At 36.4% G+C, this 57,671-nt stretch carries 54 protein-coding genes, 2 pseudogenes, 1 riboswitch and 2 other annotated features (1 of these 59 running past the window's edge); of the genes and pseudogenes, 36 read left to right on the top strand and 20 right to left on the bottom strand.

The window, feature by feature from the left end; all coding sequences use genetic code 11:
- Nucleotides 1–123, bottom strand: partial view of a class I SAM-dependent methyltransferase gene (locus ACTNDN_RS10650; protein WP_109768678.1) — the beginning only. 1,035 nt of this gene lie to the left of the window's left edge; the window shows 123 of its 1,158 coding nt (coding positions 1–123); it begins with the start codon at nucleotides 121–123; its stop codon lies beyond the left edge, outside the window.
- A 178-nt stretch (nucleotides 124–301) separates the two neighbouring features.
- Here ACTNDN_RS10650 and ACTNDN_RS10645 point away from each other — a divergent pair, with 178 nt between their 5' ends.
- The 7 genes from ACTNDN_RS10645 to ACTNDN_RS10615 all read left to right on the top strand — a co-directional run bounded on the left by ACTNDN_RS10645 (nucleotide 302) and on the right by ACTNDN_RS10615 (nucleotide 3,938).
- Nucleotides 302–808 (top strand): GNAT family N-acetyltransferase, encoded by a 507-nt coding sequence (locus ACTNDN_RS10645; RefSeq protein ID WP_109768677.1) that lies wholly within the window; start codon nucleotides 302–304, stop codon nucleotides 806–808.
- A complete protein-coding gene (locus ACTNDN_RS10640) occupies nucleotides 805–1,290 on the top strand; it encodes a GNAT family N-acetyltransferase (protein ID WP_109768676.1) in 486 nt (161 codons plus the stop codon). The genes ACTNDN_RS10645 and ACTNDN_RS10640 overlap by 4 nt, the downstream gene beginning before the upstream one ends.
- A 19-nt stretch (nucleotides 1,291–1,309) precedes the next feature.
- Nucleotides 1,310–1,783: a GNAT family N-acetyltransferase gene (locus ACTNDN_RS10635; RefSeq protein ID WP_109768689.1), complete on the top strand. Its 474-nt coding sequence runs from the start codon at nucleotides 1,310–1,312 to the stop codon at nucleotides 1,781–1,783.
- A gap of 106 nt (nucleotides 1,784–1,889) precedes the next feature.
- Nucleotides 1,890–2,336 carry a MarR family winged helix-turn-helix transcriptional regulator gene (locus ACTNDN_RS10630; RefSeq protein ID WP_251627894.1) on the top strand — a complete coding sequence of 149 codons (447 nt, stop codon included), beginning with the start codon at nucleotides 1,890–1,892 and terminating at the stop codon, nucleotides 2,334–2,336.
- 90 nt (nucleotides 2,337–2,426) lie between these two features.
- Nucleotides 2,427–3,293, top strand: a complete 867-nt coding sequence (locus ACTNDN_RS10625; protein ID WP_109768674.1) for a permease — start codon at nucleotides 2,427–2,429, stop codon at nucleotides 3,291–3,293.
- A 32-nt stretch (nucleotides 3,294–3,325) separates the two neighbouring features.
- Nucleotides 3,326–3,460, top strand: coding sequence for a hypothetical protein (locus ACTNDN_RS10620; protein WP_268817950.1), 135 nt, complete (start codon nucleotides 3,326–3,328; stop codon nucleotides 3,458–3,460).
- Nucleotides 3,444–3,938 (top strand): GNAT family N-acetyltransferase, encoded by a 495-nt coding sequence (locus tag ACTNDN_RS10615; RefSeq protein ID WP_109768673.1) that lies wholly within the window; start codon nucleotides 3,444–3,446, stop codon nucleotides 3,936–3,938. The genes ACTNDN_RS10620 and ACTNDN_RS10615 overlap by 17 nt, the downstream gene beginning before the upstream one ends.
- Nucleotides 3,939–3,985: 47 nt before the next feature.
- Here the strand turns inward: ACTNDN_RS10615 and ACTNDN_RS10610 are convergent, their stop codons facing one another.
- Nucleotides 3,986–4,456 carry a GNAT family N-acetyltransferase gene (locus tag ACTNDN_RS10610; protein WP_235252559.1) on the bottom strand — a complete coding sequence of 157 codons (471 nt, stop codon included), beginning with the start codon at nucleotides 4,454–4,456 and terminating at the stop codon, nucleotides 3,986–3,988.
- A 194-nt stretch (nucleotides 4,457–4,650) separates the two neighbouring features.
- Here ACTNDN_RS10610 and ACTNDN_RS10605 point away from each other — a divergent pair, with 194 nt between their 5' ends.
- The 5 genes from ACTNDN_RS10605 (at nucleotide 4,651) to ACTNDN_RS10585 (ending at nucleotide 7,893) form a co-directional block, all read left to right on the top strand.
- A complete protein-coding gene (locus ACTNDN_RS10605) occupies nucleotides 4,651–5,292 on the top strand; it encodes an FMN-dependent NADH-azoreductase (protein ID WP_109768671.1) in 642 nt (213 codons plus the stop codon).
- A gap of 177 nt (nucleotides 5,293–5,469) precedes the next feature.
- Nucleotides 5,470–5,895 carry a DMT family transporter gene (locus ACTNDN_RS10600; protein WP_235252557.1) on the top strand — a complete coding sequence of 142 codons (426 nt, stop codon included), beginning with the start codon at nucleotides 5,470–5,472 and terminating at the stop codon, nucleotides 5,893–5,895.
- A 12-nt stretch (nucleotides 5,896–5,907) separates the two neighbouring features.
- Entirely contained in the window at nucleotides 5,908–6,621 is a 714-nt protein-coding gene (locus ACTNDN_RS10595) for a Crp/Fnr family transcriptional regulator (protein ID WP_109768669.1), read from the top strand.
- A gap of 3 nt (nucleotides 6,622–6,624) precedes the next feature.
- Nucleotides 6,625–7,101, top strand: coding sequence for a DMT family transporter (locus ACTNDN_RS10590; RefSeq protein ID WP_109768668.1), 477 nt, complete (start codon nucleotides 6,625–6,627; stop codon nucleotides 7,099–7,101).
- Between the two features lie 66 nt (nucleotides 7,102–7,167).
- Nucleotides 7,168–7,893, top strand: coding sequence for a YjjG family noncanonical pyrimidine nucleotidase (locus ACTNDN_RS10585; protein ID WP_441131236.1), 726 nt, complete (start codon nucleotides 7,168–7,170; stop codon nucleotides 7,891–7,893).
- Here the strand turns inward: ACTNDN_RS10585 and ACTNDN_RS10580 are convergent.
- Nucleotides 7,890–8,381: a CBO0543 family protein gene (locus ACTNDN_RS10580; RefSeq protein ID WP_419181477.1), complete on the bottom strand. Its 492-nt coding sequence runs from the start codon at nucleotides 8,379–8,381 to the stop codon at nucleotides 7,890–7,892. The two genes, ACTNDN_RS10585 and ACTNDN_RS10580, sit on opposite strands and share 4 nt — an antisense overlap.
- A gap of 122 nt (nucleotides 8,382–8,503) precedes the next feature.
- A pseudogene (locus ACTNDN_RS10575) lies at nucleotides 8,504–8,917 on the bottom strand (substrate-binding domain-containing protein); the annotation flags it as partial.
- On the opposite strand from ACTNDN_RS10575, the gene ACTNDN_RS10570 reads away from it, so the two are divergent.
- Complete coding sequence (locus tag ACTNDN_RS10570; RefSeq protein WP_311297098.1) at nucleotides 8,865–9,704, top strand: beta-galactosidase trimerization domain-containing protein; 840 nt, start codon at nucleotides 8,865–8,867, stop codon at nucleotides 9,702–9,704. The pseudogene ACTNDN_RS10575 and the gene ACTNDN_RS10570 sit on opposite strands and share 53 nt — an antisense overlap.
- A gap of 52 nt (nucleotides 9,705–9,756) precedes the next feature.
- On the opposite strand, the gene ACTNDN_RS10565 is transcribed toward ACTNDN_RS10570, so the two are convergent.
- The 4 genes from ACTNDN_RS10565 to ACTNDN_RS10550 all read right to left on the bottom strand — a co-directional run bounded on the left by ACTNDN_RS10565 (nucleotide 9,757) and on the right by ACTNDN_RS10550 (nucleotide 15,244).
- Complete coding sequence (locus ACTNDN_RS10565; protein WP_109768665.1) at nucleotides 9,757–10,668, bottom strand: SDR family oxidoreductase; 912 nt, start codon at nucleotides 10,666–10,668, stop codon at nucleotides 9,757–9,759.
- Nucleotides 10,669–10,699: 31 nt separating this feature from the next.
- Nucleotides 10,700–11,320, bottom strand: a complete 621-nt coding sequence (locus ACTNDN_RS10560) for a cupin domain-containing protein (protein WP_109768664.1) — start codon at nucleotides 11,318–11,320, stop codon at nucleotides 10,700–10,702.
- 343 nt (nucleotides 11,321–11,663) lie between these two features.
- Nucleotides 11,664–13,388, bottom strand: coding sequence for an assimilatory sulfite reductase (NADPH) hemoprotein subunit (gene cysI / locus ACTNDN_RS10555; RefSeq protein ID WP_109768663.1), 1,725 nt, complete (start codon nucleotides 13,386–13,388; stop codon nucleotides 11,664–11,666).
- Between the two features lie 29 nt (nucleotides 13,389–13,417).
- The gene (locus tag ACTNDN_RS10550) at nucleotides 13,418–15,244 is read right to left on the bottom strand and encodes an assimilatory sulfite reductase (NADPH) flavoprotein subunit (RefSeq protein ID WP_284561141.1); all 1,827 of its coding nucleotides are present in this window, start codon (nucleotides 15,242–15,244) and stop codon (nucleotides 13,418–13,420) included.
- 438 nt (nucleotides 15,245–15,682) lie between these two features.
- Between ACTNDN_RS10550 and ACTNDN_RS10545 the strand changes: the two genes are divergently transcribed.
- The 13 genes from ACTNDN_RS10545 to ACTNDN_RS10485 all read left to right on the top strand — a co-directional run bounded on the left by ACTNDN_RS10545 (nucleotide 15,683) and on the right by ACTNDN_RS10485 (nucleotide 30,100).
- Entirely contained in the window at nucleotides 15,683–16,576 is an 894-nt protein-coding gene (locus tag ACTNDN_RS10545; protein WP_284561137.1) for a LysR family transcriptional regulator, read from the top strand.
- Between the two features lie 300 nt (nucleotides 16,577–16,876).
- Nucleotides 16,877–17,464, top strand: a complete 588-nt coding sequence (locus ACTNDN_RS10540) for an ECF transporter S component (RefSeq protein ID WP_031535115.1) — start codon at nucleotides 16,877–16,879, stop codon at nucleotides 17,462–17,464.
- A gap of 422 nt (nucleotides 17,465–17,886) precedes the next feature.
- Nucleotides 17,887–17,993: riboswitch (SAM riboswitch) on the top strand.
- Between the two features lie 197 nt (nucleotides 17,994–18,190).
- A complete protein-coding gene (locus ACTNDN_RS10535) occupies nucleotides 18,191–18,319 on the top strand; it encodes a YezD family protein (protein WP_268817803.1) in 129 nt (42 codons plus the stop codon).
- A gap of 187 nt (nucleotides 18,320–18,506) precedes the next feature.
- Complete coding sequence (locus ACTNDN_RS10530) at nucleotides 18,507–19,223, top strand: phosphoadenylyl-sulfate reductase (protein WP_031535113.1); 717 nt, start codon at nucleotides 18,507–18,509, stop codon at nucleotides 19,221–19,223.
- Nucleotides 19,224–19,242: 19 nt separating this feature from the next.
- Entirely contained in the window at nucleotides 19,243–20,319 is a 1,077-nt protein-coding gene (locus ACTNDN_RS10525; protein WP_031535111.1) for an inorganic phosphate transporter, read from the top strand.
- A gap of 66 nt (nucleotides 20,320–20,385) precedes the next feature.
- Nucleotides 20,386–21,534: a sulfate adenylyltransferase gene (gene sat / locus ACTNDN_RS10520; RefSeq protein WP_031535110.1), complete on the top strand. Its 1,149-nt coding sequence runs from the start codon at nucleotides 20,386–20,388 to the stop codon at nucleotides 21,532–21,534.
- Nucleotides 21,535–21,549: 15 nt separating this feature from the next.
- Nucleotides 21,550–22,155: an adenylyl-sulfate kinase gene (gene cysC / locus ACTNDN_RS10515; RefSeq protein WP_031535108.1), complete on the top strand. Its 606-nt coding sequence runs from the start codon at nucleotides 21,550–21,552 to the stop codon at nucleotides 22,153–22,155.
- 113 nt (nucleotides 22,156–22,268) lie between these two features.
- Complete coding sequence (gene cobA, locus ACTNDN_RS10510; RefSeq protein WP_349204581.1) at nucleotides 22,269–23,042, top strand: uroporphyrinogen-III C-methyltransferase; 774 nt, start codon at nucleotides 22,269–22,271, stop codon at nucleotides 23,040–23,042.
- Nucleotides 23,042–23,809, top strand: a complete 768-nt coding sequence (locus ACTNDN_RS10505) for a sirohydrochlorin chelatase (protein WP_031535104.1) — start codon at nucleotides 23,042–23,044, stop codon at nucleotides 23,807–23,809. The genes cobA and ACTNDN_RS10505 overlap by 1 nt, the downstream gene beginning before the upstream one ends.
- Nucleotides 23,790–24,395: a precorrin-2 dehydrogenase/sirohydrochlorin ferrochelatase family protein gene (locus tag ACTNDN_RS10500; RefSeq protein WP_065429086.1), complete on the top strand. Its 606-nt coding sequence runs from the start codon at nucleotides 23,790–23,792 to the stop codon at nucleotides 24,393–24,395. The genes ACTNDN_RS10505 and ACTNDN_RS10500 overlap by 20 nt, the downstream gene beginning before the upstream one ends.
- A 279-nt stretch (nucleotides 24,396–24,674) precedes the next feature.
- A complete protein-coding gene (locus tag ACTNDN_RS10495) occupies nucleotides 24,675–27,380 on the top strand; it encodes an ATP-binding protein (protein ID WP_441131235.1) in 2,706 nt (901 codons plus the stop codon).
- Between the two features lie 70 nt (nucleotides 27,381–27,450).
- Nucleotides 27,451–29,508: a response regulator gene (locus ACTNDN_RS10490; RefSeq protein WP_284561135.1), complete on the top strand. Its 2,058-nt coding sequence runs from the start codon at nucleotides 27,451–27,453 to the stop codon at nucleotides 29,506–29,508.
- 160 nt (nucleotides 29,509–29,668) lie between these two features.
- Nucleotides 29,669–30,100, top strand: coding sequence for a VOC family protein (locus ACTNDN_RS10485; protein WP_031535096.1), 432 nt, complete (start codon nucleotides 29,669–29,671; stop codon nucleotides 30,098–30,100).
- 432 nt (nucleotides 30,101–30,532) lie between these two features.
- Here the strand turns inward: ACTNDN_RS10485 and ACTNDN_RS10480 are convergent, their stop codons facing one another.
- The 4 genes and pseudogenes from ACTNDN_RS10480 to ileS form a co-directional block, all read right to left on the bottom strand.
- Nucleotides 30,533–31,312 carry a hypothetical protein gene (locus ACTNDN_RS10480; protein ID WP_192840958.1) on the bottom strand — a complete coding sequence of 260 codons (780 nt, stop codon included), beginning with the start codon at nucleotides 31,310–31,312 and terminating at the stop codon, nucleotides 30,533–30,535.
- A 67-nt stretch (nucleotides 31,313–31,379) separates the two neighbouring features.
- Nucleotides 31,380–33,179, bottom strand: a complete 1,800-nt coding sequence (ltrA, locus tag ACTNDN_RS10475) for a group II intron reverse transcriptase/maturase (protein ID WP_031535091.1) — start codon at nucleotides 33,177–33,179, stop codon at nucleotides 31,380–31,382.
- Nucleotides 33,180–33,891: 712 nt separating this feature from the next.
- A pseudogene (locus ACTNDN_RS10470) lies at nucleotides 33,892–34,323 on the bottom strand (oligoribonuclease); the annotation flags it as partial.
- Between the two features lie 145 nt (nucleotides 34,324–34,468).
- Nucleotides 34,469–37,561: an isoleucine--tRNA ligase gene (gene ileS, locus ACTNDN_RS10465; RefSeq protein ID WP_251627878.1), complete on the bottom strand. Its 3,093-nt coding sequence runs from the start codon at nucleotides 37,559–37,561 to the stop codon at nucleotides 34,469–34,471.
- 79 nt (nucleotides 37,562–37,640) lie between these two features.
- Nucleotides 37,641–37,889 (bottom strand) — a binding site (T-box leader).
- Nucleotides 37,890–38,076: 187 nt separating this feature from the next.
- On the opposite strand from ileS, the gene ACTNDN_RS10460 reads away from it, so the two are divergent.
- Complete coding sequence (locus ACTNDN_RS10460) at nucleotides 38,077–38,505, top strand: DUF2871 domain-containing protein (protein WP_031535088.1); 429 nt, start codon at nucleotides 38,077–38,079, stop codon at nucleotides 38,503–38,505.
- A 69-nt stretch (nucleotides 38,506–38,574) separates the two neighbouring features.
- Here ACTNDN_RS10460 and shc read toward each other — a convergent pair whose 3' ends face one another.
- Nucleotides 38,575–40,467: a squalene--hopene cyclase gene (shc, locus tag ACTNDN_RS10455; protein WP_251627875.1), complete on the bottom strand. Its 1,893-nt coding sequence runs from the start codon at nucleotides 40,465–40,467 to the stop codon at nucleotides 38,575–38,577.
- 140 nt (nucleotides 40,468–40,607) lie between these two features.
- Nucleotides 40,608–40,822 (top strand) — a binding site (T-box leader).
- 163 nt (nucleotides 40,823–40,985) lie between these two features.
- On the opposite strand from shc, the gene aspS reads away from it, so the two are divergent.
- Nucleotides 40,986–42,281 carry an aspartate--tRNA(Asn) ligase gene (aspS, locus tag ACTNDN_RS10450; protein WP_031535086.1) on the top strand — a complete coding sequence of 432 codons (1,296 nt, stop codon included), beginning with the start codon at nucleotides 40,986–40,988 and terminating at the stop codon, nucleotides 42,279–42,281.
- Between the two features lie 272 nt (nucleotides 42,282–42,553).
- Nucleotides 42,554–43,438 carry an SMP-30/gluconolactonase/LRE family protein gene (locus ACTNDN_RS10445; RefSeq protein ID WP_031535084.1) on the top strand — a complete coding sequence of 295 codons (885 nt, stop codon included), beginning with the start codon at nucleotides 42,554–42,556 and terminating at the stop codon, nucleotides 43,436–43,438.
- Nucleotides 43,439–43,502: 64 nt separating this feature from the next.
- Here the strand turns inward: ACTNDN_RS10445 and ACTNDN_RS10440 are convergent, their stop codons facing one another.
- A complete protein-coding gene (locus tag ACTNDN_RS10440; protein ID WP_031535082.1) occupies nucleotides 43,503–43,922 on the bottom strand; it encodes a universal stress protein in 420 nt (139 codons plus the stop codon).
- Between the two features lie 19 nt (nucleotides 43,923–43,941).
- A complete protein-coding gene (locus tag ACTNDN_RS10435) occupies nucleotides 43,942–45,405 on the bottom strand; it encodes a SulP family inorganic anion transporter (protein WP_109768649.1) in 1,464 nt (487 codons plus the stop codon).
- 144 nt (nucleotides 45,406–45,549) lie between these two features.
- On the opposite strand from ACTNDN_RS10435, the gene ACTNDN_RS10430 reads away from it, so the two are divergent.
- Both ACTNDN_RS10430 and ACTNDN_RS10425 read left to right on the top strand, forming a co-directional pair.
- Nucleotides 45,550–46,089, top strand: coding sequence for a recombinase family protein (locus tag ACTNDN_RS10430; protein WP_109768687.1), 540 nt, complete (start codon nucleotides 45,550–45,552; stop codon nucleotides 46,087–46,089).
- A complete protein-coding gene (locus ACTNDN_RS10425) occupies nucleotides 46,089–46,223 on the top strand; it encodes a hypothetical protein (protein ID WP_285846418.1) in 135 nt (44 codons plus the stop codon). Before ACTNDN_RS10430 ends, ACTNDN_RS10425 begins: the two co-directional genes overlap by 1 nt.
- 9 nt (nucleotides 46,224–46,232) lie before the next feature.
- On the opposite strand, the gene ACTNDN_RS10420 is transcribed toward ACTNDN_RS10425, so the two are convergent.
- From ACTNDN_RS10420 to ACTNDN_RS10405, 4 genes are all read right to left on the bottom strand, one after another.
- Nucleotides 46,233–47,321 carry a helix-turn-helix domain-containing protein gene (locus ACTNDN_RS10420; protein ID WP_251627873.1) on the bottom strand — a complete coding sequence of 363 codons (1,089 nt, stop codon included), beginning with the start codon at nucleotides 47,319–47,321 and terminating at the stop codon, nucleotides 46,233–46,235.
- Nucleotides 47,322–48,000: 679 nt separating this feature from the next.
- Nucleotides 48,001–49,356, bottom strand: a complete 1,356-nt coding sequence (locus tag ACTNDN_RS10415) for a 6-phospho-alpha-glucosidase (protein ID WP_031535073.1) — start codon at nucleotides 49,354–49,356, stop codon at nucleotides 48,001–48,003.
- A gap of 1 nt (nucleotide 49,357) precedes the next feature.
- Nucleotides 49,358–50,932, bottom strand: a complete 1,575-nt coding sequence (locus ACTNDN_RS10410) for a PTS transporter subunit EIIC (protein ID WP_031535071.1) — start codon at nucleotides 50,930–50,932, stop codon at nucleotides 49,358–49,360.
- 197 nt (nucleotides 50,933–51,129) lie between these two features.
- Nucleotides 51,130–51,939: a MurR/RpiR family transcriptional regulator gene (locus ACTNDN_RS10405; protein WP_231512495.1), complete on the bottom strand. Its 810-nt coding sequence runs from the start codon at nucleotides 51,937–51,939 to the stop codon at nucleotides 51,130–51,132.
- 150 nt (nucleotides 51,940–52,089) lie between these two features.
- Between ACTNDN_RS10405 and ACTNDN_RS10400 the strand changes: the two genes are divergently transcribed.
- Complete coding sequence (locus ACTNDN_RS10400; protein ID WP_251627871.1) at nucleotides 52,090–53,079, top strand: DUF3231 family protein; 990 nt, start codon at nucleotides 52,090–52,092, stop codon at nucleotides 53,077–53,079.
- A gap of 166 nt (nucleotides 53,080–53,245) precedes the next feature.
- Here ACTNDN_RS10400 and ACTNDN_RS10395 read toward each other — a convergent pair whose 3' ends face one another.
- Nucleotides 53,246–53,995, bottom strand: a complete 750-nt coding sequence (locus tag ACTNDN_RS10395; protein ID WP_109768646.1) for a MurR/RpiR family transcriptional regulator — start codon at nucleotides 53,993–53,995, stop codon at nucleotides 53,246–53,248.
- Nucleotides 53,996–54,199: 204 nt separating this feature from the next.
- On the opposite strand from ACTNDN_RS10395, the gene ACTNDN_RS10390 reads away from it, so the two are divergent.
- The 4 genes from ACTNDN_RS10390 to trhO all read left to right on the top strand — a co-directional run bounded on the left by ACTNDN_RS10390 (nucleotide 54,200) and on the right by trhO (nucleotide 57,516).
- Nucleotides 54,200–54,502 (top strand): PTS sugar transporter subunit IIB, encoded by a 303-nt coding sequence (locus ACTNDN_RS10390; protein ID WP_109768645.1) that lies wholly within the window; start codon nucleotides 54,200–54,202, stop codon nucleotides 54,500–54,502.
- A 90-nt stretch (nucleotides 54,503–54,592) separates the two neighbouring features.
- Nucleotides 54,593–55,939 (top strand): PTS sugar transporter subunit IIC, encoded by a 1,347-nt coding sequence (locus tag ACTNDN_RS10385; protein ID WP_235248489.1) that lies wholly within the window; start codon nucleotides 54,593–54,595, stop codon nucleotides 55,937–55,939.
- A 13-nt stretch (nucleotides 55,940–55,952) separates the two neighbouring features.
- Nucleotides 55,953–56,198: a hypothetical protein gene (locus ACTNDN_RS10380; protein WP_109767884.1), complete on the top strand. Its 246-nt coding sequence runs from the start codon at nucleotides 55,953–55,955 to the stop codon at nucleotides 56,196–56,198.
- A 346-nt stretch (nucleotides 56,199–56,544) separates the two neighbouring features.
- Complete coding sequence (trhO, locus tag ACTNDN_RS10375) at nucleotides 56,545–57,516, top strand: oxygen-dependent tRNA uridine(34) hydroxylase TrhO (protein ID WP_109767885.1); 972 nt, start codon at nucleotides 56,545–56,547, stop codon at nucleotides 57,514–57,516.
- Nucleotides 57,517–57,671 lie beyond the last annotated feature (155 nt).

Raw genomic sequence — 57,671 nt, 5'->3', positions numbered from 1 at the left:
AATAAGTTCTATTGCAGGATCGCCGTTACCATAGACAGCTGATTTACCATCCCAATAAGTAACCTTAACTGGAATGGTGAAGGAATTGCTTAAAATAGATTTATATATGGTTTTCTCGAACACACCATTCACCCCTTAATCCCCATTGTTTATGTATAATTTTACCTCTATTTCATGAAATATGTGGTCAATATGCTCAAATGGAATAATAGGTGGATATTTTGAGGAAAAAATCATTCCTTGCAAGAGGGAGAATGGTAAGATGGAAATAGGCAGTATAAACGAAAAAGAGGTGAATTAAATGGAATTTATAAAGGCAGAAGCCAATAGGTTAGCAGAAATTAATAGGATATATGTAAAGTGCAAAGAAAATCTAATCAAAAAAAATATCTTTCAATGGGACGAACACTATCCAAATGTGGACTATTTTCAAGAATGCATAGAAAATAAAATGCTATTCGTTTTATTAGAAGAAGATAAGATTGTAGGACATGTGGTATTAAATGAATGGCAAACAGAGGAGTGGAAGACCATTCGATGGATTGGAAATAATCCTTTGATTATTCACTCTCTCATGATTGACCCCAGTTACCAAGGTAAAGGAATAGGGGCAATAATGGTCAAGCGTATGGAAGAATACGCTCTTTTAAATGAATATGATAGCATCCGATTAGATACATTTTCCGGAAACCCTCAAGCTCTTAAGTTATATAAAAAGCATGGATATGTAGAAAAGGGGGAGGTTATCTTTGTCTCTAAGCCTGTTGGACATCAAAAATATCTTTGTATGGAGAAGGAATTAATATGAATATTACCGCTATTACCGAAACGAACCGTGAAAATGTACGATCATTTTTCCAATCTCATTGGGGAAGCGCGGAAATGGTACTTTCTACAGGTATTTATGATTGCAGTGCTTTAGATGGATTTATTGCCTGGAATATAGAAGGAGAAATGATTGGTTTAATAACCTATATATTAAGAGATACAGAGTGTGAAATTATCTCTTTAGACAGTATAGAGGAAGGAAAAGGCGTAGGGACAAATCTTTTACGCACGGTTGAACAATCAGCCAAACAAGTTCCATGCAATCAGGTCAAAATAATTACCACAAATGATAATGTACTAGCATTAAAGTTTTACCAAAAAAGAGGCTATTACTTATCGGAATTGTTAGTGGACGCAGTAAAGGAAGCTAGAAAGATCAAACCAGAAATACCTTTGCTTGGGAACCATGGTATTCCTATTAGAGATGAAGTGGTGCTTGTTAAGACGCTTTCTATAAAATAATGACGCTGAGGTGATTAATTTGGCTATAACATTGGAACTTTATCAAGAAAAATATAAGCAGGAACTAGAAGAATATTTTTTATCGGAGGAGCAGTTATACTATACTAGTATGCCGCTTGATGCTTTAGAAAAATGTATAACAGAAGAAAATCGTCATCCTATCGTCATTTTAAAGGATGGTGCGGTTGCTGGTTTCTTTGTCCTACATGGATGGGAGGGAGTAAAGGCATATAGTGAGAATAAAGAGGCTATTCTAATGCGGGCTTATTCTATCCAGCATTCTTTTCAGGGACAAGGGGTAGGAAGGAAATCTGTGGAGCTATTAATCCCTTTTGTGAAAAAATATTATCCAGCAAAAAAAGAAGTAATTTTGGCTGTTAATGTGAAAAACACCAGAGCGCAATATGTTTATCAGAAAGCAGGGTTTGAGGATACTAGAAGAAGAGTGATGGGAAGGAAAGGAGAACTAATTATTTTCAATCGGAAAGTATAGATAGGACTGTTCTTAAAGAACAGTAAAAAATAATAGTTGCAAAATGCAAATAATAACGTATAATGAAAGTAGCTTCAATATTTTAACAAAGGAAGGAGGAGCTAGGATGGAAAATCTCCGTGAGATTTTACAAATTACCATGAGAAGATTCGGTGTGCTTGATAAAAATTGTTGTTCTGTTGGAAAAACAGAAATATCGCTTGTCCAAAGTCATATTTTATATGAAATTGATAAGAGAAGTAATCCGTCAATGCAAGAAATAGCAGAGCTTCTTGGAATGGACATTACAACCTTTAGTAGGCAAATTCAATCTTTAGCAAAAATGGAATTAGTGAATAAGCAGCAATCCATGACAGATAAAAGAGTATATGTACTCCAATTAACAACACAAGGAAAAGCAATTGCGACTTCTATTGATACGCAAATGAATCAATATTTAGAGGAAGTTCTCTCTTTTATGTCAGACTTTGAAAAAGAAACCGTCATTCGTTCGCTAAAGTTATTGAATAGTTCCATGGCAAAAAGCAATATGTGCTGTCATCCAGTTAAGTAATGAGGAAAATAAAGTGGCTGTGTTAGATATATTTCCTAATATAGCCTGTGTATAATGCTTGTATTTTACAAGTAAAAGGAGGGATGTTAGATGTGGTACGAAGTGCTGAAAAACTTCGCATGGTTAGTAATGGAATTAACTGTTCTTTTTGTGGTTGTATCTTTTGTTGTTAACTTGCTACAAGGCTTTGTTCGCTATGACAAAGTGGAGATATGGATGAAAAAGACCCCACCCATTGTTAGTGCGCTTATTGCAGTTGTTTTTGCTTTTATCACCCCTTTTTGTTCCTGTTCTACCATACCGGTTGTGGTGAATTTATTGAAAAATAAAATCCGTTTTAGCACCGTTATGATTTTTCTATTCACTTCCCCAGTTCTAGATCCAACTATCCTTACCGTGATGGTTGTTCTAATGGGATGGGAAGTAGCTCTCTATTATACAGTAATCACGACGATTCTTTCGATTATCCTTGGCTTTGCACTAGAGAGATGGGGGTTCGAAAAAGAAGTGAAAAATGTCATTATAAAAAATGATCTTCAAGCAGAGAAGAGATTTAGCTTAAAAAACACGGTTTCAGAAATTTTAACCTTAATGAAAACTGTTTATCCCTTTTTGTTAATAGGGGCAGGTATTGGAGCGGTGATAGGAGGAATCGTGCCGACAGAGTTTGTTGCAACCTACTTAGGCGGAGAGAATTGGTGGCTGATTCCGATTGCTGCAATTATCGGTATTCCTTTATATATTCGGTTATCTTCAATGATTCCGATTTCTCAAATTCTGATTGCCAAAGGGATGGCACTTGGACCGGTAATGGCAATGATGATTAGCTCAGCAGGAGCAAGTCTCCCGGAGTTAAGCTTATTAAATAGCATTTTTAAGCGAAAATTAGTGTTTGCGTTTGTATTATCCGTTTTCTCGATGTCCACGATTTCAGGCTTTTTGTTTTATTTTATATAAGGGAAACCAATTCGTAGGAGGAATGATTTATCATGAACATTTTGAAAAAAATATTCAAAAAAGAGCAGAAAAATGATTGCTGTAACATTATGATAGAAGAAGTAGGAGAAAAGCAAGAGGGCTGCTGCGAGGGAAAGGAGGAGAGAAAGGATGAGCGTAAAGCTTGAGAAGATTTTGAAAGCGCATTGGACAGAGATAGCAGCTATCTATAGATTGGGTATTCAATCTAGACAAGCCACTTTTGAGACTGATGTTCCAGATTGGGAGAAATGGAGCAGTAGTAAAGATCTGTCTACCAGTTTTGTTTTAATAGATGAAGAGGCGAATAGAGTGATTGGTTGGGCTGCTATCAGTAAAGTATCGAATCGCTGTGTGTATCAAGGAGTTGGGGAGCATAGCGTTTATTTACATCCTGATTATCATCACAAAGGTTATGGGAAATTCTTATTAGATGAATTAATTGAACATTCTGAATCAAATGGCTACTGGACACTGCAATCAGGTATTTTTCCAGAAAATATTGCGAGTATCCAGCTTCATAAAAGCTGCGGATTCAGAAGTGTTGGGATTCGTGAGAAAATTGGAAAGCTAGACGGTGAGTGGAGAGATGTTGTATTGATGGAAAGAAGAAGTACGAAATATTGACTTTTTAAGCCGAGAAGGAGGAAGGTTACCTTCTCGACTCTTTCAGATTATACGGAAGGCTGCTCTAAATTCAACGTCATAAACACACTATTCGGATCTTCCTCATAATCCGAAAATGGCCCGCAATACTCAAATCCTAATCTTTCATATAGTCTTTTGGCAGGCAGGAAAGCATCCATGGAACCTGTCTCTAAACTTAATCGGCTATAGCCGCGATTTTTGGCTTCGGCGATAATATGGAGAAGTAGCTTTTTTGCTACGCCTTTACGCAAATGATGAGGAGATGTCTTCATAGACTTTATTTCGCCGTGCTTGTTATCTAGTTCTTTTAATGCACCGCAGCCGGTTAGCTCCCCGTCCTCCCATGCACTCCAAAAGGTTACTTCTGGTTTTCTCAATCCTTCCACATCTAATGCATGTATGCTTTCAGGAGGGGAGTGGAGGGTCATGCTATGTAAGTGATCTTCCAATAAAGCAATGACTTCTTTTGAGGTAACATGATCGATAATAATTTTCATCCCATCAATCCTTTCTAATTATTTATTCCTATTTTACTTTTTTCCTTATTCGAGTGGAATGGATTATGCATAATTTAACTGGAAATATTTAATGAAATATCTTTATTTAAAAATATTTGCCTTAGAGGTATTTTGTTTGTTATGATATTCACATTAGTTTTAAATTTGTAAGAGGGAAAGGAAAATGCAATAAAATGAATGTATTAGTAGTAAAAGCAAACAATCGCCCAGCTTCTGAAGCTGTATCAAGCAAAATGTATGAAACGTTTATGGAGTCTATTAAAGGTGCTGAAAACCTTAATGTAAATGTATATGATGTATATGCAGAAGATACTCCTTACTTTGGTCAAGAATTATTCGATGCTTTCGGTAAAGTACAAAGCGGAACAGAATTAACAGATATAGAGCAACGTTTATTAGCTGCAAAACAAAAAGCAATGGATGCTTTAACTGCTGCTGATTTAGTAGTATTCGCATTCCCGCTTTGGAACTTAACTATTCCAGCTAAATTACAAACGTTTATTGATTATGTATATGCTGCAGGTTTTGCATTTAAATTTGATGCAGAAGGTAACATGATTCAACTAATGACAGATAAAAAAGCAATTATTTTAAACGCTCGTGGTGGTATTTACTCTACTCCAGAAGCTGCTTCATCTGAAATGGCTGTTAATTATATGCGTGCAGTATTTGGTGGCGTATTTGGAATGGAAATTATGGATGAGGTTATTATCGAAGGACATAACGCAATGCCTGATAAAGCTGCTTCTATCATTGAAGAAGGTTTACAAAAAGTTGCTGCTGTTGCAAATAAATTAGTAGCACAAACTGTTTAATAGAAATTAACTAGATTAAATAGAGTAACTCCGTCTGAAAATAATTTTTCAAACGGAGTTTTTTTATGGGAAAAAGTTTATACTAGGAAAAGGGCAAATTTAGGACATATGTCCTTTTCCTATTTTTAGAATTCGATTATCTTTATAAAGGAAATTAAATAGCAAGGAGTCGAACAAATGAGAGGTATATTATTTGCGTTTATGGGTGGTGCCTTTATTACCCTGCAAGGAGTGGCGAATGCAAGGATTAGCCAGGATATTGGTTCATGGCAAGCCGCTACCATTACTCAGTTTACGGGATTTGTGTTAGCCCTTATCATTTTATTAGTAGTGAAAGAAGAAGCATTTTCAAAATATAAACAAGTAAAGCCATTATATTTAACGGGAGGTTCCTTTGCATCGGTCGTTATTTTTAGCACGATTACAGCGATGCATTTAATAGGGGCCACACTAACCATTTCCACTGCTTTAATTGCCCAGCTGTTTATGACCTTTATTATAGATAGCAATGGTTGGTTCGGTTTGGAGAAGCAGCAGATGAAGATGCCGCAGTTTATAGGAATTGGCATGATGATATTAGGTGTTCTTTTATTAAAAATGTAAGGAGACCCATCCGTGAAAGAGATTGGAAATGTAGAGCAAGTAGAAGAATATATGCGTAAATTTCAATTAGAAGCTATTTTTCCGGAAAAGTTGAAAGTGCATTTACATCTTTATGCTTTTAACCAAGGAGAATTTATTTGTACGCAAGGACAGGCATCTGAATATCTTTACATTTTGGTAGATGGAAAGATGAAAATATATACAACGACAGCAGAAGGAAAAACGTTAATTCTTTCTTTTAAAACACCAATAGAAATGGTTGGGGACGTTGAATATGTACGAAATACTGATATTCTTAATACAGTTGAAGCGATAACAGATGTAGTGGTAATAGGTGTCCATAAGCGGCATTTAAAGCAATATGCGAGTGACTATGCACCATTCCTACAGTTTTTGCTGGATATCATAACAAAGAAATTCTATATCAAATCGAGCTCAATGCGATTCAATTTGTTCTATCCCGTAGAAGTAAGATTGGCTAGTTATTTATTGTCTGTTTCTTTTGATAAAGAGGATCCTTTATACAATCAGGAACGAAATGAAATTAATTTAAAGGATACAGCGAATTTAATTGGCACTAGTTATCGCCACTTAAATAGAGTGATACAGCAATTTTGTCAGGCTGGTCTGATTGAACGGAAAAAGGGATTTATTGTGGTGAAAAATCGGGATGGTTTAACCAGCTTAGCTGGAAAAAGTATTTATGAAGAAGGATTGGGTGAATAAAACATGATATATGGCTTACTTATTGCGTTTATTAGCGGTAGTCTTGTTGGGGTACAAAACATCTTTAATAATCGTGTCAATCAGAAGGCGGGTCTTTGGGCTACGACTACTTTAGTATTAGCGCTAGGATTTATTGCTTCTTTTATTCTGGGCTTTATTACAGAAGGAATGGGTCTTTTTCATCTAGAAAATATGCAGACATGGTACTGGTTCAGCGGGATTATCGGTGTTGGTGTTGTTGTTTGTATGACAAAAGGAATCAGGCATTTGGGAGCAACGTATGCCGTTTCGATTTCCCTGTCCTCTCAACTTGTTTTTGCCTTATTATTCGATTCTTTTGGCTTATTGGGATTAGAGAAGGTTCCATTTACCCCACAGCAGTTAATAGGGGTCCTAGTCATCATCGGTGGAATTCTTGTTTTCAAAATGGGAGGAGCTTCAGAAAAGAAACAGCCTGTGAAAGAACTGGCGAAACGATAGGAGAGTATTTGTATGCAGGGGATAAGGAAAGATGATGGCAAAGCTATCGCGAAGACGAATCAAGCAATGGAGGAAGTAAGGGACGTAAAGAAGTATCAAACTCTGCTTTTCGATGTAGATGATACACTGCTGGACTTTGCAGCTGCGGAAGACCAAGCTTTTCGGTTATTGCTGCAGGAGCAAGGAGTCTCTTATAAGGAAGAATGGAAAAGACAGTACCAACAGCTAAATCAAGGCTTGTGGAAATCGTTTGAAGCAGGGGGAATTACGCGTGATGAGGTTGTTAATACAAGGTTTACTTTATTCTTTGAGAAGATGGGCAAGAAAGTAGATGGAGCTTTATTAGAACAAAGCTATCGTGAATATTTAGGAGAGGGAAACCAGCTGCTAGATGGAGCGATGGATTTAATCGTAAAGATTTCAAATCATTTTGATTTATATATTGTGACGAATGGCATGTCGGCAACACAAGAGAAACGATTAAAATCATCTGGTCTATATCCATTATTTAAAGCTATTTTTGTCTCAGAGGATACGGGCTATCAAAAACCAATGAAGGAGTTCTTTGATTATTGTTTCGACCGAATTCCTTCCTTTAACAAGGAAACGGCTTTAATTATTGGCGATTCATTAAGCGCAGATATTCAAGGCGGGCATAATGCGGGAATCGATACTTGCTGGATTAACCCACTAAAGATGGATAATAGCTTGGATGTTCAGCCAACCTACGAAATCGCAAAATTAGAAGAGCTATTCCTTCTTTTAAAGAGAGAAAAACAATCGAGCCATTAAAGGAACGATTGTTTTTTATTATCCTTGTCTAATTTTCGAACAAAACCAATGCAGGTTCTTGAAAGGAGAAAAGTGCATGTTTCTGTCAATAAAGTATCATACCAATGCCAGCCTTTATTATATTTTATTAAATTTGTGTATTTTTCTAATAGAACCTCTATAAATGTCATTGGAATGCTAAAGTAAAATGATTTGAGTATAATTCCAGGCAATTTGGAATGTTGGCTTATTTGATTATAAGCAACGCAAGTGATTGGGAATAATAAGTAATCAAATAAAATATTAATTTGAAAATGCTTTGGCAGAAACCGCACAGGGAAATTGAGCCATTTTTTTGAAGTGACAATGCTATCCACAAAACTGGATAAATATCCTTTAAAAAAGAAGACGAGAAACCAGTCCTTTGCTGGTTTTTTTCTAAAGATAACTGGTAAAAGTCCAATTCCCAAAAGGAAAAGGAATCTTAATATTTTCCGTTCCACTTTCATCACCTGTCTTATTAGCAATATATCCGTCCATATGGTAGGGATAGTTTTTTCATAGTTTATCCAAAGGGAGAGAAAATATGAAAAAAGCATCTGTTCTGATGCTTTTAAGAAAATCTTCTTTTTTATAATGCGCTTTTTCGTTTAATTAATTCCGACTGAAGTAAAACAGTCTTTGGAATCTTTCGTTGATCCAGAATCTGTTCGAGGAGTAAAGAAACACCTGTTTTGCATAGTTCCGGTATATCAATATGAAAGGTAGTCAATGGAGGTGAGACATACTTTGCGACACTAATATTATTCACGCTTATGATACTAACTCTGTTTGGAATGGATATATTATATTCATTAAAAGCCTGAAGACTGCCAACTGCAATCGGGTCAGAAGCAATAAAGAAGGCTGTGGGCAATTCCTCTTTTAAGTCGTCCATTACTTTTTTTGTAACCCTGTAGCCATCATTTACGGAAAAATGTCTTTCGCCAAAAATATACCTTTCGTCAAGTATTCCCAAATCCTTCATATGCATTCGAAACGCCTTAAATGATGCACAAGGGTTCTCCAATGCAACCAAGCAATATCCACAGACACTTCAAAAACATTATCATAGTTTCTGGAAGAAGGATATTAGTGTTGATATTGTAACCCTAAATCAAGATATTACTTCTTATGATCTCGTGATGGCACCAATGCTTTATATGATGTCTAATGAAACCATTTCAAAGTTAGAAAACTATGTTGCAAATGGTGGAACGCTCGTAAGTTCTTATATTAGTGGGCTTGTTAATGAGACAGACCTTGCCCATCTATCAGGGTGGCCAACGTCCTTAAAACGTATATTTGGGATGGGAGTAAAAGAAACAGATACACTTTATCCAAAAGATCGAAATGTGCTTGCTTATAATGGAAAGCAATATGAAATAAAGGATTACTGTACTATTTTGGAAGCGAAAGAAGCAGAAGTGTTAGGCACTTATATGGAAGACTTTTATCAAGGAAATCCTGCGGTTGTAAAAAATAGCTATGGGAAGGGAAAAGCTTATTTTATAGGTGCTAGAACGGAACAAGCATTTTTAGATGATTTATATGGGGATATCCAAAAGGAAATGAATCTCCAAGTGGAAAACGAAATTGTCCATGAAGATGGTGTATCGGTCCAAAGAAGGGAATCGGATGAGCATTGCTATTTATTTGTCATGAATTTTACAGAACAAAAGCAATCGATTACGGTAAAAGAGCCTTTATACGACCTGCTTACAGAGGAGATAAAGCAAGAGCATATAGAACTTTTACCTTATGAAGTAATGGTATTGAAAAAAGAAAAGTAATATAGGCAATAACCAAAAAGGACGACAGATATTGTCGTCTTTTTGGTGCGTGCTAGGTTGTGACCATAGCACCGCCATTTACATGAATCGTTTGTCCCGTCATATATGAGCCGTCGTCTGAGGCAAGCAGTACGTATACTGGGGCAATTTCGTATGGTTGGCCAGCACGTTTCATCGGCACATCCGACCCTAATGTAGCAATATTTTCAGCTGGTTGCGATGCGGGTTGGATAGGTGTCCAAAATGGGCCAGGTGCGACAGCGTTCACTCGGATGCCTTTACCGACGAGACTATTAGCTAATGCTCTTGTATAACTAACAATTGCCCCTTTTGTAGTTGTATAGTCAATCAATTGGCTTACGCCGATATAGGCAACTAGTGATGTTGTATTCACAATACTAGCTCCTTTTTTCAAGTAAGGCAAGGTTGCCTTTGTTAAGTGAAAATAAGCGTGAATATTAACATCGAAGGTTAGGTCCCATTGTTCATCAGATATCGCTGTTAAGTCATTCTGAAAAAATTGAACAGCTGCATTATTAACCAAAATATCAATTTCGCCAAATGTTTCCAGCGTTTTCTGGACAATAGATTCACAATGTTCTTTTCTTCTCAGATCTCCTGGAATAAGCAAGCAAGAGCTTCCATAATGCTCGATAGCCTGTTTGGTTGTTTCGGCATCTGTATGTTCATCATAGTAAGCGATAATGATATTTGCTCCCTCTTTTGCAAAAGCCACTGCCACCGCTCTACCGATTCCACTATCCCCACCAGTGATAATGGCAATACGTCCTTTTAATTTACCTGTTCCGATATATTTAGGATTATCAAAAATGGGCAAGGGATCCATTAGGTATTCAAAACCGGGCTGCCTTGATTGCTGTTGCGGCGGAAAAGACCATTCGATTTCTTCACATTTTGTTTCAGATCCATAATGCTTCTTATTTGTCACAGAATTAACCTCCATCCATATGATTTTTTCGGCTACTTAGTAAACATTAATATGGGTAAGGAGGAGAGGAAATGTCTAGATAAGGATGAGCAGTAGGTGAAGGTTGTGTGTAATGATTGATTTGATTTGTTATTCCTCCATTTTGTTCACACCCTGGTGGTGGTCCAAGAATTGTAGATTGTTTGATTGGGGCGATTGCGTTTGCGTAGGCAGTTTCATTTACGCAATATGCTCTGTTAGCAATTTCTTTTGGCAAAAAGCGTAAAAAATCAGAACCAAACACAATATCCGGTTTGGGCTGATCAAAGATAGTAAGGAAATGCGTATTATTTCGCAATGCTACTATCCAATGAAACCAACCTTTTGGAAATTGGGATGCTTGCCCTGGCATTAGATGGTAAGTCATAATGCTTTGAGTAAAGGGATTGAAGACAGACGTCATAGCTTCTCCACTAATGACGAATACAAGTTCATTTACATTTGTGTGCCAGTGCGGCTGAACAATGATTCCCTGATTAAGATGCACATTGAATAATCCAGTATGTATAGCCGGCATTTGATCAGAAAATAACTGTGTAATGTAATTATAAGAATCCCTTCTATAATTAACAGACTGGGTCGAATCACCAAAGAGCTGGAAGGAAGGAGAAGCTGGATTAACAGACATATACAAGCCTCCTATTTTTTAAGTAGAAAATTAATATGGATTACTAGCTTAAATATATACAAAACGAGGTTGCCCTATGAGTGGAAAATTGGTTTTGATTTGCAATGGAGATGATTTAGAGTTGTGGAGTTGAGTAAAAGTTTGAAAGGATTAGGGGAAGCTATAATATATGCTCCGAATTAAAGGGATACAATCTAACTTCGCAGAAATAGTCCGAAAAAAGAAGATATGATCCAAACGATGAAAATATGAACCAAACGCCAAAATATAATTCCAAACCTAAACAAAAAACACCACCCAATCAAAAATGATTAAAGTGGTGCAATATATTCATAACCTAATCTCAATCGTGGAAATTCATACCATCTGTTACTTCTTTAACAATGCCAGCACGAATGACAAAATCGCCAAAGTGTTCATTTTCTATGCGTTCTTTTGCAAAACGTGGGAGCAAGACGCGAAGTTCAGACAAGATTTCTTCCTCGCCGACATTTTCGCGATATAGTTTGCTTAAACGGCTTCCGTTGAAGGCAGCGCCTAAGTACATATTGTATTTTCCAGGACCTTTCCCAATAAAGCCGATTTCTCCTAAAGCATGGCGAGCACAGCCATTTGGACAGCCTGTCATACGAATCGTAATTTCTTCTTCTCTCAACCCGTTTTCATCGACAATTTCTTCAATCTTATCAATTAAGACTGGTAAGTATCGTTCTGCTTCTGCCATCGCAAGCCCACACGTTGGTAGGGACACACAGGCAATAGAATTGCGACGAAGTGCGGAGAAACGTTTGCCATCCATTATGCCGTATTGCTCTATTAAATGAGCAATCTGCTTTTTATTGCGGCTTGATACATTGGCGATTACTAAATTTTGATTAGCTGTTAATCGAAAATCGCCAGTATGTACTTTAGCAATTTCGCGTAAACCGGTCATTAAAGGATAGCTTTCATAGTCTTTAATGCGACCGCCTTCGACAAATAAAGTGAAATGCCATTTTCCTTTGATTCCTTTTTCCCAGCCATAGCGGTCGCCATTATGATTGAAGTGGAATTCTCTCGCATCTTGCAGCTTCCAGCCTAAACGATTCTCTAATTCTTCCACAACATTCTCTAAGCCGAGGCGATCTACGGTATACTTAAACCGAGCATTTTTACGAACAGAGCGATTTCCGTAATCACGTTGAATGGTAATAACTTTTTCAGCAAGTTCTAAAATTTGTTCTGGTGTACAGAATCCAATTACTTTTGCGAGCTGAGGATAAGTTGCTTTATCTCCATGGGTCATTCCCATTCCGCCGCCAATGGCAACGTTAAAGCCAACTAATTCTTCCTTCTCCGTAATAGCGATAAACCCAAGATCTTGGGAGAATACATCGATATCATTAGAAGGAGGAACTGCAATTCCAATTTTAAATTTTCTAGGTAAATATAATTTTCCATACATTGGCTCTACTTCTGTTTCCTCCACACTTGGAGTGAAAGCTACTTTTTCCTTATCTAACCATAGCTCATGATAAGCTTGTGTACGAGGCAATAAATGATCACTTAATTTTTGAGACCATTGATATACGTCACTATGCAATGCTGATTGATAAGGATTTGGATTACACATTACATTACGGTTTACATCACCGCAAGCTGCAATTGTATCTAATAAGGATTGATGGATATCTTGGATTGTTTGTTTCATATTCCATTTTAAAATGCCGTGCATTTGGAATGCTTGGCGTGTTGTCAATTTTAATGTATTATTTCCATACTTCTGTGCCAATTCATCCATTGTTAACCATTGTGCTGGTGTAGCTACCCCACCAGGAGTTCGGACGCGGAGCATAAATTGATAGGCAGGCTCCAATTTTTGTTTTGCGCGCTCATTTCGAATATCACGATCATCCTGTAAATAGCTTCCGTGGAATTTCATTAAGCGGTTATCATCCTCTGAAATGCCTGAGCTTAATTCTTCCTCCATGGATTCCTTTAAAGTTCCACGTAAGTAATTGCTTTCTTCTTTTATGCGCTCCACATCACTTGGTGGTCCTTCTGGGGCTTTTAATACTTGTTTTGCCATTTTAGAAAAACTCCTTTCCTGCAATATTATTAGTAAACATCTCGTTGGTAACGTTTGTTTTGTTTCATGGCTGCTACATATTCCTCAGCTTGTTCTAAGGACATTTGACCTTCTTTTTGAATAATAGCAAGAAGAGTTTGATGAACATCATGCGCCATATGCTTTTCATCTCCACAAATATAAAGAACAGCTCCTTCTTCCAGCCATTCAAATAGCTCTTTACTATGCTCAAGCATACGGTGCTGAACATATACCTTTTCTGCTTTATCACGAGAAAAAGCAATATTCATTTTCGTTAACACACCATCTTTAAGCCAATTTTGCCATTCTGTTTGATAAAGGAAGTCTGTGACAAAATGCTGGTCTCCAAAGAATAGCCATGATTTTCCTTCTGCTCCTATTTCTTCTCTTTCTTGCAAGAAAGAACGGAATGGTGCAACTCCTGTCCCAGGACCAACCATAATAATAGGTGTGTCTGGATTTTCTGGAAGCTTGAAATTTTCATTGTTTTGTATATAGATAGGCAGCTTATCTCCTGGCTGAATACGCTCAGCAATTTGAACAGAGCAGACACCGCTGCGATCTCGTCCGTTTGCATGGTAACGCACGGCTCCGATGGTTAGATGTGCTTCATCTGGATTTGCCTTATAGCTGCTGGCAATGGAATAAAGACGAGTCGGCAGTTTACGAAGCAAGGATGCGAATGTTTGTGCATTTGTCTCTAACGGTCCAAAATCTCGGATAAGATCTAATATGTCACGACCATTTATATATGCTTTTAGTTTTTCTTCATTTCCTTTAGCTAGTAGCTCGTCTAGAGATGGATTTGCTGCTATTTTTGCAAATTTTTCTAACAGTGGCTTTGTTAAAACAGTAATTTCATAGTATGTTAATAAAGCTTCGCGAAATGCTAGAACTTCCCCTTGTTTATTTATCGTTACACTTTCTGTAGGAGAGAATCCTAGTTCTTTTACTAAAAGATCTACTAGCTCTGGATCATTATTAGGAAATATCCCGAGGCTGTCGCCAGGCTCAAAGCTAATACCAGAATCCTCAAGAGAAAGTTCTACATGCAATGTTTCTTTATTGGAACCTTGACCATTTAAATTAATGACGTCAAGTATCTCTGCATAATACGGATTGCTGCGGGAATAGCCAGAATCTCGAATAGATTGTGGTATTGTGCTTATTGGATTAGGGGCTGTTGACTCTGCTTGAAGGTTCAAGCCGTTAACAACACCTGAGAACCATTCGCTTGCTGGCTCCTCATAATCGAGATCACAATCCACACGTGGGTAAAGTCTCGTTCCGCCTAATTCTTCTAAACGGGAATCAAATTGTTTTCCTGTTTCACAAAAGAACTCATAAGAGCTATCGCCAAGCGCCAACACCGAGTATTGGAAATCCTCAAGCTTTGGAGCTCTTTTTCCATGCAGGAATTCATGGAAAGCTATTGCGGTATCTGGTGGATCACCTTCTCCATGTGTGCTAACAATAATAAGAAGATTTCGTATTTTTTTAAGATTATTAGGCTTAAAATCAGCCATTGATTGTACTGTTACATTAAATCCCAATTCCTTTAAGCGACTGCCGTGATCCTTGGCAAGGCTTTGTGCATTCCCAGTTTGCGATCCAAAAAGAATGGTAATGTCTTTTGTAATGGGAGTAGCTACCTGTTGTTCCGTTAATGAAGTAGTTAGGCTAGGTTCTCCTGCTGTTGTTGCGATTGCTGCTGTGGAAGCAGATAAATAACCATTTAGCCAAATTTTCTGTGATTCAGTTAAAGTTGGTAAAAGACGGTTTAATAATTCGGTTTGTTCTTGATTAAAGGGACTGTTTATTACTTGAAGCTGCAACACTTTCACCTCGCATAGATAATAGCATTTCTTTTTATAGTTTGATTAGTAAGATAATTCTTGAGATTTATTTTATAATGAAAAGAGAGGATTGTCACTGTGAATTTATTAATCCTATCAGACAAATCGGATTAGAAAATATAAAAGTAGCCTGTTACTTTTTTGAACAAGCAGGGGGATAATATTTTTTCTAAAGATTAGTCTTTATAATTTTAATTGCACTACAAAAGCTATCTGATAAGGATTCACCTAATAAATGACTGTGTTAGGCGTCATAATGGCATACAATTCAACCATGAAAGTGGTCTGCCTAAACTTTCCTCGTATTACACGTACTCTAATTGTACTTTACTGTAAATAAAAGAATGAGTAAAATACATATAATTAATTGCAACTATTAGTAATTCTAATAACTGAAAGCTAAGATGGAGGAAAAGTATGCAATATGATGCGTTAAAGACATTTGTGACACTTGTTGAAGTGAAGAATTTTACAAAGACAGCAGAAATGCTCCTTATGAGTCAGCCTAGTGTTAGTCTGCATATAAAAAACCTCGAAAAAGAATTCCAGACAAAATTATTGGAACGCTCACCAAAGTATTTAAAAGTAACGCCAACAGGCCAGATGCTATATGATTGTGCCGTTCAGATGATTCGCTTATATGAACAGACGAGACAGCATATCTTGGAGCACCATCATGCAATAAAAGGGGAACTGAAAATAGGCGCAAGTTTTACGATTGGCGAATATATTTTGCCTTCCGTACTGCTTGATTTGCAAAAGCAGCATCCTGAATTGCAAATACAAGTAACGATTGGAAACACAGAAGAAATTGTCCAAGCAGTAAGATTATATGAAGTAGACATTGGTTTAATTGAAGGGCAGACAAATGATAAGGAACTGCAGGTTATTCCTTTTATGGAAGATGAGCTATACATTGTCGCATCTATGAATCACCCTTTAGCATACCGAGAAGAAATTTCGATTTCAGAACTACATGATCAAGCGTGGATTACAAGAGAGGTTGGATCAGGGACGAGAGAATACTTAAATCATGTCATTCGCTCCAATGGCTTAAGAGCCCAATCCTTCTTAACCATTAGTAGTAATCAAGGCATCAAGGAGACACTGATTAATGGAAATGGTTTATCGCTTTTATCAAAAAGTGTCATTGAAAGGGATGTAAACAACGGGAATCTGTGTATTATTTCAGTGATAAATACTCGCTTTACAAGAAGGCTATCCTATTTATTTGCACCAATTATGAAGGAGAAACAAAATGTTCTTACCTTTATTGAGACATTAAAGGAGACATTTCCCTATAATGATTAATCATTGGCTGTTCCTATAGGAGTCAAGTGGTCACCTCTCCAAACCAACTTAATATTCGCTTTCAAATAAATTAATTCTAATTTAATTTGGAAAAACTATACTTTTTCAGTGTCCTCATCATTTAAGGTGGGACATATGTATAACAGCAAGTAATTAATCTCATTCTAAAGGAAAAAGCAGAAAATCCTTCTTATATCATAGAAAAATAACTAGTGTTTGTAGTATGATAACAAAGGAATTTTATTAAAAGAAGGAAAAGCAAACGAACTGCTTTTTCTAAATAAGGAGAACTACTTGCCTATGAAAAAAAGAAACAAAACAACTCGTTTGGTTCTACTAGGTCTGCTTACCGCAATTATTATCATTCAAACCATTGTTCCGATATTAGGATATATTCCGACTCCTATACTGAGTTTAACGATTATTCAGGTTACAGTTATTATTGCAGCTATCGTGTTAGGGCCAGTAGATGGTGCAATTATTGGAGGCGTTTGGGGAGTCATTACGTTCGTTCGAGCGTTCACCTATCCAACAAGTCCCCTTGCACCAATTATTTTTACAAACCCATTAATATCTGTTTTTCCAAGAGTGATGATTGGGGTAGTGGCAGGGCTGTTATTTTACAAAGTGCTGAAGGATAGAATGAATGAAACGATTGCGATGAGTATTTCAGGTGTGATTGGTTCACTAACCAATACGATTCTTGTGTTAGGATTTGTCTACTTATTTGTAAGAGAGAGCTATGCAAATGCAATAGGCGTGAATGTTGAAGATCTTCTGCCAGCGATACTAGCGATAGTTGGCACAAATGGTGTACCAGAAGCAATTCTATCAGGGATTCTTACACCAATCATAGCTAAGCCGTTGTTAAAGATAAGAAAAAAATAAGGAACGGAAAATGAGGCTGGGACATAAGCATTTCAATCAATAATAAACACGACTTATAATATAATTAATTCGCATTAATGTTCGTATTTATTATTTCAGACAAAGGTTTAAAACGACTTAGTTTTAACACGTGACTATAGTTAAAAACATAGATAACCATCATGAGAAAGTAGAAGCTTTATTTAAGAGATAAATTAGAGATGTTAGTTGTTACAGATTGGTTATTTCGTTTTGTCCCAGCCTTATTTTTGCAACAAGGTTCTTTTTTTATTATCGGTCATGCACCAGTAAAATGTTTTTTTATATAATGATAACAATTATTCCTCCTTAAATACTAGGAAATAAAAATATAATTCCGACTAAACAACTAGAAAAACTTATTGACAATAATAGCAATTATGATAAAATTTAGAAAATAACGATGCTTATCAAGAGTGACTGAGGGAATTGGCCCAAAGAAGTCCGGCAACCTGCTAAAGTGCAAGGTGCCAAATCCACCAAAATGGATAGCCATTTTGAAAGATAAGGTAAGAATAATTACCTGCTATCTTTCCGAATGGAAGGATTTTTTTAGCTTTTATGCATGATTTCTACATGGATAAATCCAAGCAGTCATTTGGTAAGAGTTTTCGGTACAATAAATGTCTGGCGCAAGCGCTATGCAAATGGTTAATAAGGATTTCACCTTTTTTAAGGAGGGATTTGTTGGTGGGGGAAACAAATCAGCTGGACAAAGTGAAGACTCAATTAGAAGAAATTTTAAAAACAATGCAATTTGGATCTGTCACGTTAGTGGTACAGGATGGGAAAATTATTCAAATTGAAAAAAATGAAAAAATACGCTTAGGAAAATAATTTAGGCGTTTTATAAAGAAGCTGACTAGACAAACTAGAGGCAACTTTAACTGAGAAAGTGGTTAAAGCTGCCTTTTTGCATAAAGTGGCATTTAATCAACGGGATAGTCGATTAAAGAAAATAATGGTTGGTTATACGCAGATAACCAGATGCTTACGCTTTTCTAATAGGGATGGAGGATTGTTTATGAGTGAGTTATTAACCTATGAAACAATTGATACGTATCCTCCTGTTGACTTTTCGAGTGAAACGGAGACAAAGGGAGCTTTAGAGGTTTTAAAGTGGGCCTATGATACGTATAAAGATGATATTGTTTATGCTTGTAGCTTTGGAATTGAAGGGATTGTGCTAATCGATTTAATCTCGAAAATAAAGAAAGATGCTCATATTGTCTTTTTAGATACAGATGTACATTTTGATGAAACCTACGAATTAATTGATAAAGTGAAAAAACGGTATCCTGATTTGCAAATAGAAATGAAAAAGCCGGCTATTACATTAGAGGAACAGGCAGCTCAATATGGAGAGGAGCTTTGGCTATCTAATCCAAATAAGTGCTGTGAAATTAGGAAGGTGATTCCTTTAAATGAAGTATTATCTGAGCCGATTGCTTGGATATCTGGACTTAGAAGAGAACAGTCGGAAACAAGAAAAAACACACAATATCTTAATAAAGATAATAAATTTAAGTCAATTAAAGTTTGTCCACTTATTCATTGGACATGGAAGGATGTTTGGAGATACGCCCATAAGAATTCTTTAGATTACAATATTCTTCATGATAAAGGCTATCCTAGCATTGGCTGCAGAACATGTACACAGGCAGCTATTAATATGGATGATTTACGTTCTGGAAGATGGTCAGGAAAAGGAAAAACAGAATGCGGGTTACACTTACAATAATGAGTAGAGGTACACGGGTATGATCGTTGTTCTAGCAGGTATTATGTCATTGTTTTTTGCAATGAACATTGGCGCAAGTGGTGCAGCAGCAAGTCTTGGTGTTGCATATGGATCAGGCGCTATTCCTAAAAAGAGAGTAGCTTTGCTCATATGTGCAGTTGCAATCTTACTGGGGGCAGTTATTGGCGGAAGTGAAGTAGTAAAAACAGTTGGGGAAGGGTTAATTCCAAGCAATATCCTTGATGCCAAAATCGTTTTAATCATATTATCATCAGCTGCTCTTTCCTTATTTATTGCGAATATAATGGGGATTCCCCTTTCGACAAGTGAAATTACAGTTGGTAGTGTAGTAGGAGTAGGTGTAGCTTTTAAAAGCTTATATATTGCGAATATATTATGGATTGTCTTTTTTTGGATTTTAGTTCCTATCGTTTCTTTTTTTATTGCTTTAGGGGCTGGAAAATATATAAGAAAGCTTGAAAGTCAAAATGAATGGATACGTAATCCAAGTAATGAAAAATATTTATCTATTTTCGTCATTATCGTTGGCTGCTTTGAAGCTTTCTCTGCAGGGATGAACAATGTCGCAAACTCTATTGGACCATTAGTTGGTGCAAACATGATATCTATGCAAACAGGAGTAGTTGTAGGTGGTTTTTTCATTGCAATTGGAGCCTTTTTGTTAGGCGGAAGAGTACTTCAGACCAATGGGAAGAAAATTGTCCAATTTAGCAAGCTTGAAGGAGGACTCATTTCAGGAACAGGTGCAACACTTGTTATGATTGCTTCTATATTTGGATTGCCAGTGCCATTAACACAGGTCACAAGTTCAGCAATTATTGGCATTGGAGTATCAAAGAATGGATATGGAATGCTGAAAAAGAAATTAGTGCTCAGAATATTTAAGGTATGGATTGTTTCGCCAGTCTTATCATTAGTTATTTCTTATAGTCTAATTCAAGTATTCATAAAAGCAGATATCTATAATGTACTTATAATTCTTAGTGTTTGTATTGCAACACTTGGAATTATAAGCTTGATGAAAACCATTCGAGAAGATAATAGCACTATTTATGAAGACGGTGGCGGGATTTAATAGAACGAACTGGAAAAAGGACTTTTATACCTAAAAAAACAATCAAAAACGAAAGGTGTGTTAAAAATGGCTTTAAGTCAACCACACGGTGGAAAATTAATTAATTTATACGATCCTAAATATGATGTATCTGAACTAAAGGTAGAACTAGAAATTGACACGGTTGCACTTAGTGATCTGGAGCTAATTGGAAACGGAGCATATAGCCCGCTAACCGGATTTCTATCACAAAAAGATTATGAAGCAGTTGTGGAAAATATGCACTTATCTACTGGAGAAGTGTGGAGTATTCCTATTACATTACCTATTTCACAGGAACAATCAGAATCTATTAATCTTCACGATACAGTTAAATTAGTATATCAAGGAGAAGTGTATGGTGTACTGACAGTAGAGGATATTTACATTCCAGATAAAGATAAAGAGGCAGTATCTGTTTACCGTACAGATGATTTAGCACATCCGGGTGTTAAGAAAATGTTTGACCGAGGAAATATTTATCTTGGCGGACCAATTAAACTAGTAAAGAAAGTAGATAAAACAGATTTTAGTAGTTTTTACTTAGATCCAGCAGAAACAAGAGCTGTGTTTGCGGAAAAGGGCTGGAAGACAGTAGTAGGGTTCCAAACAAGAAATCCAGTTCACCGTGCTCATGAATATATTCAAAAATCAGCGCTTGAAATTGTCGATGGTCTATTTTTAAACCCATTGGTAGGAGAAACAAAGTCTGATGATATTCCCGCAGATGTTCGTATGGAAAGCTATCAAGTCCTATTGAAAAACTACTATCCAGAAGATCGTGTTTTCTTAGCTGTATTTCCAGCTGCTATGCGCTATGCAGGCCCAAGAGAAGCGGTGTTCCATGCGATGGTAAGAAAGAACTATGGCTGTACTCATTTTATTGTAGGTCGTGATCATGCAGGAGTTGGAAGCTACTATGGAACATATGATGCACAAAGAATCTTTGCTCAATTTACCCAAGATGAGCTAGGCATTAATCTTTTATTCTTTGAACATAGTTTCTATTGTAAGAAATGTGAAAACATGGCTTCTACAAAGACTTGCCCACACGGTAGTGAACATCATGAAATTTTATCTGGTACAAAGGTTCGTGAACTTTTAAGAAACGGAGAAATTCCACCAAGTACATTTAGCCGTAAAGAAGTAGTGGAAGTGCTAATCAAAGGGTTACAAAAACAAGAAATCCATTCTTAAAGGAGAGAGAACGTTTTGAGCCAAAGTACAAATATCACATGGCATGATCATGCTGTAACAAAAAAGGATAGAAGAGAAAAAAATAAGCATCATAGCTATGTCCTATGGTTTACAGGGTTATCTGGCTCTGGAAAATCGACGGTTGCAAATGCTGTCGCCAAAAGATTATTTGACGATCAGACAAATAGCTATGTCCTAGATGGAGACAATATTCGTTTTGGAATTAATAAAGACTTAGGATTTTCTGATGAGGATCGAAAAGAAAACATCAGAAGGATTGGAGAAGTAAGTAAGCTTTTTGTAGATAGTGGGCATGTAGTACTAACTGCCTTCATTTCTCCATTTCGTGAAGATCGTGATAGGGTTAGAGCTTTATTAGAAGAAAACGAGTTTATTGAAGTATATATAAAGTGTTCTTTAGAGGCTTGTGAAGCAAGGGATCCGAAAGGCTTGTACGAGAAGGCAAGGAAAGGCATCATTAAAGATTTTACAGGGATTAGTTCTCCATATGAGGAGCCCGTTCATCCCGAAATAGTAGTGGATACAGAAAAATATTCTATTGATGAGTGTGTGGAACAAATCGTACAATATTTAAAAGAAAAAGAATATTACATCTCTTAATGTAGGGAAAAGGAGAAACCTGGGCGTGGTCTGTGGGATAACTATCCGTTCATTGGTATTTCCTTTCCCCTCTTTTCATTAACCTAAGAGAAACAACGAGAAGGGTGGATAAAATGGGGAAAGTATATCTAGTTGGTGCAGGACCAGGAGATCCAGATTTAATAACGGTAAAAGGACTAAAGTGTATCAAAAATGCAGATGTTATCTTATATGATCGCTTAGTAAATCGAGAGTTATTAGAATATGCAAGACCTAAGGCAGAACTGATTTATTGTGGCAAGCTTCCCCATCACCACGCTATGAAGCAGGAATTGATTAATCAAACACTAATTAAGCATGCCAAAAAAGGAAAGACAGTGACAAGGCTAAAAGGTGGAGATCCATTTGTATTTGGACGGGGAGGAGAAGAAGCGGAAGAATTAGTCAAAAATCAGATTCCCTTTGAAATTGTGCCAGGAATTACAGCAGGCATTGCTGCACCAAGCTATGCAGGTATTCCGGTGACGCACCGTAATTATGGATCCTCCTTTGCTTTTGTAACAGGGCATATGAAAAATGGGGAGGAAGACCATATAAAATGGGAAGCACTTTCGCAAATTGATACCCTTGCTATCTATATGGGAGTAAAAAATCTTCCATCTATTCAGTCAAAGCTGCTCTCTTTTGGAAAAAATAGCACAACCCCTGTAGCTTTAATAAATTGGGGGACAACTCTAAAGCAAAAGACGATTGTAACGGATTTGCAGCATATGATAGAAGATGCGGTAAAAGGGAAAATTGAAAATCCATGTATGATTGTCATTGGAGAGGTAGTAAAAATGCGAGAGAAAATCCAATGGTTTGAAGAAAGCTTCGGAGAGGACATGCCAAAAGAGGTGGTTTTATAGTGGAGGCAATATTATATATCTGTCATGGAAGCAGGGTAAAGGAAGCCAGTGAGCAGGCTATCTCCTTTGTAAAGAAGTGTATGGAGAGCAATGAATTTAAAGGGATACAAGAATACTCCTTTTTAGAATTGTCGGAGCCTTCCATAGAAGAGGGGTTTCGAAATTGTATTGAAAAAGGAGCCACTACTGTTTATATCATCCCTGTGTTGCTTCTCACGGCAGCACATGCTAAAAAAGATATTCCGGAAATATTAGAAAAACTTTCGATAGAATATCCCGATGTTCACATAAAATATGGCAAACCAATCGGTGTTCATCCTCAAATGGTTGAAATTGTTGCAGATAAGATTAAACGTACATCTATTTATAAGAAAACAAAGGAGGAAGTACTTGTTATTCTTGTTGGGCGTGGCAGCAGTGACCCAGATGTAAAACGGGATCTATGCAAAATCGCTTCCCTAATTGAAACGGAAGTAGACCGAATTGTTGTACAGGATTGCTATTTAACTGCTGCACAGCCTAGCTTTGAAGAAGCGCTTCAAATGGCTGACCAATCTTCCTATCGCCATGTGTTAGTTATTCCATATCTTTTGTTTACCGGAGTTTTAATGAAATCGATGGAAAAAACAATAAATAAAATAAAGAGTATCGATAAAGAATACGTCCTCGCTCCTTATTTAGGCTATGACCCATTAATAGCAGGGATATTAAAAGAGAGAATAGATGAAATGATGGTAGGTAATGAATATGATCTCATTACTAGTTGAGCTAAAAGATAGGCATTGTGTGGTAGTTGGTGGCGGCAAGATTGCCTATCGAAAGGTAATGATGCTTTTAGAGGAAGAAGCCAAGGTGACGGTAATCAGTCCTAAAGCATGCAGCGAAATAGAAGAGCTTTCAAAAGGTGAGAAAATAAAGCTGATTCAAAGAAAAGCAGTTGAAGAAGATTTTTCCCATGCTTTTCTAACCATTGCTGCAACAAATGAGGTGGAAGAAAATCGCCGTATCACGCAAAGACTTAAATCGATCAGCTTAGTAAATGATGCATCTGCCTATGAAGAGGGAAATTGTCAAATCCCAGCTAGCTTTAAAAAAGGGCGATTACATTTAAGTGTTTCTACGAATGGTGCCAGTCCAAAATTGGCTAAAAGAATGAAGGAAGTATGGCAAGAGAAGTATGATGATAACTATATTGCGTATATTGACTTTTTATATGAGGTTCGAAACCTTTTAAAGCAAAAATCACTTCCTCCTGAAGTTTCCCATGCAATCTTAGAAGAAATATTAGATAATGCCTATAAAGATTCAGGTGAATTACGACATATTTACTATAAAAAGCTCTTGAACCTCTAACCAAATGAGATGGTTTAGGGTTTTTTTTTATATGCTTTTTTGGACAGGCAGTTATATTGTTTGAAGCACTGCCCCCATTCTAGGAAGTAGACTTTACTGCGCTCCTAACATTTGATCGTTCTTCTAGTGGCTTCAAGTTTCATCCAATTATCATATTGTATCCTTGTCCCGTTTAACATATAATTTTTGTATAATGGTATTATTTTCATAACTTTTAAAAAAATCCCGACCAGTTTAAACATGGCGCTCATTTAAATTGGTAGATTAATAGGAGGATACATGAGATTTAGTACAAAGCTTTATTTTGGTTTAGGAATTATCTTTGTTTTAATTACCATTCTAATTATTGTACTTATGGGTATGCTTCGGCAGCAAAATGACAACATGCATGTACTTGTTAATGATAAGACAGAAAGAATAGATGCTGCATATATTTTAAAAAATGAAATTAATAATTTAAGTAGAGAAATCTATGAATTGTCCTCGCAATCGTCTAAAAATTTAAATGATAGAACAATAAGTCAAATGGAAGAAACACGTAAGGAAATAAATAAAGCGTATAATTTCTTGATAGATCAAGACAAAAGAGAAGAAACGCAGGAATTATTAGTACAGTTTTCGACCATTTATGATGTCTTTGAAGAAAAGGGACAGCAAATAGTGGAAGCAGAAGACAAAAAAATGGATTCGGATTTTTGGATTAGAGAAAATGATGAAAAAAATAGGCTGTTAGAAATTGCTAACTCCTTATATTCGATACAGCTTAAAGATATGCAAGATGATCTAGAAAGTTCAAAGAAAACCTACGATATCGTTGTAGTGATGACATATATTTATATAATTGTCGGAGTTGCTAGCAGTATTGCTATTGCCATTTATTTAATAAGAGGGTTAACAAGAAACTTAAATAAAGTCACAACTGTCATGTCTGGTGTCTCTTATAAAAAGGGAATAAAATTTCCTCGATTAGAAATTGATTCAAAGGATGAAGTAGGAGAAATTGCGCGTGCTTTTAATGAAATGGTAACGACTTTAGAAAAGTATTCCAAAGATGAAATAGAAAGCAGGGCAAAAGCAGAAGAAAAAAGCTGGTTAGATTCACGTTTGGCAGAAATTACAACAGGTTTTTCAATGGTAGAAACAATGGAGTCGCTTGCTGATTATTTTATTAGTCAGATTACACCAGTAGTTGGAGCACAATATGGAATCTTTTATCAAATAAATAAACAGGAACAAGCGCACTATCTAGAAGAAATAGCTCAATATGCCTTCCATGACCAAGGAAGGTCCCCGATTATACAGCTAGGAGAAGGATTAGTAGGACAAGCAGCGAAGGAAAATAAAAGTATCAGTTTAATAGACATTCCGAAAGAATACATAAAGATTAAATCTGGTTCAGGAGAAGCAGAACCAAAACAAGTTCTTATTCATCCGATCTCCTATGAAGGAAAAGTATTAGCCATTGTGGAACTTGCCTCTTTACAATATTTTAGACCTGTTCAACAACGCTTACTTAAAGAGGTGGTGGAATATTTAGGTATATCCATTCATGGGATTATCAATCGACTGGAAGTTAAGCGATTATTAGAGGATGAGCAACGTTTAACAGAGGAGCTGCAAAGTCAATCAGAAGAGTTACAGGCTCAACAGCAGGAATTAATGGCGATTAATGAGGAGCTACAGACACAATATCGAGTTTCAGAGGAGAAAAATGCAGACCTTGAGCAAATAGGGAAAGAGTTAGAGGAAAAAGCGGAACAGTTAGTCTATAGCTCCCAATATAAATCTGAGTTTTTGGCAAATATGTCTCATGAGCTTAGAACCCCTTTAAATAGCATGCTAATTTTATCACAAATGTTAGTGGAAAAAGAAAATGAAAATTTAAATGCGAAACAAATTCAATATTTGCAGACCATTTATTTTTCTGGAAATGAATTATTAAGATTGATCAATGAAATATTGGATTTAGAAAAAATTGAGACAGGCATGATGGAAATAATAGTAGAACCAGTAAAGATGGAGGAAATTCAAAGTTGTCTGAAAAACCAATTTGCTCCTATTGCTAATAAGAAAAAACTTGATTTTTCAATAAAAATGGCGAAAGAGGTTCCCACTTTTATTGAAACAGATGCCCATCGTCTGAACCAAGTATTAAAAAATTTATTGTCAAACGCTTTTAAATTTACGGAAAAGGGAAGGGTAGAATTGTCTATTCGATTGGAAAATTCTACTAAGTTAGCTAATGCTAATGAAGGCGTAGTATCCTTCACCGTAAAGGATACTGGGATTGGAATTCCAAAGGAGAAAATGGATATAATCTTTGAGCCTTTTAAGCAGGCTGATGGAACAATTAGCAGAAGATATGGGGGGACAGGTCTGGGGTTGTCAATCTGTAAGGAAATTACTCATTTGCTAGGAGGTAGATTGGAGGCAATCAGTATGGAAGGGATGGGAAGTTCTTTTTCTATCTATTTACCTACAATGGGCCAAAAACAGAAGGATGCGGTATTACTTAATGAGAGATTGCTAAAGGAAGAGAGCTACCAACAGACTGCTGCAGCCAAAGAAGAAGTGATCGATATAATCCATTCTAATGAGAATGCTAATCTGAAAGGGAAAAAGGTATTAATTATAGATGATGATATCCGTAATATTTTTTCCATCCATGCTGCATTGGAAGAGTACAATATTGATATCCTTTATGCGGAAAATGGCAGGGATGGCATAAGTCTTTTAGAAGCAAATCCAGACGTTGATCTTGTATTAATGGATATTATGATGCCTGAAATGAGCGGCTTAGAAGCTATTTCCATCATAAGAAAAAAGGAGGATTTTAAAACATTGCCCATTATTGCAATAACTGCAAAAGCGATGAAACATAATCGAGAACAATGTATAGAAGCAGGTGCATCTGATTATATTAGTAAACCAGTAAATTTGGAACAGTTATATTCGCTAATTCAAGTTTGGCTTTATAAAGAATAGAAGGACGATACTGATATTCAAGTAATGTTAGTAAATGGCTTGTTAATAGATAGGAGGCTCAAATATAATTATGCAATATTCGGCTCAATCTATAGAACAAAAGAAAAATCTATCTGCTTCAGTATCGGAACCAATCTATATTTTAATGGTAGATGACTTACAAGAAAACCTCTTAGCGTTAGAAGCAGTGTTAAACAATTCTCAGTATCATTTAGTTTTTGCAAAATCAGGGGAAGAAGCTTTAAAATTCATTTTGACATATGATTTTGCCGTTATTTTGTTAGATGTCCAAATGCCAGGGCTAAATGGGTTTGAAACAGCAAAATTGATTAAAGAACGAAAAAAGTCCCGTCATATACCTATTATTTTTATTACCGCTATCAGTCAAGATATGCAACATATTATGCAGGGATATCAAGTAGGTGCCATTGATTATATTGTAAAGCCATTTAATCCAGAAGCGTTGAAAAGCAAAGTGGCTCAGTTTGTTCAAATCTATGAAAGCCATACGAAAAGCCTCCATGAGATGAACTGGCAAACAACATCTGAATTGGAAAAAATGAATAAGGAACTAAGAATAACCAAAATGGATTTAACTAAAAATGCAGTCTTTTCTTCAATCTTACAGAAAGCATTGCAGGATACGATTGTTACTTTTGATGAAGAAGGAACAATTATTAGTGTAAATCCAAGTGTAAGAAGAATGTTTGGCTATGTAGAAGAAGATTTAATCGGTTCTTCTATTGAAGTGCTTTTACATTCGATTGAATCAGAGGTTTCTATAGAGACACCTATTACCTTTGATATGTTAGTTCCAAATTTTATTGGTAGAATGATAGAGGCAAAAGCTAAGCGAAAGAATAATATTGTTTTTCCTGTTGATCTATATATTGGGGACGCAATGGTTGAAGATTACCAACTATTTGTGTGTACGATTCGTGATATTTCCGAAAGAAAAGAGGTAGAACGCTTAAGAAAGCAACAAGTGGATCAACTAGAACATGCCGTGGAAGAAAGGACGCTAGAACTGCTATCCATGAATCATAAGCTACATAGAGAACGAGAAGAAAAATCGAAGGTAACAGATGATCTAATGCTTTCGGAAGGACGTTTTCGGCAAATATTTGAAGCAAGTCCATGCTTGATGGCAATACGCTCCATGGAAGAGCCTGCATTTATTGCTGTAAATAAAAATTGGGTAAAGAGTACAGGATATACGATGGAGGAGCTAAAGCAAGACGGCTATCATTGGAAGATTTTCAAAGATGTAAATGGAATAGAAGAGAACTTTCATGAGGAAGATTGGCAGTTCCCTTTAAAAAATCAAAGAGTCATTTTCACGATAAAGAATGGAGAACAAAAGCAGGGGTTATTATCCACCGAAATAATAACAATTAAGAATAATAATTGTGTATTAATTGTATTAAATGATATAACAGAAAGATTGGCTTTAGAAAAGGAAATGGCAAGGCTAGATCAATTAAATCTAGTCGGAGAAATGGCCGCGGGCATCGCACATGAAATTAGAAATCCAATGACAACAGTTCATGGATTCCTACAAATTGGAAAATCTAATCCATCTAATCTGTCATTAGAACATATGGAATTAATGATTGATGAATTGGATCGAGCTAATAAGATAATCAAGGAATTCCTTACGTTAGCCAAAAACAAGACAAGTGATAAGAGGCGATATTCGTTAAATAGAATTATTGAAATCATATATCCATTAATTAATGCAGAGGCCTTATTGACAGGAAAAAAGGTTAATCTTCAATTAGGAGTTTGTCCAGAACTCTATTTGGATGAGAAAGAAATACGGCAGCTTTTACTTAACCTTGCATTAAATGGATTAGAGGCAATGGAGACAGAAGGAATTCTTACAATAAGAACATTCTGTAAAGGAAAGCATCTTGTGTTGGAAATTATCGATAGCGGTAATGGGATTGATGAGGAAATATTAAAGAAGCTAGGAACGCCTTTTTTTACAACGAAGGACAATGGTACAGGACTGGGACTTGCAGTATGTTATCGAATAGCAGAACGTCATATGGCAAGAATAAATGTTCAGACAAGCGAGAAGGGCACGAAATTCTCCGTATACTTTGAAATAGAGCAAGGAAAATAGAGATTGGCTTAGTCAGCAGTCTTCTATTCTTCTTTATTGGGATGATTTTCGCTCTGTTTAGTAATAAGAAGCCTGTTTTAATAGCGAAATATTTTTAAAGGAAAATCTTGCAGAACCAGCGAACTTATAAATAAAAAATAGGAAGAAGGTGGGGATTTGTATGGTTCCACAGAGGGTTTCATTGCTAACATTAGGAGCTTTGAGATTACCAGAATTGCGTAAGTTTTATCAACTTCTAGGATGGGAGGAAACGGAAGCTAGCTCAGATGAATATGCTGTTTTTAAGACCGCTGGTGTTTTCTTAACATTGTTTCCTTTAGAGGAATTGGCGAAGGATGCTGGGGTGGAGCTTCAAAGTCCGATCGAAGGCTTTAGGGGAGTTACTTTTGCAATCAATGTAAATGCAGCAGAGGAAGTAGATAGTGTTATGGAAAAGGTGAGAATGGCAGGCGGGAAAATTCTTAGAGAGCCAAGTGATGCTTTTTGGGGCGGCAGAACCTCTTATTTCGCAGATCCAGAAAATAATCTTTGGGAAGTAGCTTGGAATCCGAGTTCCGTTTTTGATGAAAGAGGAGCAATGATTGATTTTTAAAAAGAAATGCAGAGGGCAGCAGTTTAGGATTAGCCCCTGGATGCTAGGAGTAGTTGTTAAATGGACTTGAGAAATTTAATTAACAAGAGGCTGGGCCAAAACTAAATAACTAATCTTTAAAGACGAACAATCTCTAATTTAGCTCTTAAATAAAGCTTCTCATGATGGTTATCTATGTTTTTAAATATAGTCAAGTGTAAAAACTAGGTCGTTCCATTGCGCTACAGACGCACGATGCGCCGAGGAGGAAGCTGATCCTGCGGGGTCTAAAGCGTCTCTATTTCCCGCAGGAGTCGAGCCGTCCTCTGCTCCATTTCACTTCGTTTTTAAACCTTTTCTAAAACGATAAAAACGATTATTTATGAGTATAAATTGTACAATTGTTCGTACATATTGTTAGTTAAATTGCTTACGTCCCAACCTCTTTACCTATTATTTATGCTTTACAAAGTCCATCACATAGCGAATATATTTATCATCTCTTGCCAGCCATACTCCATAATTTCTGCGTAGGAAAATTTCTCCTTGCATGAAGGTAGAAAAAGTTTGTTGGAGCTTTGTTTTTTTCTGGTTAATGGCCCACTGGTTTCTACTCACCTGATAAAGGAAGAACACTTCGTCCTGCTTGTTTTCAAATAGAGTACCAAGTGGAGAATCCTTTTTATTGTATTCATTCTTTTTCGGATCTTCACGTAGTGGTTCTAATGCAAAGGTATCTAAGCAGTAATTTTGGTAAGCCTTATCGGTTAAGTTGCAGCCAGAAGCCTTCACATGACCGCCACCTCCATAGGTGCCAGCTACTTTTGATACATCAACATGGTCATGAATTGTACGGAAACCAAGTTTTTTTCCGCCAATATTAACAATTGCTATGTAATCTAAATGAGGATATTCCTTTCCAAGCTCATTCCCTAATTCAGAATGATATTGTTCGGCATAAACCACGCCAGCATATAAACCATCAATTTCTTTTTGGACAAGTTCCCGTCTTTTGCGGCGAATATAACGGTCAATTTTTTTCTCTTCCATATCTAGTATTTGTACTTCTAACTCATCAAAAAAGAAGTGATCATTTGCCTTTAAGCGTGTTACCATTTTTTCAACGAATTCGTCAAAAGAAATAAGATAAAAAAGTGCGTTTAAACGTTGTGCTGCTAGATTATTGTTTTTTTCCCAATATAGCAATAGGTGGGATTTTGAGGTTATCTCCATCCTTTCCCCTGCTCCACACCGTACGTGCGATTTTCACCGCATACGGCGTTCCATCTTTCTTGTTAGATTAAATCATCTCTAAGTTACAAACCTTGCGATATGAGTTTAACTTGTTCAATTGGTTTGTGTTTAAGTTTAGTCCATTTTTCAATCGCTGAATTGTATTGCTATCCGTTGCATGTACTAATTTGTGTACATCAACATGAATAATTCTTAGATTTTTGTACTCATCCGTACCACCGATATCTGAAGGAATAAAATGATGGCAATGTACTAAATCGGCTTCTAAGAATTCTCCAGTAATTTCACATTTGCCCTGTACCATACTGTATCTTGAAATTCTATTGTCCATAAATTCAAGACTATATCCTACAAATTGATGTTTAGCGAGTATCGTTATTTGATACCCAATATCCGCTTGTAGTTTACTATGAATCAACTGTCTTCCCCGTTCGGTGAAAACCGTAAGATTTTGGTTAAAGTTCATAGCTGGACTGAATTTAATATCCGTTATTGGGTATAAAAACCTTCCACTGATTTTCCAAGTCTTTGCATTATTTTTACCATAGAACTTTTTATACGAAGGCGGTGCATTTGCGGTTGACACAAACTTTCCAATCGGACGAAAACGATTGTATTGCAGTCGAGATAGGTCGTAGGCAATTCTTGCAAATACTATGGATACCAACGAACTATGCTTGAAGTATCCATGAACTCCTAAAACAAAACTATTCCATTTCTGAATATTTCCTGCTGTTGGAGAGTTTCGTATTTCTAAAATTATTTCTCTGCCTCGTGCCTTTATTCTCTTGATACTTTTATCTCTGACATCACTACGAGTGACAAAACCACTTTTATGTTTAACTGCCCTAATTCGATAACCCAAGAACTCTGTCCCTTGTTTCCTAAGATTTATTACTTTGGACTTTTCAGGTGAAATATCCAAATTCAATCTATCTTTCAGATAAAGTCTAACTGCATGATACCATTTGTATGCTGTCTTAACATCTGTAGTTAAGATTTTGAAGTCATCCGCATATCTTACAAGATAACCTTGTTTGAGTTTGGTTTTCTTCAACGCATGGTTTCTGTGACTGTTAGTTGAGTAATCGAAATGTGAGGGATGGTCTTCCCATTGACTTGCTATCCACATATCTAAATCATGTAAAACTATGTTGGATAGTAGTGGTGAAAGAACTCCTCCCTGAGGAGTACCCTTTGTTGGTATTCCTACATTTCTGATTGGCGCTTTTAGAATTTTTCCAATTATCACAAGAACTCTTCTGTCTTGAATTCCCATATTCCATAATTGCTTGATGAGAACCCTATGGTTTACATTATCAAAGAATCCTTTGATGTCCATATCTACTGCATACTGCAATTTTGCAGTTTTGACTAGAAAGTTACATCTTGATATTGCATGATGTGCACTTCTTAGTGGTCTAAAACCATAACTATGTTTGAAGAATTTTGCCTCGGCAATTGGTTCTAAAATTTGCTTAATCATTTGTTGGATTAATCTATCCAACATTGTAGGTATCCCTAAAGGTCTTGTATCACCATTTTCTTTGGGAATCAAAACTCTTTTAACTGGTTTCGGCTTGTAGTTGTTTAGAGATTTACGAATTGTTCTTATAAAATCATCTTTACCGATGTTTTTATATTCTTCAATCGTGTAAGTATCCGTCCCAGGTGTCCCAGAACCCTTGTTTTTCTTGATTTTCCTGTAAGCCAGAAGGATATTTTCTTCAGATATTATTAGTTCATAAAGTCTGTTGAATTTCTTATCTTTTTGACTTTCTTTGTACAAGGTAGAGAATGTTTCCGTCATTGAATAGTATTCCCATTGACGTAAAGTCGTCTTCATTGTGGCTAATCACCAAATTCCTGTGCTTAGTTCCCACATTCCTACTCGACCGATGAAGTTCACTTTTAGATAATTTAACTAACTATATTCAGAAAGACTTGGGGCTATCCCTCCACGTTCATTACACGTTTCATTGGTACTGTGCCCCTACTCTCACAAGGATTAAACATGTTGCCATGTAACACTCCACTGATAGGTGTTTAATAAGTGTTCCTTGCTTTCTACGTTCCGATTCCTTTAGCTGTTACCATACGGACTTAGGTGGTTACTATAAGCCTGTGCACATTATAGTGTCATTGTTCACTATCCCGAATTTCGTCCCATGGGAAACCTACTTTTCGGTATTGCACGCCACAATAGTGGCAGTGGACTTTCGTACCACTTCGACATCTAGACCCTTACATTCGCAACTTCGTCAGATTCTTATGAATCATTCTCACCATATCCGTTTTATAGCCCTCCGACCTATCTGTAACCATATAATCCATTTATAGACTAATTAGGTTACATTCAGCCGACTTCACCAAGCTTCACACCCATGACTTCTATCAGAGCCATACGCATGTTGGAGTATTAAGGAAAGTGCTTCGGTTCGACATGATAAACCTCATTCCACTTTTCAAGGAATCAGTTGTTGCTAACATTGTCTTTAAGACTTGTTAGCCCCTCCATTTCCAGCTTTTTATGCTGTTATAGGAGAACGCATCGCACCCCATGTATCATATTGTCTTACTAACTCAACAAATTCTGCAATGGCTGGAGAGGGACTCATATATTCATTTTTGACAAGGTATTCATATAATAAAGAAGTGGCACTTGTTAGTGTTCCTTCATCATCTTGAACAGACACAAAGCCCCATTCAAAATCATTTAAATGAAGAGCTGTCTTATGATGGTCAATAAGTTGTACTTTTCCACCCTTTTTATAATAGTCATCTAGTCGAATCGTATTTTCTTCATTGACAGAAAGGTCGGTAATAAAGAGAAAGGTATCTTCTGTTTTTTGATCTAAGAACTTTTCTACTTCTTGGTTCAGAAAAGAAACGGAGTTATAACGAACCTCTACGTCCTCTCCGAAAGCAAGTTTTGCAATAATGCCGCAGCCGACCCCATCAAGGTCATTATGCGATAATAGTTTGTACATTTTTTTCACCCCTGCCCAATAGTATAATCTAATATGGAAAAAATAGAACAGCTAACAGCCAATTTCTTTTAGAAAAACTTCTAATGAAAAGAAAAAAGGTGTCTCAAATAGGTTTTCACCTAGCTTTGAGACAGCCTTGATATGGTTATTTCATGCCAATGTATACATTTTCGCCGTCTATTTGAATTTCTTTCATATTCTCTATTCTTTCAAAGAAAAGCTGATGAATAATAACTCCTTTATGGATAAGAAAATCATATTCTTTCATTGTTTTGATAAAAGTGGTAGACCCATCAATAAATAAATCGATTTTTTTATCAATAGGCAGATTTTTATCTTTTCGCAAATCCTGAATAGACCGAATGAGTTCCCTGATATTTCCCTCCTTTTTTAATGCTTCCGATATAGTAGTATCGAGCATCACGGTGAAATGTTTATTGGAGGCCTCTTCATAACCAGGCAAATTCGTCTTTCTTTGGAGTATTACTTCTTCTTCTGTTAAGGTAATGCTTTCTTTACTTTCTAGTTTAACAGTTAAATATCCTTTATTTAGAAAGAAATTTATTTGTTCTTCTGTAGCATTCTGTAATATATCTTTTGCACTCTTTACGTTTTTCCCTAACTTAGGTCCTGCCTTTTTAAAATCAAGCTTTAGGGAATAATGAACGTAATCATCGGCAGAATCTACCCAGTTGATGTGTTTCACATTCAGTTCATCTTTTATAATCGACTCAAACTGTAAAAATTCGATAGCTTCGTTATTGTTTGCGGACACAATCAGTAAAGTTGCTAACGGTTGTTTTGTTTTTATTTGATAACGGTGACGAAGGCTTCTCCCTAGCTCCACCACTTCTTTCACTTTTTCCATTTGCTCCTCTAATTGCTTATCTCTCCATTTTGAAATAGTAGAAGGAAAGCTAGTTAAGTGGACACTTTTCCCTGTTAAAGCAAGATGAATGCTTTCAGAAGTAAAAGGAATAAATGGAGCCAATAATTGTGATAAACGAATTAATACTGTATAAAGGGTTTGAAAAGCAGAAACTTTATCTTCTGGCATTCCTGCTATCCAAAATCGTTCTCGATTTCTGCGAATATACCAATTGCTCACGTCATCCATTAATTCCCCGATTTTTCTGGCTGCATTTGTAAGCTGATAATTTTCCATCTCGTTTTTTACCACAACCGTTGTTGTCGTTAATCGAGAGAGAATCCAACGGTCCATGATAGGAATGTTTTTGATCTTTGGCAATTTCGGATCAAAGTGATCAATTTCTGCGTATAAAGAGTAGAAATGAAATAAACTTAAGAATGTATCAATCATTTTTGATTTTGCTTCTTGGACATTTTTTTCTGAGAATCTTTTTTGGTTCCATGGAGCGCTATCTGCAACAAGCGCCCATCGCAGAGCGTCTGCACCATATGTTTGGATAAGCTCAATCGGATTTAGTGCATTCCCCTTACTTTTGGACATTTTTTGTCCGAGTTCATCTAATACATGCCCTGTGGCAAGAACATTTTTATAGGGAACTTCTCCCGAATAAAGGACAGAAACTGCTAAAAGAGAATAAAACCATCCTCTTGTTTGATCAATGCCTTCTACAACAACATCTGCTGGAAACTGTTTTTGAAACAGTTCGCTATTTTCAAATGGGGTATGATATTGGGCAAAGGGCATGGAGCCACTATCGAACCATACATCAATTACCTCAGGTGTCCGGTACATATCTCCACTGCAGGATGGACAAGTAAAGACAAGTTCATCTACATATGGTTTGTGCAATTCCACATCATCAATCGGAGTTTTGTTATAGTTTTTTACCTCAGAAATGCTTTTGGGAGCAATCTCCTTTTGACAGGATGTGCATTGCCAAACATTTAAGGGAGTTCCCCAATATCGATTACGACTAATATTCCAATCAACTAAACCATCGAGGAAATTTCCAAATCGACCATTCTTTATATGCTCAGGGTACCAAGTTACTTCTTGGTTTTTGGCAACCAACCTTTCCTTTGCAGCAGTTGTTTTAATAAACCAGCTTTCTGTGGCATAATACAAAAGCGGTGTGTCGCAGCGCCAGCAATGCGGGTAAGAATGTTCATATTTCTCTTTATGGAATAACAATCCTTTTTGATGGAGTAGCTTGATTATCTCTACATCAACCTTCCCGTCTTTTACAAAGGAACCGGCTAATGGTGTAATGCTTTCCTTGTACCTTCCCCTTTCATCCACTACATGGACAAAAGAAAGATTGTTTGTCTGCACAAGACGATAGTCATCCTCACCGTACGCTGGAGCGATATGGACAATTCCTGTTCCGCTATCGTTTGTGACGAAATTACCATGATGAATGGTGTGCCCTTTTTCCACTTGAACGTATGAAAATGGTGCTGTATAGGAAAGTCCTACTAATGTTGATCCCTTCAAAGTTTCAAGGACTTCCCCTTCTAAGCCGATTACCGGCTGTAATCTATCTTTTGCAACGATGAATATTTCCTCTCCTACTTTTACTCTAACATAGTCTAAATCTTTGTGAACCGCTAAGGCGACATTTGCTGGCAATGTCCAAGGAGTCGTTGTCCAACCGAGTATATATTCGTTTTCTTTTGTGGCAAGCTTAAATTTAACTGTTGCACTCAAGTCTTTTACATCTTTATAGCCTTGTGCGACCTCATGTGAGCTCAAGGAGGTTTGGCAGCTTGGGCAGTATGGTGAAACGCGATGCCCTTTATATAACCAGCCTTTTTCGTGAATAGTACCAAGGATATTCCAAACCGATTCGATGTATTCATTACTCATGGTCATGTAGGGATGATCCATATCAACCCAATATCCTAATTCCTCTGTAAAGGTTCGCCATTGTTTTTCATAGGAAAATACACTATCTTTACATTTTTCAATAAAAGGAATAATGCCATAGTTCTCAATTTCTTGTTTTCCAGAAATACCTAGCGCCTTTTCGACCCCTAATTCAACAGGAAGTCCATGTGTATCCCAGCCTGCTTTACGAATGACTTGTTTGCCGTTCATTGTTTGAAATCTTGCGATGATGTCTTTGATGGTTCTTCCAAGTGCATGACCGACGTGTGGGAGGCCGTTGGCAGTTGGTGGTCCTTCGTAAAAAACAAAGGTGTCATTGTTATTGCGCTGTTCGATTGACTTTGGAAAAATTTGTTCTTCCTCCCAATAGGCCAGGATTCTTTTTTCACGAGCTCTGTCTGTTTCTTTTTGTACTTCCATCTATATCCCTCCATCTATTTAATAAACATTCCAGTATAGAAAGATATTTTTAGGAAAAAAAAAAACACCCGTCCCTTTAGTAAGGGACGAGTGTATTATCATAACCCGCGTTACCACCCAAATTCTGTTTGACAAAAAACAAACAGCGCTTAGTCAACGTACTATCATACGTGTTCCTTTTAACGGTGGAAATCCGTCAAGACTTACTAGTTGTTCAGCCTTGCATCTCAGAGATGATTTTTTCGTTTCGGTTACCTTACTGGCTTTCACCATACCCAGCTCGCTAAAAGGGATATCAAAACGTACTTTTTCTCTTCATTGATTTCTATGAATTGGAATGTTTTGTATAGGATAGCACTTTTAATGGAGAATTTCAAGGGACATTTGCCTATATCAAGCAAAGGAGGAAAGCCGGATAAATAGGATTTTTTAGCCACAAAACTGTCATAGTATCCCGATTGGTATTTTGTTAGAATGGTAGGTAGTGATTATTAGGTTTGAAAGGAAGTAGAGAGATGAAAAAAGTATTGAATATAGCCTTCTTTTATACAATTTTAGGTTTAGTTAGTGGCGTTTACTATAGAGAGTTTACGAAAATGAGAGATTTCACAGGGGAAACGCAGCTCTCTGTTGTTCATACTCACTCGTTTGCTTTAGGAATGATGATCATGCTAATCGTCTATTTATTCTGTTATACGATGAAAATACATACACTTAAAAATTTTGATTTGTTCTTTTATTTTTATAATATTGGTTTACTATCAACGATTACATTAATGGTGATAAGAGGAACTCTGCAAGTGCTTGAATTTGATTTATCCAGCGGTTTAGATTCTGCCATCTCTGGAATTGCCGGATTAGGGCATATTTCTATAACTATTGGTTTAGTGATTTTTTTCCTTCTTTTGAGAAAGAATCATAGCGAGAATATTCGAACGAAATAGGAAAAAATGTTTTTCCGAAGTTTATAAGAATGATAAATTTGCTTCGGAAAAAACATTCTAGATTCATGATCAACTATGCGCCTCCTTGTTTATATAATGGGAAAGAGCCAATAAAGGAAAAATCTTATTATAACTATGATAATAAATGTAGAATTGTTTCGGTAACCCAATACCTGTAGGATAAGTAATGGCGCGTTCCTCTTTCTTTTCGTCTAGTAAGTAACGAATTCCCCTTTTCACTTCTTTGCTTGCTCCTTCTCCTGCCGCAATTAAGGCATCAACAGCCCAAGCTGTTTGTGATTCCGTGCTAAATGGTAGAGGAACATAGATGGAAGTTTCACAGCTCCTACAAGATTCTCCCCATCCTCCATTGGAGTGTTGGATTTTTTTCAGCCAACCAATTGCTTTTTGGATTGCTGGGTGATTTGGTTTCATGCCAACTGCTGTTAACCCTGTAAGTGCTGCCCAAGTCCCGTAAATATAACAAACACCCCATCTGCCATACCAAGAGCCGTTTTTTTCCTGATTATTGATTAACCAGCTGACGGCCTGCTTTATATGAGGATGTGTGTCGTTAAGATGAGCAAAGTTTCCAAAGTATTCTAATACTCTTCCAGTTAAATCAGCGGTAGAAGGATCCACGGCAGCATCCTTTGCATTATCGATTGGAACCATCTTGAGAATGTCCCAATCGGTATTCTTTTCGAACGCTGCCCACCCTCCATCTTTATTTTGCATGGATAATAAATAGTTTGTGCCTTTTTGCCAAGCGTAATGAACCGTTTTGTTTGATGAGGCGGTTGCGGTTAAGGCCCGTAAAACGGCAGAGGTATCATCATTGTCAGGATTATTCGTATTAATATCAGAAAAGCCCCATCCTCCTGGTTCCGAATTTGGGTTATGAACCTGCCAATCTCCTTTTTTTGTATGTTGTTTTGCTAGCAAATAATTAGTTGCTTTTATTATTGGAGTAGATTCAGTAGGTATTCCAGCTTGTTGTAATGTATAGCTGATTAAGCCTGTGTCCCAAACCGTGCTGGTGGAGTTCTCTAGGTGACTTTGCTTACCTTTTTTATCGATAAGGGATGTGAGTCCAGCAATTGCTTTTTGAATTACTGGAGAATTTTTTTTATAGCCAAGGGCAAGTAATGCATAGATCATAAAGAAAGTTGCACTCGCATAACTGTAAAGTGTCCCATCCTCTTCTAATCGATCTAGCATGTATTTTTCTGCAGATTGAAAGCCTAAGTGATGAAGATAGGCTGGAAACTTTCCGATTCGTTTCATTTCTTTCCAAAGAAATGTAAGGGGATTTCGCTCTTCTTCTAGGTGATCAAAGGATGGATAAAGAGCTATATCTCTTACAAATAGGTCATCTAGCGGTGGCTTGGTTTTTGTTTGGATTGTGAATTTTTTATTGGCTGCTATTAACATCGGAATGAAGTGAATCCGAGCATAGGCACTAAATTGGTAGAAATTGAAAGGCTGAAAGGTTGGCAAGAGTAAAAATGTCATTGGAATGTAGATCATATGGGACCAAGGGTAGAGACCATTCACGGATAGCATCCATTTTATCATAAAATGAGCCTTCGCTAGGCCGCCGTGTTTTAAAATAAATGCTTTTGCTTTCTGCATTTGTGTGTCTTCCTTTGCATAAAGGCCAGAATATAATAGGGCAGTGTAAGCAATTATGGTAGCAGAGAGATGGCCGTTTGGTTCATCGCTATATGCTTTCCAATAGCCTTCTTTATGCTGGGCGTTACGCAGTGTTTTGGCTAAAAGGTGGATGTTTTCTTCTTCTGTGTGAATGTTTAATGCTCGAATGGTGATGATATAAAAAGCATCTGTCATTAAGCTTCCTTGAAACCGGAAATGAAAAGAACCGTCTGACTTTTGTAGCTCGACAAGCTCTTTTATGCGTTTTTGTTGCTCTTTTTCAACAGAGTGGAGAAATGTATTCAATATAATCACCTCAAATGTAACATCGTATTAGTAAACTTTATGCTTCTTAAGGAAAGTCATATTCAGAAATATTTATATTTTCTTTTTTTAGTAGTTGAAATTAGGGGGAGAGAGGTCTATAATGAACATAATTTAATGGAGCGAACATGTTGATCAGAAGGAGTACCCTAAGAACCTTTTTCGAAAGAGAGCAGTCGGTAGCTGAAAAGATTGTGCAAAAGCCTTAGGAGAAGACATCTGTGAGTGTTACTTTGAACGTATTATGCTAGTAGAGGTAACCGGTTATCACCGTTATGATACAAGTGGTTTCTGTATGAAACAATTTGGGTGGTACCGCGGATAATCCGTCCCTTTTATAGGGGCGGATTTTTTTATGTTTTTTTTAGACGAATATTTAGTGTCTAGCCCTGGGCACCCAGGGGCTGATGGGCTTTTCTAATAAGGAGGTGAGTGCCGTGGACGATGATGATGATAACGATATGAATCAAAATTTTACTAACTTTAGGAGGAACAGTTATATGGAATCTTCAAAAAGGGTGCTCATTTCTGAGTGTAATATGCTTATTGGTAAAGAGGTTGTTTTAAAGGGCTGGGTGAAAAAGATTCGCCAGCTAGGAAAAGTAGGCTTCTTGTTATTGAGAGACCGCACTGGGTTGCTGCAATGTGTATTAGAGCAAGAGCAGAATCAGGTGAAAATAGAGACAGAGAGTGTTGTTCAAGTTACCGGAATTCTTGTAAAAACAGATAAAACAGCAAATGGAGTGGAACTTCAAGTTAGTGAAATCCTCGTACTAGCTGAAGCTGATTTATTGCCATTTGAAATTAATAAGAAAAAACTGAATGTCGGCTTAGATCATTTACTGAATCATCGAGTTCTATCCTTAAGACATGAACAAATAAACGCAATATTTACGATTCAATCCGTGTTCGTGAAAGGTTTTACAGATTTTCTCATGCAAGAAGGGTTTACCAGAATTTTCACTCCAAAAATAGTTTCACAAGGAGCAGAAGGCGGGGCAAATGTTTTTACCTTTAACTATTTTGATAAAAGTGCCTATTTAGCACAATCCCCTCAATTTTATAAACAAATGATGGTAGGAGCGGGCTTTGAAAGGGTGTTTGAAATTGCCCCTGTATATAGGGCGGAAGAGCATAATTCATCTAGACATTTAAATGAATATATTTCGTTAGATGTAGAAATGGGATTCATTGAAAATGTGGAGGAAGTAATGGAGATGGAGAAGCGAGTTCTTCAATATGTTTTCCAATATGTGAAGGAGCGTTGTCAGAAGCAGCTGGACGTTCTTCAGGTCGACATACCAGTGTTGAACGAAATCCCTAAAATGACATTAGCAGAAGCACAGGCTATATTAAAAGAGACATATCAAAAGGACTCTCCAGAAGGAGATTTAAATACAGAAGGGGAAAAATGCATCGGAAACTATGTTAAGGATAAATATGGAAGTGATTTTGTGTTTATAACAAACTATCCGAGAGCAACAAGACCGATGTATACCATGCCAAATAAGGAAAATCCTGAGCTGACAGATTCTTTTGACCTTTTATATAAAGGAAGTGAAATTACCTCTGGCGGGCAAAGGATTCATCGTAAAGGAGAGCTAATAGCTTCTTTTAGAGAAAAGGGACTAAATCCGAATGAATTTAAGGCATATATCGATTCTTTTGCATATGCTATTCCACCGCATGGAGGATTTGGAATTGGTTTAGAACGGATTATAATGAAGTTCCTAAACCTTGGTAATATTCGCGAAGCAAGCGCATTTCCGAGAGATTGTGATAGGCTTATTCCATAAAAGGGTTATTTAAGTCTAGTACCCATAAATAAAAACTAGCCCCTTACTCGTAAATTCGTAGGTTAATTTGGAAAAATGTTTTCTAGAAAACATAACCAAAGCAGAGCTACATTTACGAAAGGAGCTAGTTTTATTATAATATCCCGAATTTGATTGATTGAAACATAAAAAGGAGCATATTTTTATAAAATTTTAATTATATGGGTTTCTTTTCTATCTAGAAAAGGTATAGGACAAGGAGATAGATTATACATAGTTGGAGGGGGAAACATATGATAGAGGATCTAGAATTAGTACTTGATGCAAAAGCTGTGCTTGGAGAAGGACCATGCTGGGATTTTAGAAACAATATTTTATATTGGGTAGATATTGAAGGAAAAAAAGTACATATGTATAACCATATTTCTGGTGAGCACAAACAGGTTCAACTAGAACGTGAAGTATCGGCTGTTATCCCTTGTATAACAAAAGATACAGAATTTATTGTTACATTAGATAATGGCTTTCATCTTTTAAATATAGAAACAGAGCAACTAAAGTTTATTGGCGATCCAGAGCGAGATTTAAAACAGAATCGTTTTAATGATGGGAAATGTGATGCTTATGGTCGTTTATGGGCAGGTACAATGTGCAGAGATGGAAAGACGAAAGATGCAGCACTATACTGTCTTGATAATGAAGGAAAATGGACGGAAAAAATAAGTCATTTGAGTATTTCGAACGGCATGGCATGGACTAGTGATAATGAATACTTATACCATATTGATACACCTGCTCAAACAGTAACACGTTATGAATATGATTTGGAAACAGGAAAATTAGGAAAAGCAAAGCAGATTATTGATTTTTCAGAGGAAGAAGGATTCCCAGATGGTATGACAATTGATAGCGAAGGAATGCTATGGATTGCTCATTATGGTGGAGGAAGAGTGTCTAGATGGAATCCAGAGAGTGGGGAAAAATTAAGTGAAATATGCTTGCCAGTACCGAATGTGACTTCTTGTACATTTGGAGGGGAAAAATTAAATGAGTTATATATAACGACAGCGAGATCTGGTTTGGATGATGAAGAATTAAAAAAGTATCCACAATCAGGAGGGTTATATAAAATCAAGCTACATATTCAAGGGGTAAAAACGTATTTATATCAAAACTAATTCGTAGATATTGGCTATAAAAAAGAGCTAATCAAACAGGATAATCATTTGATTAGCTCTTTTTTTATTTAACAACTAAAACCGGACATTTTACTCGTTTGATTACTTTATGACTAACACTTCCCAATACCATTTCTTGCAAGGAATTTAATCCGCGACTGCCAATGACAAGTAAGTCAAAGCTATTTTGATTTGCATACTCGACAATTGTAGGACCCGGCTCTCCATGAAGAAATAGTAGATTATAAGCGATATTATTGGATTGTAAGTATTCTTCCATTGATACGAATTTTTTCCGCCTAGTAAGTTCTAAATCAGCCTTCCCTTGAGCGTGCAATACATCATATTTCGATTGAGTGATATCTAGGACATGAACAACTGTAATTACAGCATTCTTCTGAAGGGAAGCTAATTTCACTGCTTCTGTTGTTGCTCTTAACGAGTTTTTTGAACCGTCAATTGCTAAAAGAATAGTAGAATACATGATTTACGCTCCTTTTGAGTTAGTGATCAGATAATTTCGCATTTTGTTTGGGAAATACAGCAAGTTTATCTACAATCTTTTTACTTGCAGAATCTAAGCCAGTAATGGTAACTGTATTTTGATTTTCCTTCAGCTTTAACGCAATTTTATCAATGGCACCGACTGCAGAATCATCCCATACATGAGAATTAGTAAAATCAATGGAAATTTCTTTGTTTTTAATCGTTGTATCAAATGCTTGAACAAAGCTATCAACAGAAGCAAAAAATAGTTGTCCTTCCACTGCATAGTTGTAGCCTTGCGATGTTTCCTGTTTATGCATCTTCACATGGGAAATCTTCGCAGCAAATAAGACAGCACTTAAAATAACTCCAGCAATTACCCCTATGGATAAATTATCGGTTGCGACAACAATTATCACGGTTACGAGCATAACGATTGCATCTCCTTTTGGAGCAGTAACTAAGTACTTGAAGGAAGACCAGTCAAAGGTGCCGATACACACCATAATCATGATGCCAACTAGGACTGGCATAGGAATTTGTACAACAAGACTTCCTAATACCATTATCAAAAACATAAGAAAAACACCTGCAACAAATGTAGAGAGTCTTCCTCTCCCACCTGATTTCACATTGATAACAGATTGACCAATCATCGCACAGCCAGCCATTCCGCCAAAAAATCCTGTAACAATATTAGCTATTCCCTGTCCCCTTGCTTCTCTGTTTTTATTGCTGTCTGTATCTGTTGCATCATCAACGATAGAAGCAGTTAATAAGGATTCCAATAAACCAACAATTGATAAAGCTAGCGCATATGGGAAAATAATTGCTAACGTCTCAAAGGAAAACGGTACATTTGGAATAAAGAAAGATGGCAATGATTGCGTAATTTTTCCCAAATCACCAACAGTAGCTACATTTACATTTCCAAAAATAGCAACAACGGTTAAAATAATAATAGCAATTAGTGGTGCTGGAATGACTTTTAAAAATCGCGGCAAGATATACACAATTAATAACGTGATGATTACAAATAAATAAGTAATGTTTGTGACGTTAATAAGATGTGGCACTTGAGCCATAAAAATTAAGATCGCTAAAGCATTAACAAATCCAATCATCACTGCTCTCGGGATAAACTTCATGAGCTTCGCAATTTTTAATACGCCGAAAATAATCTGAATTATCCCTGTAAGGATTGTAGCAGCAAATAAATATTCTAATCCGTAATCTCTAACTAATGGCCCCATTAATAATGCCATTGCTCCTGTTGCTGCTGAAATCATACCAGGTCTTCCACCTGTAAACGAAATAACCACAGCCATAGTAAAGGAGGCATACAATCCAATCATCGGATCTACCCCGGCAATGATAGAAAATGCAATCGCCTCTGGTATTAATGCAAGAGCAACGACCATTCCTGATAAAATATCCCCACGGATATTTGAAAACCATTCCTTTTTTATTTTTTCAATCAAATGATTCACCTCAATATCTTTCTGCTTGATACAAAGAAGTCTACCATGTTTTTTCCCAAAAAGGAATATATTTTGGGATAGTTTTTACAAGGAGAGAATTTCTATCTATAATAATGAGAAGAGATAATGTTGGAGGCAATTAAGATGAAATATGGTTATATGCGACCTACCATTGCAGATACTAGCTGCGAGCAGCAGTTAAAAATACTGAAACCTATATGTGAGCAAATGTATCAAGAAGAACATGATTCGGCAAAAAATAGATCAAAGCTATCGGAAGTAATAGCCTCTCTATTAAAGGGAGACAAAATTGTTGTAGCGCAGTTATTTACCATTGCAGACTCGAGTAGGCATCTGATGGAGTTATTAGAAATACTTGAAGACAAAGGTGCTTATTTACAATCAATAAAGGAAGATATTGATACAGAAAGAAAAAAGGAGTATTCGTTGTCTGAAATGCTATCTCATTTAATTGAATTCCAGAATGAGATTATTCGGGAAAGAACAAAAAAAGGCATGGAATACGCGAGACAGCATGGGAAAGCAAGTGGAAGACCGAGAAAAGCGGATGAAAATGTAAAAAAAGCAATGGAGATGTATCAGTCTAAAAAATATACATTAAAAGAAATAAAAGCAGAAACAGGAATTAGTAAATCTACATTATATAGGTATTTAGAGCATTAATGGGGGATTTCATTTTTAAAGAGTGGAAGGCAGAAGTAGAGTTTATCAAAGGAACGAAAGCAAGAAATAAGTCGTTCATCCGAGGAATGAACGACCAAGTCGAAGTAGAAACGATTTTTTTTTTAGAAAGATAAATACTGCATTTATCTTGTCTTAAGTAACTGTTTTACGATTCTACCTAAAGAATTTTTCTCCATAAAAGGAGCTAGCTTTGCTAGTGATTGAGGAGACAGTCTATCAGCATCCATATTGGATAATAATTGATCAATAGCATCCTCTTCAAAAAAAGGAGCAAGTTCCATTAGCTGTTCTAATTCTATTTCTCCATTCACTGCTTTATCCACTAGTTCATTAAAGGAAGCTTCTCCTATAAATGGAGCCATTTTTTGTATGAAAGACCATTCCCCCTTACTTGATGCGATTGAAACTAAGTGTTCAATCGTATCTTCTTCTAAAAAGGGAGCCAAGCCAATTATATGTTCCTCATTAAACATGTCGTCTATTCCTTGCAAGACAAGATTATTTAAAGCTGTATCACTAATAAAAGGAGCCATATTTGTGATGAACTGCCAAGTTAATTGCCCATTTTGCACTTTCCATATTAAGCTGTCTATATATTCTTCATCTAAGAAGGGTGCAAGCTGCACTAATTCTATAGGTTCAATCGATTCGCTAATGACTTGATTGGCGATTGAGTGTAAGGTGCTAGAAGATAAAAAAGGGGCAATTCGTTGAACAATCTTCCAATCAATAGTTCCTTTTGTTGCTTGTATGACGATTTCATCTAATGCTTCTGTTGACAGAAAAGGAGCTAGATGAACAATTGTGTCTAAATCCCAAGCGGTTGCATCCATTTTTTCAGATACTTTACTTAGTTGACTAGTTTTAATAAGAGGGGCGATATCAATCAGCTCCTTTACGTCGGCAGCTCCTGAATTAATTAAATCCGCTACTTCCTCGGGTTGGTCGGCCGATAAATGCTCAACCATTTTCCCAATTTGCTTGGAAGGTTTTGGTTGTTTATTTCCAGCGTTCATTAAGAGATCAATAGAAACCTCCAATTCATTCGCAATAATGGGAATGGTCATAATATCAGGAAGGGATTCTCCTCTTTCCCATTTGGATACCGCTTGGTGACTGATATTTAATTTATCTGCTAATTCAACCTGTGTTAGATCTTTTTCTTTTCTCAATTTTGATATATAAGCCCCAATTTTTCGTGAATCAACCATACTTGTCATCTCCTCTACTTTTCCAGTGCGCACTGTCTAATTCGATACTAGCATACTTGCCAAAACATGCCTATCAACGGCTAGTTGAATAGCTGAAAAATAGTGATTCTACTAGTGGTAGAATTGTTTTTGCATGAGGGTTTCTAGTGAAAAGCAATACAACATTAGAACATTAAAAAGAGACTGGGAAAAAACGAAATACATAATCTTTAAAGACGAACAATCTCTAATTCAGCTCTAAAATAAAGCTACTTTTTCAAGAGGGTTCTCTATGTTTTTAAATATAGTTAAGTGTAAAAACTAAGTCGTTCCATTGCTCTACAGACGCACGATGCGCCGGGGAGGAAGCTGAGCCTCCTCACTGCGAGGCCACTGAAAAAGTATATTACCTGGTGAATCATTAGTTAGCAAACCATTCTAACTTAGTGTAGGTTTTTGTTTTCCGAGGCTTACCGCACGACTCACCGGGGCGAGCGCCGAGCCGCTTCACAGCTCACACTCCTGCAGGGTCTCGGACTTTCTCGCATCTCCCGTAGGAGTCGAGCGTCCTCCGCTCCATTTCACTTTGTTTTAAAACCTTGTTCTAAAACGAAAAACGAACAATTATGCATGTTAATCGCATAATTGTTCGACTTTGTTGCTAACTGAAATGTTTATGTCCCAGCCTCCTATTATAATCTTACACTAATACGCCTTCTTTATATTCTTTTGTTAATGTTGGCCAGAATTCTTTATTTGCTTCAATTAAATCATCAAGAACTGCTTTCGCTACTTTAGCAGAAGGTAAGGTTTTATTTAATGTGAATGCTTGTAATGCTTTTTCATAAGAACCTTCCACAATGGCTTGCACTAAAATTTTCTCCGATGCTAATTGTTGGTCAATCATTGCTTTGTAGAAGTAAGGAATGTCTCCAACAAATTCAGGTTTAGGACCATCACTTGTAATAAGCGCAGGCACTTCAATCATCGCATCATTTGGCAAGTTTGGAATTGTTCCATTGTTTTCTACCATTACTAAATATCTTTTTCCGAGGTTTTGAGCAAGAGATACTGTTACATCTACAATAAATGTTCCGTGTACACCAACTGCAAAGGAATCTTCTAAAATACCAGTCTCTTCATATTTATCTACTGTTTCAAACAATGTTTTTTCACGGCCATCCATTACTTCGTTCGCACGAGTGTATTCCTTATTTGAAGTTTCCACAATATGATCTGGGAACAGATAGTATTGTAAATATGGATTCGGCAGATATTCTGGAAAATGATCCATGATTAGTTTAATATTCTTAAAGGTTTTAATCCAGGAAGAATCTGCATGACGATAGTCAATTTTTGAAACATCTTCTGTTAGTAATCCATGTTTATATACATGCTCACGAATTTCTGGCAATCTTTCTACCCCATCAACTTTAATGCTTGTAAACCAGCCAAAGTGATTTAAACCAAAGTAGTCAACATCTAATTCTTCTCTTTCTACTCCGAGGATTGCTGCGATATTACGCATTGTTGCAACAGGCATATCACAAATGTTTAAGACTCTTGAATTTGGTCGAAGCTTACGAACACCTTCTGCCACAATGGATGCTGGATTGGAGTAGTTTACAATCCATGCTGTTTCTTTAGCATATTTTTCTACATAATCGATCAGCTCAATCATTGGAGAGATAGTTCTCAGTCCGTAAGCCAATCCGCCAGGTCCACATGTTTCTTGCCCAACTACATGATGGGAAAGGGGAATTTTCTCATCGAGTTCACGCATTGCATATTTTCCAACTCTCATTTGGGCAAATACAAAGTCTACATCTTCAAAGGCTGTTTGTGGATCTGTTGTATCAATGACTTTAATTTTATCTGTATATTCTTCAATGACGGCCTTTGCAGCTACGACTACTTTAGACTGTCTTTCTCCGTCAATATCGTAGAAGCGAATTTCAGAAAGTGGTAGATCTTCTAATCGGTCCATTAAGCTACGAATAATTCCTGGAGTGTATGTGCTTCCCCCGCCTGCAACTGCTAATTTATATGTTTTCATCTTAAATTCCTCCTAATTGTTGGTCTACTTGATCTCGAACAGATTTAACATTTAAACCATATACGACTTGGACATTATTTCCTGATTTGATAATTCCTTTGGATCCTGTTTGTTTTAATATCAGTTCATCTACTGCATTTGGATCTTTTAAAATTAGGCGTAATCTTGTATAGCAATTATCAACATTTTCAATGTTTGCTTTTCCGCCCAATGCATCGACAATAGTTGCCCCTAAAGCTGATGGCGAATCATTTGTCGTTCCACCAGATACAGCTGCCTCTGCATTAGCTAATTCATTTGTTTCAGCTGCTATCATATCTTCTTCACGACCTGGTGTTTTTAAATTAAATTTAAGAATTAAGAAGCGGAAAAGGATAAAATAGATAACTGCCATTAGTAATCCTACTAAGATAAACATTGGCCAGTTGGACTTTGTTGTTCCAAGCGGTAAATTATATAGTAAGAAATCAATAAATCCATTTGCGCCAATTGCATGTACATGAAAGATACTTAAGAGCATCATACCCACACCAGAAAGAACAGCATGTAGGACAAACAAGATTGGTGCGGTGAAAAGGAAAGCAAATTCTAAAGGCTCTGTTACTCCTAGTAAGAAGGAGGTAAAGGCTGCAGGAAGAAGAATTGCTTTTGCGATTGTTTTTTTCTTTTTATCTGCAGTTACATACATTGCTAGTGCTGCTCCCATAAGTCCAAACATTTTGCTTAAACCGCGAGCATCCCAGTTCACTGTACTGCTTAATACTTTAATGCTTGAGTCTGCCATTTCGGCAAAATAGATATTTCGGGCGCCATAAATAATTTCATTTCCGATATTTGCAACTCCACCTAATTCTGTGTAAAGAAATGGAGTATACACTAAGTGATGTAATCCAGTTGGGATGAGAATTCTTTCTAAGAATCCATAAATAAGTAATCCAACTACTCCTAAATTTTTAATGCCGCTGGCTACAGCTGTAATACCATCTTGTACGAATGGCCAAAATTCTGCGGCAAGTGCTCCTAAAATCATCGCACTAGGAATGGCTAAAATAGCTACAAAGCGATGTCCTGAGTATATAGCCATAACACCTTTGAATTCCGTGTCGCAGTATTTATTGTGCAAAATTCCAACTAGAGCACCTAGAAGAATTCCAGAAAAAACACCCATTTCCAATACTTGAACATTTAATACCATTGCTTGACCAGATAATTGCATTTGCTCTGGTGCTACTAAGCTACCAGTTAAACTTAATATTTGATGCATTGCATTTATGAAAATAACGAAGGTAACTAAGCCAGTTAAGGCAGCATATCCTTTATCTTTTTTAGCTAAGCCAATCGGAATACCGACAGCGAAGATTAAAGCTAGGTTTTGCAAAATCGATACAGCGGAGGAAGATATAAATTTCCCTGTATTTTGAATTAATGGATTTTCTAAAATCGGAATATATTGTGCTAAGTTTCCGTTTCCGAAAACATTTCCAAATGCGATAAATAGACCGATAATCGGTAGAATGAGAATTGGTGCAAATAAAGATTTTCCGAAGAGCTGAAGACCATTTACTACCTTTTTCATCTATAAAACCTCCCTTTGTTGGTAAGCGTTGTCATATCTTTTTAATAACCAAAGTATATAATTGAACAGGTAAATTTGAAAGGGTTTGCAAGGATTGTGTACAATGTCTTTCAATCCTGTAACATGTTACAAGGCTTAAGTGAAAGAAAGAGGATGTTCGATAGCATCCTCTTTCAACAGTGTATATAAAAAAAGTATTAATATTCTTTAACAATCCCTCTTTTAATCGCTACGATTAAAAGTAAATCAATGAGCATAAACATATTGGATTCAAAAGAGGTAACTTCGAATTCTTGTTGAGACTCAATGGTAGGATCGAGGACGGTAAAGACAATATCAGCAATTTTGGCGGTAGAGCTTTTATTGTTTCCGGTAAAAAGGATTGTTTTTACGCCTTTATCCTTTGCGATTTGCACTTTCTCTAGTACTTTAGCTGTTTCACCTGAGCGAGAAAAAGCAATGAGCAATTTGTATTTTTGAATATTATTGAGAAAAATCGCTCTACTGTCGCTTGTTGTTGAATTGGAAACATAATAACCAAAGAGCTCTAGTTTTTTTGCAAAATAGCTAGAAAAAAGCGTAGAAAAGCCTGCACCATAAAAGTAAATCATTTTATTTTCATTAATTTGCGCAAGAAATAGTTCGATGCTTGTTTCATCAAGGGAATCGATTGTTTGTTTATAATTTTGCTTAAAGGAAGAAACAGCATCTATCAATGGTTGATGAATACTATCTACATATTCTACTTCTTGATCAAGCATTTTTGTTACTTTTAAATTTAGGTTGTAAATAAATTCACTATAGCCACTAAAACCAAGTTTTTTACAGAGGCGGATAATGGTTGCTGTGGATACAAATAGATCATTTGCAGCTGCTCGAATGCTTAATGTTTCTCCTGCTAATTTCTTCTGGATAAGGAAATAGGTGATCTCTTTCTCTGCTTCTGTTAAGTTTTTATCATTTGCATAATCAAGAAACAGCATATCTATATTTTTCAAACCTCTCATCATTCCTTGTTCGTATTTTCGGCCTATATGTATCTCTTATTATAATGAATATATAGGGTATTATGTTTTACTTTTTTGCTGTGGTAAGCATAATTTAAAAAAGGATGCCAATACTACTAAACACAATGTAAATTCTGGAGGTTTTACTTCGTGTCTCAATCAAATATAAAGCTAACATCCTCAGAAATAGCTTCCCTGTGGACATCTTATATGAATAATTGTATGTCAAAGCAGGTTCTAACGCATATGCTTCAGCATGTAAAGGATCGAGAAATCTCTAATGCGATTCGTTTTTCTTTTCAGTTTGCCCAAAAACAAGAAAAGCGTTTTATAAAGATTTTTCAAAAAGATGATTTCGCCATTCCTCATGGATTTACAGAAACAGATGTTAATACCAATGCTCCTGCCTTATTTACAGAAACCTTTTGTCTAGCATATATTAATCAAATGGCGAAAGCAGGCTTATTGGCTTATGGAGGGTTCCTTGCAATGAGTACAAGGGAAGACCTCAGCGCTTTTTATCACCATGGATTACATAATACTTCCAAGCTTTATCATTTAACGAATTCAATATTAGAAAAGAAGGGTCTGTTAATTCGATCACCGCATACTTCCATTCCAAAGAAAATTGACTACATAGATAGCAAGAAATACTTAAGTGGTTTCTCTTTGTTCCATAAAAAAAGACCCTTAAATGCCGTAGAGGTTTCCCATCTTTTTATGAATACTCAGACGAACAATTTGGGAGTGAAGATTACATTAGCCTTTGCTCAAACTACCACAAATAAAGATGTACGGGCATATATGTTAAGAGGAAAGGATATTTCCCAAAAGCATTTAAAATTATTCATGGATGCTTTAGTGGATGAAGGAATACAAAGTCCAAATTCATCGGATATAGGAGTTACTGATTCTAAGGTACGTACATTTTCAGATAAATTAATGATGTTCCATATTAGCTTATTAAGTGCTACAGGAGTTGGAAACTACGCATTAGCAGGAGGCGCTAGTCAAAGAAGTGACCTTTTGCTCAATTATGAAAGACTGTCCATGGAAATAGCTCAATATGCAAAAGATGGGGAAGATTTGATGATTGAAAATAGTTGGCTAGAACAGCCACCGCCAACTATTCAAATATAAACTTTCCCTATGGAAAGAGAAGTGTATGTTATGGGACGTAGGTAGTAATAGCGACAAACTTCCTGGAATACTTTAAAAAAAGCCCAAACAATTATATGAATCTTTTGTCGGCATTGCGTATAATTGTTTGGGTCTATCTTAAGCTGTTTTGGTCAATCCTCTAATCTTATGCCTCCAGTTCTGTAGTATTTTTTTTACTGTTCTTTTTTACAGTGTGAGCGCTTTCCTCTAGTATATACATTACCGGTAATTGGGATGTAATATTCGATTCTCCTATATAAACTTCTGTAACATAATAGGCAATGTTGATATCGGAAATTTTTGCTAATTGGCAGTTTTTGCTATTGGTGATACTGATGATGTTGCAGCCTTCTAATTTTAATTGATTTGCAAGATGCAGTGTATGATCCGTTTCACCAGAAACAGATAAGATAATGGCTGTACTGTTTTTTAATTCTTTACTGTTAATCGGATAAAAGGGGTCTTTAATAAAAGTAGAAAATTTTCCTAAGCTGGAAAAGTATCTTGCTCCATACTCTGCTAAAATTCCAGAACTGCCTGTTCCTACGAAAATAACTTTATTTGATTTGATTACCATTTCAGCTGTTTCGTGTATGTACGTTTCGAAGTTCCCTTTCATTGTCCGTTCCAAAAACTCAGAAAGATAGTATTTTGTTGATTTTAAGTTTTCTTGTTCATTTCTATCTAAATATAATTTTAATTTAATCTTAAACTCGGAAAAACCATCACAGTTTAGTTTTCGGCAAAACCTTAAAATACTAGAAGTGGAGACGTGTGTTTCGTCAGATAATTCTCTAATGCGCATGTAAATAACCTTTTCAATATTTTTTGTAACATAGTTATAGAGTAGCATTTCCAAATCATTAAAGGATTGGATCATTTCATTTGTGAACAAATTTTTCCCTCCTACTCTAAAAGATAGTTTTCCTATATTCACCATTTAGTATAAAACAGGTTGTGACTAAAATGTAACAAATTCCTACTGAAGAAAAAAGATACTAAGTGTTTATTTTTTATTGTATTATATTTGAAAGCGTATACAATTTAGAAGGAAGGCGGAATATGATGTTTTGGTTATGAAAAATAGGGAGGGAATAAAATGAAGAAATTGCTATTAGTATGTGCAGCAGGAATGTCCACTAGCTTATTGGTAAATAAAATGAATGATGCGGCAAAGGAGAAAGGGGTAGAGCTAGAAATTTTCGCGTTGCCAGTGTCAGAATGTCAAAAAGTTGCTCATGAAGTAGATGTCGTTTTATTAGGACCACAGGTTCGTTACCAAAAACCACAGGTAGAAGAGATTATAGCTGGAAGAGTACCAGTGGAAGTAATCGATATGAGAGCATATGGCACGATGAATGGAAAGGCAGTATTAGAAAGGGCGTTAGAATTAATAGCTTAATGGATATGCAATTTGCAACTAGATATGCCTGCAAAATAAAACAGTTTCTAACTGTGAATATAATGACATTTATTTGGGGGGAGTTTTACAATGGGTTTTATGGCCGCTTTTGAGAAGTTTGCGGAGAAAACATTAGTGCCAGTTGCAGCAAAATTAAACTCACAAAGGCATATAGTTGCAATCCGTGATGCATTTATTCTATCTTTTCCTATTACACTTGCAGGTTCATTAATTGTCTTACTAAATTTTGCCGTTTTAGCTCCAGATGGCTTTATAGCTAAAATCTTATTTTTGCATAAATTATTTCCGAATTTAGCAGATTTACAATCTGTTTTCTCGCCGGTTCTAAATGGATCAGTTAATATTTTATCCATGTTTATTGTCTTCCTCGTTGCCAGAAATATGGCGATCTCTCTCAAAGCAGATGAATTATTAAGTGGACTTACTGGTCTTTCTGTATTTTTTATTATATACCCACCATATACAAATGTAGATGGGGCAAATTTCTTAACGACTCAATGGGTCGGTGCACAAGGATTATTTGTTGCATTAATTGTAGGGTTGTTAGTTGGAGAACTTTTCAGTAAATTATCTAAATCGAAAAGGCTTCAAATTAATATGCCTGATTCTGTTCCTCCAGCTGTTTCTCGTTCTTTTAAGGTGTTATTCCCAATTATTATTATTACTGTTTTGTTCGCTATTGTAAACGCTTTAATAAATGCTATTTATCCAGATGGCCTGCACGGATTTATTTATGCCGCAATTCAGACACCATTAAAAAGTCTAGGTACAAATATCGTTTCTCTTGTTATATTAGCGATTGTTTCCAACCTTTTATGGGTATTCGGTATTCATGGTCCCAACACGATTGCTGCTATTCGTGAAGCAATGTTTGCAGAGGCGAATTTAGAAAACCTTAACTTTGTTGCGGAGCATGGGACTGCTTGGGGAGCTCCATATCCAGTAACTTGGGCGATTAATGATGCTTTTGCGAACTATGGCGGCTCTGGAATGACACTTGGACTACTAATTGCTATCTTTATTGTTGCGAAAAGACAGGATTACAGAGATATTGGTAAATTATCGATTGCGCCAGGAATATTTAATATTAATGAACCAGTTATTTTTGGTTTGCCAGTAGTATTGAATCCGATTTTAATCGTGCCGTTTATTCTTGTCCCTGCCATTAATATTATTATCGGATATGTTGCCATTGTATCTGGATTAATTCCGCCAATTGCCTATTCTGTGCCGTGGACTACGCCAGGACCACTAATTGCCTTCCTGGGCACAGGCGGAAACTATATCGCGTTATTGCTTGGATTTGTGTGTCTAGCCGTCTCTACTCTTGTGTATTTGCCATTTGTCATCGCAGCAAATAAAGCCAATGCAGTAAGTTATGGAGGACAAAAAAGTGATTCGGATGTCTCGGCTTAAAGAGTGAGGAAGTATGAATCACTATACTATCCAGTTCCTATGTGGACAAATAAACTATGTCCGAGCTTTTTTTGAAAATTATCAGGATGCTAAAGTTCAAACAGATGTAGAGATTCTAAATAAAATAAAGGCAAATATTCAGGTAGAATCAGCGTTAAATGTAACGGAAGTACAATCTTACTTAGAGAAAATTTTTCAACAATCTAAATATGGCTGTGCGTTGCATTTTCAAACGATAGTGATAGAAGGGGGAGAGTAATATACTGGAAATGATAGTGGTGTCCGAGGTACTCATTTAGTGGGTACCTTTTTTGATGGAAGGGGATTGTTTTTTCCATTTCTAGATAGGCAGGAATTATATTTTTATGCTAGAATGTATAGGATAAATATCGAATGGAATATATACTAGGTAAAATCTGCATCTTTCTTTTTATCTCGTATTACATTATAATTATTTTAACTTTAATTTTAAGCAGGGGGAGATTTCAATGGGTGAAGTCTCTTTCTGTTTGTTTGCGATTTTATAAAGAAGCGATTGGTTTTTACTATTAGCACAATTGGTGTATAGTTATTATAGATAATTTTAGAAGGAATAGGGTGTTGAAATAATGAGTGAATATCGAGTATTACTTTATTATAAATATGTACCGATTGAAAATCCGGAAGAGTTAACACAAGAGCATTTAGCTTTTTGTAAAGAGCTTGGATTATTAGGTCGTATTCTTATTTCCCATGAAGGGATTAATGGAACAGTTTCTGGTACGGTAGAGCAAACAGATAAGTATATGGAAGCGATGAGACAGGATCCTCGCTTTAGTGATACTATCTTTAAAATTGATGAAGTGGATGGACATGCTTTTAAGAAAATGCATGTTCGCCATAAAAAAGAATTAGTGAACTTAAGCTTAGAAGATGATGTAGATCCACTTGAATTAACTGGTAAGCACTTAAAACCAACAGAATTCTATGAGCAAATGCAAGATTCAAATACAATCGTAATTGATGCTCGTAACGATTATGAATATGATCTTGGTCATTTTAGAGGTGCTATTAAGCCGGAGATTGAAACATTTAGAGAACTGCCACAATGGATTAAAGAAAATAAAGAGATGCTAGAAGGTAAGAAAATTCTTACTTACTGTACTGGTGGAGTAAGATGTGAGAAGTTCTCTGGCTGGTTAATGAAAGAGGGCTTTGAAGATGTAAGTCAATTAGATGGTGGAATTGTGACTTACGGTAAAGATCCAGAAGTACAAGGCGAGCTTTGGGATGGTCAATGCTATGTGTTCGACCAAAGAATCAGTGTGCCAGTCAATCAAAAAGAGCATGTTATCGTTGGACGTGACTTCTTTACTGGTGAGCCATGCGAGAGATATGTAAACTGTGCAAACCCAGAGTGTAACCGCAAAATGCTTTGCAGTGAAGAAAATGAAGAGAAGTATATGAGAAGCTGTAGCCACGAGTGCCGTACGCATCCAAGAAACTTCTATGTTAAACATCATGGTCTTACTCCAGAACAAGTGGAAGCAAGAGTAAAAGAAATTGCTCAATGGGAAGAAGAAAGTAAAGTAATGTAATAAATAATAGGGGCTGTCCTTAATGGACGGCCTTTTTGTTATTTGGGATTGATTTGGCTGATAAAACGAAACAATGGCTGATAAAGGAGGAGTTTTGGCTGATAAAATGAAACAATGGCTGATAAAGGAGAAGATTTGGCTGATAAAATGAAACA

This window comes from Niallia sp. HCP3S3_B10, from assembly GCF_052064465.1.
GTDB lineage: Bacteria > Bacillota > Bacilli > Bacillales > Cytobacillaceae > Niallia > Niallia hominis.
Note: the sequence above shows the minus strand (reverse complement) of the source record. Positions and strands in the feature narration are given on the sequence as shown.

Bases quoted from the DNA above. Each gene is read 5' to 3' on its own strand.
- ACTNDN_RS10645 (WP_109768677.1), top strand. From the start codon at position 302: ATGGAATTTATAAAGGCAGAAGCCAATAGGTTAGCAGAAATTAATAGG.
- ACTNDN_RS10640 (WP_109768676.1), top strand. From the start codon at position 805: ATGAATATTACCGCTATTACCGAAACGAACCGTGAAAATGTACGATCA.
- ACTNDN_RS10630 (WP_251627894.1), top strand. From the start codon at position 1,890: ATGGAAAATCTCCGTGAGATTTTACAAATTACCATGAGAAGATTCGGT.
- ACTNDN_RS10625 (WP_109768674.1), top strand. From the start codon at position 2,427: ATGTGGTACGAAGTGCTGAAAAACTTCGCATGGTTAGTAATGGAATTA.
- ACTNDN_RS10620 (WP_268817950.1), top strand. From the start codon at position 3,326: ATGAACATTTTGAAAAAAATATTCAAAAAAGAGCAGAAAAATGATTGC.
- ACTNDN_RS10615 (WP_109768673.1), top strand. From the start codon at position 3,444: ATGAGCGTAAAGCTTGAGAAGATTTTGAAAGCGCATTGGACAGAGATA.
- ACTNDN_RS10610 (WP_235252559.1), bottom strand. From the start codon at position 4,456: ATGAAAATTATTATCGATCATGTTACCTCAAAAGAAGTCATTGCTTTA.
- ACTNDN_RS10605 (WP_109768671.1), top strand. From the start codon at position 4,651: ATGAATGTATTAGTAGTAAAAGCAAACAATCGCCCAGCTTCTGAAGCT.
- ACTNDN_RS10600 (WP_235252557.1), top strand. From the start codon at position 5,470: ATGAGAGGTATATTATTTGCGTTTATGGGTGGTGCCTTTATTACCCTG.
- ACTNDN_RS10590 (WP_109768668.1), top strand. From the start codon at position 6,625: ATGATATATGGCTTACTTATTGCGTTTATTAGCGGTAGTCTTGTTGGG.
- ACTNDN_RS10585 (WP_441131236.1), top strand. From the start codon at position 7,168: ATGGAGGAAGTAAGGGACGTAAAGAAGTATCAAACTCTGCTTTTCGAT.
- ACTNDN_RS10580 (WP_419181477.1), bottom strand. From the start codon at position 8,381: ATGAAAGTGGAACGGAAAATATTAAGATTCCTTTTCCTTTTGGGAATT.
- ACTNDN_RS10565 (WP_109768665.1), bottom strand. From the start codon at position 10,668: ATGGAGGTTAATTCTGTGACAAATAAGAAGCATTATGGATCTGAAACA.
- ACTNDN_RS10560 (WP_109768664.1), bottom strand. From the start codon at position 11,320: ATGTCTGTTAATCCAGCTTCTCCTTCCTTCCAGCTCTTTGGTGATTCG.
- cysI (WP_109768663.1), bottom strand. From the start codon at position 13,388: ATGGCAAAACAAGTATTAAAAGCCCCAGAAGGACCACCAAGTGATGTG.
- ACTNDN_RS10545 (WP_284561137.1), top strand. From the start codon at position 15,683: ATGCAATATGATGCGTTAAAGACATTTGTGACACTTGTTGAAGTGAAG.
- ACTNDN_RS10540 (WP_031535115.1), top strand. From the start codon at position 16,877: ATGAAAAAAAGAAACAAAACAACTCGTTTGGTTCTACTAGGTCTGCTT.
- ACTNDN_RS10530 (WP_031535113.1), top strand. From the start codon at position 18,507: ATGAGTGAGTTATTAACCTATGAAACAATTGATACGTATCCTCCTGTT.
- ACTNDN_RS10525 (WP_031535111.1), top strand. From the start codon at position 19,243: ATGATCGTTGTTCTAGCAGGTATTATGTCATTGTTTTTTGCAATGAAC.
- sat (WP_031535110.1), top strand. From the start codon at position 20,386: ATGGCTTTAAGTCAACCACACGGTGGAAAATTAATTAATTTATACGAT.
- cobA (WP_349204581.1), top strand. From the start codon at position 22,269: ATGGGGAAAGTATATCTAGTTGGTGCAGGACCAGGAGATCCAGATTTA.
- ACTNDN_RS10500 (WP_065429086.1), top strand. From the start codon at position 23,790: ATGATCTCATTACTAGTTGAGCTAAAAGATAGGCATTGTGTGGTAGTT.
- ACTNDN_RS10495 (WP_441131235.1), top strand. From the start codon at position 24,675: ATGAGATTTAGTACAAAGCTTTATTTTGGTTTAGGAATTATCTTTGTT.
- ACTNDN_RS10490 (WP_284561135.1), top strand. From the start codon at position 27,451: ATGCAATATTCGGCTCAATCTATAGAACAAAAGAAAAATCTATCTGCT.
- ACTNDN_RS10485 (WP_031535096.1), top strand. From the start codon at position 29,669: ATGGTTCCACAGAGGGTTTCATTGCTAACATTAGGAGCTTTGAGATTA.
- ACTNDN_RS10480 (WP_192840958.1), bottom strand. From the start codon at position 31,312: ATGGAGATAACCTCAAAATCCCACCTATTGCTATATTGGGAAAAAAAC.
- ltrA (WP_031535091.1), bottom strand. From the start codon at position 33,179: ATGAAGACGACTTTACGTCAATGGGAATACTATTCAATGACGGAAACA.
- ileS (WP_251627878.1), bottom strand. From the start codon at position 37,561: ATGGAAGTACAAAAAGAAACAGACAGAGCTCGTGAAAAAAGAATCCTG.
- ACTNDN_RS10460 (WP_031535088.1), top strand. From the start codon at position 38,077: ATGAAAAAAGTATTGAATATAGCCTTCTTTTATACAATTTTAGGTTTA.
- aspS (WP_031535086.1), top strand. From the start codon at position 40,986: ATGGAATCTTCAAAAAGGGTGCTCATTTCTGAGTGTAATATGCTTATT.
- ACTNDN_RS10445 (WP_031535084.1), top strand. From the start codon at position 42,554: ATGATAGAGGATCTAGAATTAGTACTTGATGCAAAAGCTGTGCTTGGA.
- ACTNDN_RS10440 (WP_031535082.1), bottom strand. From the start codon at position 43,922: ATGTATTCTACTATTCTTTTAGCAATTGACGGTTCAAAAAACTCGTTA.
- ACTNDN_RS10430 (WP_109768687.1), top strand. From the start codon at position 45,550: ATGAAATATGGTTATATGCGACCTACCATTGCAGATACTAGCTGCGAG.
- ACTNDN_RS10425 (WP_285846418.1), top strand. From the start codon at position 46,089: ATGGGGGATTTCATTTTTAAAGAGTGGAAGGCAGAAGTAGAGTTTATC.
- ACTNDN_RS10420 (WP_251627873.1), bottom strand. From the start codon at position 47,321: ATGGTTGATTCACGAAAAATTGGGGCTTATATATCAAAATTGAGAAAA.
- ACTNDN_RS10415 (WP_031535073.1), bottom strand. From the start codon at position 49,356: ATGAAAACATATAAATTAGCAGTTGCAGGCGGGGGAAGCACATACACT.
- ACTNDN_RS10410 (WP_031535071.1), bottom strand. From the start codon at position 50,932: ATGAAAAAGGTAGTAAATGGTCTTCAGCTCTTCGGAAAATCTTTATTT.
- ACTNDN_RS10405 (WP_231512495.1), bottom strand. From the start codon at position 51,939: ATGAGAGGTTTGAAAAATATAGATATGCTGTTTCTTGATTATGCAAAT.
- ACTNDN_RS10390 (WP_109768645.1), top strand. From the start codon at position 54,200: ATGAAGAAATTGCTATTAGTATGTGCAGCAGGAATGTCCACTAGCTTA.
- ACTNDN_RS10385 (WP_235248489.1), top strand. From the start codon at position 54,593: ATGGGTTTTATGGCCGCTTTTGAGAAGTTTGCGGAGAAAACATTAGTG.
- ACTNDN_RS10380 (WP_109767884.1), top strand. From the start codon at position 55,953: ATGAATCACTATACTATCCAGTTCCTATGTGGACAAATAAACTATGTC.